This is a genomic window from Novosphingobium marinum, assembly GCF_013408095.1.
GTDB classification, from domain to species: domain Bacteria; phylum Pseudomonadota; class Alphaproteobacteria; order Sphingomonadales; family Sphingomonadaceae; genus Novosphingobium; species Novosphingobium marinum.
In genome coordinates this window covers 1-49,823 of record NZ_JACBZF010000011.1, presented here as the reverse complement: position 1 = coordinate 49,823, position 49,823 = coordinate 1, and the positions used below count along the sequence as shown (strand labels likewise).

43 protein-coding genes are annotated in these 49,823 nt (G+C 57.8%); 19 read left to right on the top strand and 24 right to left on the bottom strand.

Annotated elements, in window-relative coordinates:
* Nucleotides 1–138: 138 nt before the first annotated feature.
* The 5 genes from FHS75_RS16970 to exbB form a co-directional block, all read right to left on the bottom strand.
* Nucleotides 139–822 (bottom strand): Fe2+-dependent dioxygenase, encoded by a 684-nt coding sequence (locus FHS75_RS16970; protein WP_179408835.1) that lies wholly within the window; start codon nt 820–822, stop codon nt 139–141.
* Between the two features lie 73 nt (nt 823–895).
* Nucleotides 896–3,238 (bottom strand): TonB-dependent receptor, encoded by a 2,343-nt coding sequence (locus FHS75_RS16965; protein ID WP_179408834.1) that lies wholly within the window; start codon nt 3,236–3,238, stop codon nt 896–898.
* A 17-nt stretch (nt 3,239–3,255) separates the two neighbouring features.
* Entirely contained in the window at nt 3,256–3,999 is a 744-nt protein-coding gene (locus FHS75_RS16960; RefSeq protein WP_179408833.1) for an energy transducer TonB, read from the bottom strand.
* A complete protein-coding gene (gene exbD, locus FHS75_RS16955) occupies nt 3,996–4,421 on the bottom strand; it encodes a TonB system transport protein ExbD (protein WP_179408832.1) in 426 nt (141 codons plus the stop codon). Before exbD ends, FHS75_RS16960 begins: the two co-directional genes overlap by 4 nt.
* Nucleotides 4,422–4,424: 3 nt before the next feature.
* On the bottom strand, nt 4,425–5,234 hold the full coding sequence (exbB, locus tag FHS75_RS16950) for a tonB-system energizer ExbB (protein ID WP_179408831.1): 810 nt from the start codon (nt 5,232–5,234) through the stop codon (nt 4,425–4,427).
* 149 nt (nt 5,235–5,383) lie between these two features.
* On the opposite strand from exbB, the gene FHS75_RS16945 reads away from it, so the two are divergent.
* Together FHS75_RS16945 and FHS75_RS18315 are read left to right on the top strand one after the other, a co-directional pair.
* The gene (locus FHS75_RS16945) at nt 5,384–5,737 is read left to right on the top strand and encodes an SAM-dependent methyltransferase (RefSeq protein WP_179408830.1); all 354 of its coding nucleotides are present in this window, start codon (nt 5,384–5,386) and stop codon (nt 5,735–5,737) included.
* A 1,370-nt stretch (nt 5,738–7,107) separates the two neighbouring features.
* On the top strand, nt 7,108–7,614 hold the full coding sequence (locus tag FHS75_RS18315; protein ID WP_179408829.1) for a PilZ domain-containing protein: 507 nt from the start codon (nt 7,108–7,110) through the stop codon (nt 7,612–7,614).
* Nucleotides 7,615–8,967: 1,353 nt separating this feature from the next.
* On the opposite strand, the gene FHS75_RS16935 is transcribed toward FHS75_RS18315, so the two are convergent.
* On the bottom strand, nt 8,968–9,246 hold the full coding sequence (locus FHS75_RS16935) for a hypothetical protein (RefSeq protein WP_179408828.1): 279 nt from the start codon (nt 9,244–9,246) through the stop codon (nt 8,968–8,970).
* On the opposite strand from FHS75_RS16935, the gene FHS75_RS18310 reads away from it, so the two are divergent.
* Both FHS75_RS18310 and FHS75_RS18305 read left to right on the top strand, forming a co-directional pair.
* Nucleotides 9,164–9,664, top strand: a complete 501-nt coding sequence (locus FHS75_RS18310; RefSeq protein ID WP_425325961.1) for a DUF6961 family protein — start codon at nt 9,164–9,166, stop codon at nt 9,662–9,664. The two genes, FHS75_RS16935 and FHS75_RS18310, sit on opposite strands and share 83 nt — an antisense overlap.
* A gap of 2,448 nt (nt 9,665–12,112) precedes the next feature.
* Nucleotides 12,113–12,436 (top strand): PilZ domain-containing protein, encoded by a 324-nt coding sequence (locus FHS75_RS18305; protein WP_179408827.1) that lies wholly within the window; start codon nt 12,113–12,115, stop codon nt 12,434–12,436.
* Nucleotides 12,437–12,454: 18 nt separating this feature from the next.
* Here FHS75_RS18305 and FHS75_RS16925 read toward each other — a convergent pair whose 3' ends face one another.
* Entirely contained in the window at nt 12,455–13,120 is a 666-nt protein-coding gene (locus tag FHS75_RS16925) for a hypothetical protein (protein ID WP_179408826.1), read from the bottom strand.
* A gap of 756 nt (nt 13,121–13,876) precedes the next feature.
* Here FHS75_RS16925 and FHS75_RS16920 point away from each other — a divergent pair.
* Nucleotides 13,877–14,434: a tyrosine-type recombinase/integrase gene (locus FHS75_RS16920; protein WP_179408825.1), complete on the top strand. Its 558-nt coding sequence runs from the start codon at nt 13,877–13,879 to the stop codon at nt 14,432–14,434.
* A 1,231-nt stretch (nt 14,435–15,665) separates the two neighbouring features.
* On the opposite strand, the gene FHS75_RS18025 is transcribed toward FHS75_RS16920, so the two are convergent.
* The 6 genes from FHS75_RS18025 to FHS75_RS16890 form a co-directional block, all read right to left on the bottom strand.
* Nucleotides 15,666–16,595, bottom strand: coding sequence for a hypothetical protein (locus FHS75_RS18025; protein ID WP_244959136.1), 930 nt, complete (start codon nt 16,593–16,595; stop codon nt 15,666–15,668).
* Nucleotides 16,596–16,607: 12 nt separating this feature from the next.
* The gene (locus FHS75_RS16910; RefSeq protein ID WP_229735720.1) at nt 16,608–19,124 is read right to left on the bottom strand and encodes a fimbria/pilus outer membrane usher protein; all 2,517 of its coding nucleotides are present in this window, start codon (nt 19,122–19,124) and stop codon (nt 16,608–16,610) included.
* Nucleotides 19,125–19,246: 122 nt separating this feature from the next.
* Nucleotides 19,247–20,035: a fimbrial biogenesis chaperone gene (locus FHS75_RS16905; RefSeq protein WP_179408824.1), complete on the bottom strand. Its 789-nt coding sequence runs from the start codon at nt 20,033–20,035 to the stop codon at nt 19,247–19,249.
* A gap of 107 nt (nt 20,036–20,142) precedes the next feature.
* Complete coding sequence (locus tag FHS75_RS16900) at nt 20,143–20,904, bottom strand: spore coat protein U domain-containing protein (RefSeq protein WP_179408823.1); 762 nt, start codon at nt 20,902–20,904, stop codon at nt 20,143–20,145.
* Nucleotides 20,905–21,048: 144 nt separating this feature from the next.
* Complete coding sequence (locus FHS75_RS16895) at nt 21,049–21,564, bottom strand: hypothetical protein (protein WP_179408822.1); 516 nt, start codon at nt 21,562–21,564, stop codon at nt 21,049–21,051.
* 551 nt (nt 21,565–22,115) lie between these two features.
* Complete coding sequence (locus tag FHS75_RS16890; protein ID WP_179408821.1) at nt 22,116–22,361, bottom strand: hypothetical protein; 246 nt, start codon at nt 22,359–22,361, stop codon at nt 22,116–22,118.
* Nucleotides 22,362–22,891: 530 nt separating this feature from the next.
* On the opposite strand from FHS75_RS16890, the gene FHS75_RS17755 reads away from it, so the two are divergent.
* Nucleotides 22,892–23,374, top strand: a complete 483-nt coding sequence (locus FHS75_RS17755) for a Flp family type IVb pilin (RefSeq protein ID WP_218845314.1) — start codon at nt 22,892–22,894, stop codon at nt 23,372–23,374.
* 115 nt (nt 23,375–23,489) lie between these two features.
* On the opposite strand, the gene FHS75_RS16880 is transcribed toward FHS75_RS17755, so the two are convergent.
* Nucleotides 23,490–24,599: a GGDEF domain-containing protein gene (locus tag FHS75_RS16880; RefSeq protein WP_179408820.1), complete on the bottom strand. Its 1,110-nt coding sequence runs from the start codon at nt 24,597–24,599 to the stop codon at nt 23,490–23,492.
* A gap of 1,681 nt (nt 24,600–26,280) precedes the next feature.
* Between FHS75_RS16880 and FHS75_RS16875 the strand changes: the two genes are divergently transcribed.
* Genes FHS75_RS16875 through FHS75_RS16860 form a run of 4 tightly spaced genes read left to right on the top strand, consistent with a single transcriptional unit; the run spans nt 26,281 to nt 29,604 of the window.
* Nucleotides 26,281–28,116 carry a pilus assembly protein TadG-related protein gene (locus tag FHS75_RS16875; protein WP_179408819.1) on the top strand — a complete coding sequence of 612 codons (1,836 nt, stop codon included), beginning with the start codon at nt 26,281–26,283 and terminating at the stop codon, nt 28,114–28,116.
* Nucleotides 28,113–28,745, top strand: a complete 633-nt coding sequence (locus tag FHS75_RS16870) for a TadE/TadG family type IV pilus assembly protein (RefSeq protein ID WP_229735717.1) — start codon at nt 28,113–28,115, stop codon at nt 28,743–28,745. Before FHS75_RS16875 ends, FHS75_RS16870 begins: the two co-directional genes overlap by 4 nt.
* The gene (locus FHS75_RS16865; protein ID WP_179408818.1) at nt 28,730–29,395 is read left to right on the top strand and encodes a TadE/TadG family type IV pilus assembly protein; all 666 of its coding nucleotides are present in this window, start codon (nt 28,730–28,732) and stop codon (nt 29,393–29,395) included. The genes FHS75_RS16870 and FHS75_RS16865 overlap by 16 nt, the downstream gene beginning before the upstream one ends.
* A complete protein-coding gene (locus FHS75_RS16860; RefSeq protein WP_179408817.1) occupies nt 29,383–29,604 on the top strand; it encodes a hypothetical protein in 222 nt (73 codons plus the stop codon). The genes FHS75_RS16865 and FHS75_RS16860 overlap by 13 nt, the downstream gene beginning before the upstream one ends.
* A gap of 59 nt (nt 29,605–29,663) precedes the next feature.
* Here the strand turns inward: FHS75_RS16860 and FHS75_RS16855 are convergent, their stop codons facing one another.
* A complete protein-coding gene (locus FHS75_RS16855) occupies nt 29,664–30,173 on the bottom strand; it encodes a helix-turn-helix domain-containing protein (protein WP_179408816.1) in 510 nt (169 codons plus the stop codon).
* 537 nt (nt 30,174–30,710) lie between these two features.
* Here FHS75_RS16855 and FHS75_RS18300 point away from each other — a divergent pair.
* Both FHS75_RS18300 and FHS75_RS18295 read left to right on the top strand, forming a co-directional pair.
* On the top strand, nt 30,711–31,571 hold the full coding sequence (locus tag FHS75_RS18300) for a transposase (RefSeq protein WP_179408815.1): 861 nt from the start codon (nt 30,711–30,713) through the stop codon (nt 31,569–31,571).
* A gap of 5 nt (nt 31,572–31,576) precedes the next feature.
* A complete protein-coding gene (locus FHS75_RS18295) occupies nt 31,577–32,452 on the top strand; it encodes an IS1595 family transposase (protein ID WP_373285052.1) in 876 nt (291 codons plus the stop codon).
* Between the two features lie 1,010 nt (nt 32,453–33,462).
* Here FHS75_RS18295 and FHS75_RS16840 read toward each other — a convergent pair.
* The 4 genes from FHS75_RS16840 to FHS75_RS16825 all read right to left on the bottom strand — a co-directional run bounded on the left by FHS75_RS16840 (nt 33,463) and on the right by FHS75_RS16825 (nt 37,031).
* Nucleotides 33,463–33,717, bottom strand: coding sequence for a transposase (locus tag FHS75_RS16840; protein ID WP_268234558.1), 255 nt, complete (start codon nt 33,715–33,717; stop codon nt 33,463–33,465).
* Nucleotides 33,718–33,904: 187 nt separating this feature from the next.
* Nucleotides 33,905–34,609, bottom strand: coding sequence for a GntR family transcriptional regulator (locus tag FHS75_RS16835; protein WP_179408812.1), 705 nt, complete (start codon nt 34,607–34,609; stop codon nt 33,905–33,907).
* 60 nt (nt 34,610–34,669) lie between these two features.
* Nucleotides 34,670–35,536 (bottom strand): alpha/beta hydrolase, encoded by an 867-nt coding sequence (locus tag FHS75_RS16830; RefSeq protein WP_179408811.1) that lies wholly within the window; start codon nt 35,534–35,536, stop codon nt 34,670–34,672.
* An 82-nt stretch (nt 35,537–35,618) separates the two neighbouring features.
* Nucleotides 35,619–37,031 (bottom strand): TonB-dependent receptor, encoded by a 1,413-nt coding sequence (locus FHS75_RS16825; protein WP_179408810.1) that lies wholly within the window; start codon nt 37,029–37,031, stop codon nt 35,619–35,621.
* A gap of 36 nt (nt 37,032–37,067) precedes the next feature.
* On the opposite strand from FHS75_RS16825, the gene FHS75_RS16820 reads away from it, so the two are divergent.
* From FHS75_RS16820 to FHS75_RS16795, 6 genes are all read left to right on the top strand, one after another.
* Complete coding sequence (locus FHS75_RS16820; RefSeq protein WP_229735716.1) at nt 37,068–37,571, top strand: amidohydrolase family protein; 504 nt, start codon at nt 37,068–37,070, stop codon at nt 37,569–37,571.
* Nucleotides 37,572–37,625: 54 nt separating this feature from the next.
* Nucleotides 37,626–38,348, top strand: a complete 723-nt coding sequence (locus tag FHS75_RS16815) for an alpha/beta fold hydrolase (protein WP_179408809.1) — start codon at nt 37,626–37,628, stop codon at nt 38,346–38,348.
* 35 nt (nt 38,349–38,383) lie between these two features.
* Nucleotides 38,384–38,677 carry a DUF1330 domain-containing protein gene (locus FHS75_RS16810; RefSeq protein WP_179408808.1) on the top strand — a complete coding sequence of 98 codons (294 nt, stop codon included), beginning with the start codon at nt 38,384–38,386 and terminating at the stop codon, nt 38,675–38,677.
* 51 nt (nt 38,678–38,728) lie between these two features.
* Complete coding sequence (locus tag FHS75_RS16805; protein WP_179408807.1) at nt 38,729–39,493, top strand: alpha/beta fold hydrolase; 765 nt, start codon at nt 38,729–38,731, stop codon at nt 39,491–39,493.
* 380 nt (nt 39,494–39,873) lie between these two features.
* Nucleotides 39,874–42,018 (top strand): family 16 glycosylhydrolase, encoded by a 2,145-nt coding sequence (locus FHS75_RS16800; protein ID WP_179408806.1) that lies wholly within the window; start codon nt 39,874–39,876, stop codon nt 42,016–42,018.
* Nucleotides 42,019–42,159: 141 nt separating this feature from the next.
* A complete protein-coding gene (locus FHS75_RS16795) occupies nt 42,160–42,840 on the top strand; it encodes a hypothetical protein (RefSeq protein ID WP_179408805.1) in 681 nt (226 codons plus the stop codon).
* Between the two features lie 77 nt (nt 42,841–42,917).
* On the opposite strand, the gene FHS75_RS16790 is transcribed toward FHS75_RS16795, so the two are convergent.
* On the bottom strand, nt 42,918–43,220 hold the full coding sequence (locus FHS75_RS16790; protein ID WP_179408804.1) for a hypothetical protein: 303 nt from the start codon (nt 43,218–43,220) through the stop codon (nt 42,918–42,920).
* Between the two features lie 45 nt (nt 43,221–43,265).
* Here FHS75_RS16790 and FHS75_RS16785 point away from each other — a divergent pair, with 45 nt between their 5' ends.
* Entirely contained in the window at nt 43,266–44,237 is a 972-nt protein-coding gene (locus FHS75_RS16785) for a glycosyltransferase family 61 protein (protein WP_179408803.1), read from the top strand.
* Nucleotides 44,238–44,294: 57 nt separating this feature from the next.
* On the opposite strand, the gene FHS75_RS16780 is transcribed toward FHS75_RS16785, so the two are convergent.
* The 4 genes from FHS75_RS16780 to FHS75_RS16765 form a co-directional block, all read right to left on the bottom strand.
* Nucleotides 44,295–45,476: a glycosyltransferase gene (locus FHS75_RS16780; RefSeq protein WP_179408802.1), complete on the bottom strand. Its 1,182-nt coding sequence runs from the start codon at nt 45,474–45,476 to the stop codon at nt 44,295–44,297.
* A gap of 86 nt (nt 45,477–45,562) precedes the next feature.
* Entirely contained in the window at nt 45,563–46,645 is a 1,083-nt protein-coding gene (locus FHS75_RS16775) for a glycosyltransferase family 4 protein (protein WP_179408801.1), read from the bottom strand.
* Nucleotides 46,646–46,712: 67 nt separating this feature from the next.
* Nucleotides 46,713–48,623: a glycosyltransferase family 2 protein gene (locus FHS75_RS16770; protein WP_179408800.1), complete on the bottom strand. Its 1,911-nt coding sequence runs from the start codon at nt 48,621–48,623 to the stop codon at nt 46,713–46,715.
* Between the two features lie 240 nt (nt 48,624–48,863).
* Entirely contained in the window at nt 48,864–49,658 is a 795-nt protein-coding gene (locus tag FHS75_RS16765; protein ID WP_179408799.1) for a hypothetical protein, read from the bottom strand.
* Between the last annotated feature and the right edge of the window lie 165 nt (nt 49,659–49,823).

The following is a 49,823-nucleotide window of genomic DNA, read 5'->3' as shown; positions in this document are numbered from 1 at the left end:
CCGGTTCCGCTTCGCTACACCTGCGGTCAGCCATGGCGCCGGAGACAACTATGCACTAACAATCAAACCGGACCACTCAATGGGGGCCGCTCAGTACGGCGAGCGCGAGCCAGAACACGATGCGAGCCGGGCCGATCCTCACGGATTAGCCCAGCGCCTGAGCAGGTTGTGATAGACGTGGATGAGGCGATCGATATCGGGATCGTCCTTTTCCCGTCCGATGCTTAGCGACTGGATCGACTGGTCCATATCGAACAGCATCGAGCGGGCAGAGGTGTCGGCGACTGCGCTTTGCATCCAGGTGATCGCGCATATGCGTTGCCCGCGCGTGACCGGCGTCACCTGATGAAGGCTGGAGCTGGGATAGAGAACCATGTCGCCCGCTTCCAGCTTCACTGCCTGGGCGCCGAAGGACTCTTCGATCAGCAGTTCGCCGCCATCATATTCATCAGGTTCGGTCAGGAATATGGTCGCGGAAAGATCGCTGCGAATGGTCAAATTGGCTTCGGGCAGGCGCATCAGCGCGGCATCTGAATGGGTCCCGTAGTGACCGCCATCCTGATAGAGATTGAACACCGGTGGCCAGATTGTCTCCGCCAAAGAGGCAGAAACGAAGGTCGGATGGTTGCCCAGCTTATTGAGGATCAGATTGCCAAGCTCGCGCGCGGTGGCATCGTGCCGATCGAGCTGAAGGTTCTGCTTGACCGCGAGCGAGCGGCTGCCTGCCGTCTGGTTTCCGTCAATCCAGCTCGCATCGGAGAGTTGGTCGCGAAATTGGCGGACCTCTTCGGCATTGAGCAGTCTGTCGATCACGATCAGCATGGGGCCTATCTCATTCAATTCTGTGCCGGGTAGCCGGGAGGCGGGGAGAGGGACCGCCTCCCGTCCCCCCTGATCAGAACCTGAGGTTTAATGTACCCACAATCTGGCGTGCGTCGCCCTTATAGAGGAACGAGCCGCTGCGGTAGACTGTGAGGTAGTAATCCTCGTTGGTTACATTGTTGACGTTCAGGCGGAAATCTAGGTTCCTGTTGAACCTGTATTCCGCAAACAGATCAGCCACTGTGTAGGCAGGTACCGGCTGGCTATACACGAAGCTGCCATCGGCAAGCGTCGAGAAGCTGGGCGCGGTGTCCGGCTGACCGCCATAGCGCTTGCTCTTGTGCTTGACAGCGAAACCCAGCGCAAACGGGCCAATCTGATACTTGGTCATGAAAGATGCCTGAAACTTGGCCGCATTCGACAGCGTCTTCCCTACGCTGAGCGGATCCGAGGCTGATTCCAGAATCTCGGTTTCGAGGAGTGTGAAACCGCCCTGCATCGACCATTCCGGCGTGATGTTACCCGCCAGACCCAGTTCAAAGCCACGTACGCGGTTCTTGCCGGTATTGCCCGTGCCGTCGGGCGTGTAGCCGCCGCCAGACGCCTCGAACACGTCGCTTTTTGTGGTCTGGAACACGGCTGCGGTCAGCAGGAACTTCTCGTCAAACAGGTTGAGCTTCGTACCCAGCTCCCAATTGATCGATCGCTCGGGCTTGCCGCCGCGGAACTCACCGTCGATGATGACGAGACCGCCATATCCGGCATTCGTTCCAAGATCGGACTCCCCACCATTGATATCGGCAGCGGTCGCGAACGACGCATAGAGTATTGCGCCTTCAGCCACCTCGTAGGTTAAGCCCGCCTGCGCGTTCCAGAAGCTGTCGCTATAATCGTAAGTGGTACGTTCTAGCGAATTATTCTGGGTGGTGAGGGTGTAATCGAAGTGATCCCAGCGCGCACCGCCAAACAGCGTCAGCCCCTCGGTTAGGTCGATGGTATCCATCAAGTAGAGCGAGACGGTTTTCACCTGCCAGTCGGAGTCCCAGCGGTCCTTGGTGATCTGGCGACCCAGCAGAGTGTTCAGCCCATTCACGACCTGCCCATTGGGCCCGATGCCGCAGTAGCTGGGATTGGTGCCGCCACGCCCGGAAACGACGCAGTTGGTCGTGCCGGTATTGTCTACGGAATAGACGCCGTTGACGACTGTGTGATCAGTATATTCCGCACCGATGATAAGGTCGTTCTTGCCGCCCAGCATCTCGCTTTCGATGTGCAGATTGGCCTGATTGGCGAAGTAGTCCACTTCCTGCCAGCCTTGGTGGGTAGAGAAGGAAATCGTGTCGTACTCGCCGTTGGGATCGCTCGCGTCGGTAGTCGTGCCGCGCGCGCCGGTCACGACATAGCCGTTGTCGCTCATGCCGTAGCGCATCTTGTTGGAGAGTCGGATGCTGTCGGAAAGCTGCCAATGCAGGCGCCCGGTAAAGACGTCGACATCCGATTTCTGGAAGTCCTCCTTCTGGGCATAGACCGGGGTATTGACCGGACGGCGATCACCATCGGTAGCGCTACCGCTCAAAAAATCACCGAGGTCGGCGTTATCCTCACCGCGGAAACCATAGTAGTCGAGTGTGATGTCGAACACATCGCTCGGCATGTAGGTGCCCGAAATGGCAAGCCCTTTGCGGTCGCGATCTGCGGGAGCGCGGTCGGGAGTGTTGGTGTGCGCATACAGCACATTGGCGCGCACCGCGAAATGGTCACTGGCAACGAGGTTCGCATCAAGCGTGGTTCGGACATAGCGATCTTCGCCAAGGCCGACGCTGGCCTTGATGAAATCGTAGTCGGTCGTCGCCTGCTTCGTGATCAGGTTGATCGCACCGCCGGCCGTGCCGCGTCCTGCGAAGGTGCTGCTCGGCCCCTTCGAAATTTCGATCTGGTCGACGGCAAAACTTTCGCGGGTCGTCATACCCGGATCGCGCAGGCCATCGACAAACACGTCACTACGCGCCTCCTGGCCACGGATGATATAACGGTCGCCAAATGCATTGCCGTTCTCGCCGGTTCCGACAGTGATGCCGGGCTGTGAGTCAAGAATGCGAGCAAGATCGGTATACCCGGAATCTTCGATCTGCTCCTCGGTCAACACAGTCATGGTTTGCGGTAGTTCGGCAATCGGGCGGGTCAGGCGCTCGTCGCCAGACGTGCGAGCCTTGTAAGGCGCGCCAGGTTCTGCGTTCGGATTTACGTCGGCAGTGCGATCCTCGATCCTGAGCGTTTCGAGTTCGACTTCCTTGTCAGCTTTCTGCGCCATTACCGGCGTGGCGAGCACGGTTGCGGCCATGCCTAGAGCCGCAACGGTGCCGCGATTCCTCAAACTGAGCGGTCGGCGCACCGCATTGCTCGTGTAGGTCTTCATTCCCTGTTCCCCCTTTTTCAACTTGTCTTGAGCGAGTAATCGATGGGCAGCGAGAGCGTGACGCGGTCGCGAGTCATCGATTTTGGAAATTTTGGCAGTGGCGCGACGCGTTGCATGAGGTCGATCGTTGCTTGATCGAGCAACTCGTGTCCGCTGCCGCGTTTGATCGAAACGCCGGAGACGCCGCCATCACGGCTGACCGTGAAACGGACAGTAACGATGCCCTGCTGCATCGCCTTCTGGGCTTCGCTCGGGTATTTTTTCTTGCGATTGAGATGCGCACTTACGAGCGAAAAATAGTCCGCTTCGGCGGCCTTTGCTTTCGGGTCGTCGCCTGATGTCGCACTGGCGCCTGTACCGGTCCCGGTTTGCAAAACCGCGACCGGGTTCGCAGGCGGCGCTGCAACCAAGACAGGCGCGGCGGCGATGCGGCGCTGAGGGAGCGGTGGCGGAGGCGGCGGGAGTGTCACGGGATCGCTGGGTAGGGGCGCGTGCACCGCCGGCACGTCCATCGGTGGCAGAACAGTATCGGGAGGCACATTATCCGCTTGAACCGGCTGTTCTGGCGTAACGCTAGAAGGTGAGGCCGGGGCCGCAAGCGGCGGCAGTTCGATCGTCATCACCGGTTCGGGTGTCGACGGTTCGTAGCTGCCCATGAAGGCCGATGTTGCCAGCACGATGACACCTGCGTGAGCAGCGAGCGCAATGCCAGCTGCCACGGTCCAGTGTCGTTTATGGGTAACCAATTGCGCCGGCGTCATTGTGCCTGCCCTGCTTCAGCGCCAACCAGCGCAACCCGGAGATACCCGGCGGCGCGGAGAGCATTCATCGCCGACATGATCGTGTCGTAGGTGATGGTCTTGTCGGCACGCAGGAATACGCGCTGTTCACGATCTTTGCCGGTGGCCTCTGCAACAGCCGCTCCCAGCGCTTGCGCACTCACTTCCTCGTCGTTCAAGGTCATGGAGCCGTTTGCCTGGATCGACAGGTAGACCAGCTGCTCCGGCCGCGGTGCGGGCCGCGCATTGGAAATCGGCAGATCGACCCTGGTGTCGACTGTCGCCAGCGGCGCAGCGACCATGAAGATGATCAGCAGCACCAACATGACGTCGATGAAAGGCGTCACATTGATCTCGTGCGCGACCGCGAGATCTTCGCTGTCCGATGCAAGGCGCAGCGCCATCGTTCAAGCTTTCCCGGCTTGCAGCGTGCCGCGACTGAGATCGCGCGAGACGAGCCTCAACAGGGCCGCCGCACTGTCGCTGACCACCGCGCGATGTGCGGCAATCTGGCGCGCAAAGTGATTGTAGATTACTACTGCCGGAATTGCAGCAATAAGCCCGAGAGCAGTTGCCAGCAACGCTTCAGCAATGCCTGGAGCGACTACGGCAAGGTTAGTTGTCTGCTTTTCAGCGATGCCTATGAAGGCATTCATGATGCCCCATACAGTGCCAAAAAGACCAACGAAAGGAGCAGTTGCACCAATCGTCGCGAGTATCGTGACGCCCTGCGTCATCTTGCGAGCGACCAGCGCTTCGTGGCGGTCGAAACGGGAAACGATTCGCTCCTTCAATCCCTCGCGGTCGTCGATGGCGTCCGCAGACTGAGCAATTTCTTCGCGGGCTAGTTTAAAAAGCCCGCTATCGTCCGCGGTCTCCTGAAAATCTGAGAGGGATCGCGCCGCAGTTAATGTTCCTAGCAGCGCAACAGCCTTGCGGCGTGCTGCGCGCAGTTCGAGCTGCTTGGCAAAGAAAACGGTCCAAGTGACTACCGAAGCGATGATGAGGCCGATCATCACCAGCTTCACAACCCAGTCCGCCTGCGCGAACATGCCGGTGACCGACAGATTGGTCGGGATTTGTGAGATAGCGGTCGTGGTTCCCGCACGGGCCGGGGAACCTAGAGATGTCACAGCCGAAGCTGCTGGGATGGCACTCAGAATTAGCGATCGCAATGTTTCCCCCATCAGCAAATGCGAATCAATCGCAAGTGTCATGTGCGTCACTCGCAGGGATGATGACTTATTGCAACTGATTTGCACTCGCAACGTTGATCTTCGTCGAAAGGCGGGGCTGGCATTAAAATGGAATGCCGGGCCCAGGTCTCGAAGTGCCATGTTGAAGCTGTATCTTAGCTTGAACTGACTTGCGGCGATCGTCCCTCGCCACGTCAGACGCGCGCGAAAAGCTCGAGATCGACTGGACGACACTCGCCGATCCAGAAGCGACGCTTGCTGTCTACATGGGCAAGTCTGCAGCGGAGGAAGTCGCGGTCCGTCTGCTCGATCACGGCCTTTCCGCCGGTACACCCGTGGCACTGGTCGAGAATGCCATCTTGCCCGGCGAGCGGATATTCCACACCCGCCTCGACCTTCTCGGACTAACCAGCAAGACCGCTCTGGGTGACGGCCCCGCAATCCTTCTGATCGGACAAGCGCTGGGCTGCTCCCGGCGAAAAGCAGAGAAAAGGCGCTCTAACATGTACGCCGGCTTCATTTGATGGAGACGGCCAGCGGTAAAGCGCCATATTCATAAGATATCGGTTTGCGGGTAGATGCGCAGAGGCATGTGGCCAATGCTGCCTCTTAATACGATCATTCCGGCTGGTTCCACGGTGTCAGCTATTCAGCAAAACCAATACCATAACGATCATCAGCGCGATCGCCCCAAGCTCGAGCCAATCTCTCAGCAGTGCGAAGTTCGGTTAGCTGGCGAAGAATGGAACCTTCCAGACGCGCAGGTGATGCCAGGGTCGTAAGCCCTTTTTTCGATCCTCCTCGAACGCTGCAGCCTGCTCCTGCGCAAGGGTCATCGGAAGCAGAGGCGATGCTTCGGGATGAGGATGGGGCTGGGTGCGTTCCATATCGGGAATGGAATCACAGAGTTGCGCCTTTGTCGAGAACTTTTGTCAGGTCTTGCCGAAGTGTCTACAAAATGCCCGGCACCACACGGCGCCGGGCGAAAAGTTCCGGATCTTCAATAAACGCCAGCCAACGCAGCGGCGCGAACGTCGTAAATCAAGATAGCGCTACCAGTTCCTTAATGGGCAATGCTCACTGCTCATGAAGCGAGTTGACGCGTGGCGCTGGTCCGATAGACCGTTCGCAAGTTCAATAGTGTACTCACCCCAAGCATGCGGCCCTTCGCCCCGCGCACAGCGGGGTCTTTCTTTGGCCTCGCCTCGATCCGGGCTCACCTCGGCCCACGCGAAGCGTCCGTTCACATGACCTACATAGGCCGAATGACATTCGGAGCATCAAGCCATTGATGAGGTTGAAGAATGCCGACAATCGACACAAAACACCCCAATTCGGGCAAGACCTATTCGGGGATTGGTTATAACGTCACGTACTTCGCACGGAAGCATGGAATCAGCCAACGCGAGGCGAAGGATCTCATGCGCCGCTTCGGACACGATAGAGATAGCCTTAACAAGGCCGCTGTTGAGTTGGGCAACTCAAAGGCTAATTAGCGGAAAACGAAAAAGGCCCGGCCGCAAGGGGCGCCGGACCTTCTCCATATGGATCGCCACGGCTACAGAAGTGGCGTCCGCTTCCCCTTTTAGATAAGACGGAGTTAATATTTTATAAGTTTTTTGAGAGAGATTTTACAGATCATTGGCCTGGCTGGGAACGGCATGTATGGTTTGGCGGACAATGCTGTTGACTAGCAGCATTGAAGTCCCTCGACCTCAGATGTAGGGGCTGCGCGGCCTCGGCATTGCCAGCATCACGCTTTGCCGCTACAGGATCCCCCGCAAATGAACGCCAATGATTTAAGCGCTTCGCTGCCGTGAGATATGGGGGCTTAGGCGTCATAATCCATCAAAACGCTGACGGTTGCTCCTCGGTTCTGATAAATTCTCCGTCCATGGACCAGGAACGGCGCGAATACCGGCACCTTGTGAGCCTTCAAGGGCGATATCGGAGCGGCACAGGGGTGGCACGCGATGTTGTAGTGCTCGACCTATCAACTCACGGCTGCAAGTTTTTCGACCGCTTCTGCAACCTTCATGTAGGTAGCCACCTAAGCATGCGTGTGGGGAACGTCGGTCCTCTGTCCGCGATGGTTAAGTGGGTCGAAGCACAGCATGTCGGTGTTGAGTTTGAGAACCCACTGCACACATCCGTCCTTGAGCACATGTGTACGACGATTTCAGGCTGGCAGCCGCCTGCATTTCAAGCTCCTCAGCCGACGCAAACGAAGAGGGGAACTGAACAGGCCCTGCCACCAATCTCGGTAACGATAAGACCTCCAGAGAGAAAAGACATTCGGCAGGCACTCCGAGAGTTGCAAATGTCGTTACCGCTTAGAACAGAAGCCGAGTTCGACGCCGTGTTTCACCGTCTTCTGGAGCTTATCCTAGTTGACGACTAATCCTTTAACCCTTGCGAGTTCAGCCAGGCAACACAGCCGTTTCGTGAGATTTCCAGCCCATGTTCAGCTCCAGCCTGCGCAGCAAACGCGTCTAGGTCCCCTCTTTTTCCTGTAGTTGATCTTTTTGGCCGAAACAGGCGGTCGAATGACGTGACTTAAACTGACCCACCATTTATCTCACAAAAAGAGGATGGACTAGGACGGTGTAACGCCTTGATTCTCTAAACGTTCGGCCCTTTCATGCTATCCTCAGATCGGAGGAGAACTGGAAGCCATGCCCCAAAAGCCAGTTTACCTTAAAGCAAGGCATGCCGCTGCTACCCTCGAGGCTGCGCAATACGGTCGGGCAACTGAGGCTGATCTCACAGAGGCAATCAGCTATTTGCAGGCCTCGCTCAGATCGGCGGAGCAACACTTGTTTGATATCCACAAAAGACGGCCACAACAGGACAATTGAGCCGATGTCGAGAGAAACCCCGGCGCTCGGAGGAGCGAATAGAACGTAGTCCTGTTAAGGGTCTACATTCGTCCGTGCCCACACTCGTACAGATCAATATCCCCTATCAACTTGTAATGTCTGGCTTGGGTGCAAAACCTTTACTTACATGCCGCATGCCTGCCTAAGATCCAGTAATGATGGCGGATCTGAGAAGTGCGGCAGCAGATGACCTCGGCGGTGACTGGTGAGCCGGGACGAATGACAACGACGCCGGTTCCAGCTATATCATTGAAGGTAAGGAACTGTGTCGAGTAGCGCTTTTCATCATCTTCTTCGAAAAGACCTCCAGGGTCGCGGTCACCTCGACCATGGTGTTTGCCAGCAGAGTCGCCGGTGCCACCTCGATCTTTGACCGATGAGCAGACGCAACAGGCCTCACTGGTGACGACAGCGAAGGACAGAGCACCTTCCGCGTCAGGTATCTTGCAAACGCAATAAGTCACTCAAAATAAAGCGGTTCAAAATGGTTGAGCTTGGTCACTGAGGGAAAGTTGGAGATCGAAATGGCTACTAAACGAACGAGCCATTGTCACGAGTGCCGCTTCTGGAAGCAGGTCCCGGACCGTGACGGAAATGATCTTGGGCAGTGTCGGCGCTTTCCTCCTGACTACGAAGGCTGGCCCATGACGTTCGGTGAAGACTGGTGTGGAGAGTGGACCGGTCGACAGGTTCGGTAGAATTCAGCGGTCCTATACAGGCCAATGCGTGAACGTGTGTCTGTCCCCGTCGATAAGTAGAAGACAGAGTTCATCCTTGATCCTGCGGTGATAGCAGCATTGGCTGTACCATCTGCGTGATTTTCGGGCTTGATTTGGTCAATGCGGTGGCGTTCATGAAAGATGTCGACCACCACCTCAACGCCTCAAAGCAGCAACCTCTTCGTCGGTCAGAAACTTGATCGCCTTGCCACGTATCTCACGCGAACCAGGACTGAATGCAGTTCGCTTCGACTCGCCGTACTCGGCGAGGATGACCGCATCAGCGCCCATCTTTTCGCCTCGTTCCCAAAGCTCGCGATATACTTTGTCGTGCGAAACGCCCCGACTGAATATGGTGGCCTTTCTGATGCTTGAAACGATGGTCCCGATCACACGGTACGGACGATCGGTGATGTCGCCCTCGGTGACCGGCACCGGCTGCCCTCATCAAAGTCTCATAGCTGTCGAGTCTTTCGATGTTTTGCGCTGCGGCAGGTGTCACCATGGCTTTTGCGAGGGCAACGGCGGCAATCCGAAGCATGGCAGTCCTCACTATGGGGAAGTACTTGAAGTCAATGCGCCATCATCACGCGGGGCTGTCCAATGGTCAATCTATGCCGAAAGATTTCGCAGAAATCTGACGATTAGCCATTACGAAAAGTTGTGGGCGGTCGCGATATGGTTCGAGAAGGATTACATCGCCGTTGAGATCGACCGCTCGCTTGAGGAAGGCGACTGCTATGGGGTCGCCATATGGAACCTGGTGGGAGAACCATATCGTTCGCTCGGAAAAAAAGGATCAAGAAGCGATCTTATGACCGTGACGACGGGCAGTCCAGTGCAAGGTCGATAAGCGATTAAAGCCGAGCTGCAGCACGTGGCCCCTTCTTGAGCGCAACCTTATCTAGCGCTTCCTTTCCAAACCGGATCACTCCCGATGTTTCACATGGCGGTAGGACAAACTTGCCGAGAATCTTCTGGCACTACCCCACATGCTCAACTCGACTTTGCCTCCGCACTCACATGTCAACTGCCTCGTGAAACGAAACGTATCGATGTAGTCCCGCTGCCAAACACCATCCGCATTCATCCCGATGGCGCCAGACCGATGATCGGTATATTCTTCAGATCGAGGGGGGATGCGATCCAACCCAACCGCGCGCTCAGGAGCCGACGACGGCGTGCGAGCTGCGTCTCCCCTCACTGTATCTGATCACACTGTGCAATCGTCGAATTGCCCCGATACCATGATATTCCCATGGACTCACGATCACCGTAAAGATATGGTTTGTCGAGAGGAGGGGCGCTGGCAAATTCCGCATCGATCATCCCAGGGACATGGGTACGATGATCTGGCCCGCTCCTCCTCAGACTTTCTCCTAGATACAGGCTCAGGCTCGCGATGCTTTCCAGCCTCTTGCCCTGCGCAGCGCATTTGCCGTCTGCCTAGGAGCAGCGATTGCGCTGCTAATGGCCTTTACGCTTTGCCCTCCTTCGACCCCCGTATATACTTGACCAGGGCCAGAAGCTGCACCGGCTGGCGGACGCTTGTGTCCTGTGCGAAGTCTCGGCTTCGAATTCAAGGAGCAGGTAAGCGGCAAAGTGACTATTGAACGAAGCCCTCGCGTCGAGCGATGACGCGAGATCGCACCGAACATGATTAAATCCTGCGCGAAACTCGAAGTGTATCGCGGTCTTGGGAATTTATACGTTTACCGCGCGATCACCCGTCGCAACACAGGATGTCCTCAGTGCAGAACCGACACCCACGCCGTCGGCAGGGACGGGTTTCTGTAAACTCGATGGGCCGGCAAAGGGCATCGCAAATTGGCTCGAATTTCGCGTTTGGCGCAATTCAAGGGCTGTATCGCTGACGGCGAATACGATGGGCCGCTTGCTCGGGGACCACTCTTCTCTGATGCGCGGAATTGCTTCATTCGGGATCGCAGGCGCATGCAAGGCTGCTGCTCACACGAGCTTATTGCTGGTTTGGCATTGAGCGACACAAGTCGTTGAGGAGGTTGAAAATGCCCGTCAGCAATACGCGCCGTCCGAACGTGGGAAAGACGATTCGGCCGTCGGCCACAACATAACGTATTTTGCGCGGTAGCATGAAACCACCCAGCGCGCGGCGAGGAATGCCATGCGTCGCATTGGAGACGATCGCGACAAGCCCAGTATGGCCGCCAGCGGGTCGGGCGCATGGAAAGCGAACTCAAAGATATCAAAAAAAGGCCCGGCGCAATTTACGCCGGGCCTTCTCCAACATGGTTACCACGGCTGCAGGGTCGTGGTTCCAAGCTTCAAGTAGGGCGAAGGCCGTTAACATCCGGTTTAGAAGGATAGGAATTTACCGCGTGTTCCCGGAATTAAAAACGCCCCGCTGCCACAGGACAACCGGGCGTTCCGGGTTGACTGCTGTCTACGAGGGACCTCAGTCGCCTCCATAGGTAGCAAAGCCTTCACAAGACGCAATCCTCCTCGCGTGAGGCATTCACCATGTGCTCCAGTATGGGTCTAGCGCCAGTTGCAGGTCGATTGTCGGCGAAATTCAGCCAAGCACCGCCAAATGCTCAGCGCCAAGCTCGGTTTGAGGTCATCGCGACCGGCGATGACCTCTTCATTGCTCTGAAGTAAAAGACCGACGCTGGCGAGGAAATTTGGTACGATGCCCGCCGTGTTCAAGCTTGCCGCTCCGCGCGACCAACAACCGTGTTTGGTCACCAGGTGGTATGATCCCAAATCGCCACCGATCTTCCGAAGAGCTGTCTGCTCGTGAGAGCCGTGTCTCGCACTTGAGTTTTTCGGCGGTAACGGGTTCGAATATCCTGACGTTGGGCCCGCCGCACACCATCCATGCTCGCGAAAAAGCCTTGGTCGGAGCGAGAACTGCAAACGCTCCCGAGCAATCCAGCTCGGGAGCGTTCCGGGTAACTGACTGATCCAATAGGGACTACCAGTCTTTATCGCTTTAGATCCTGATCGCGGGTCGCGCAAGAGTTACGGCAAAAGCATAACATCAATGGGAACAGAGTTGATCAAATTCGGGGTTTATGCGCCAGCCTTGCTCGGAGTTCTCAGGCGCGCAACAGCCGCGGCGTGCTACCTTAGCACGCGCATTACATTGCGACCGAGCGCGGCAAGCCGATCGAACAATCTGAACTTCGTCCAATTTCAAGCCAGAATCTTGCAAAATTGAACAGACGGGGCCGAAATCTTCACCCGGCTTTAACGTAGTCTATTAGCGAAGAACCTATGGGTTTAGTTTATCAGAGTGGGGTTGCTTAAACGGATTTCCACGATGCAAGATCGACGTCATTACTATCGAACCGTATATACGCACCAGGTGAAGTGCCGCTTGGGCCCGAACCTCTTCGCCTACGTGGAAATGTCTGACATCTCATGTGGCGGCTGCAAAATCAGAACGACGAGGCGCGATATTCAAATCGGGCAATCTTTGGTCCTCAAGTTTCCGGGACTGGAGGGGTTAGCCGGCAAAGTCAGCTGGAAGCTTGGCACCGACTTGGGTGTGAAATTTGAACAGCCGTTACACCCGGCCGTGGCCAGGCATCACTTTCCAAGATCCCTGGATCAGTACGGGCTGGAGACCTTTGCCTTGAGCTGAACTGATCTGCGGTCAATCCTAGCTGACCGGTTCATTGCGTTCAGCTTCAAACGCATCGTCGACGGGAGGGCCTACGAGGAAGAGGCCTTCGTAGGTGACCAGGGAAGAATCGACGATTACCAGCCCCTGACGGGCGATGAGGCGATCAAGCGCATCGCAATTCAGGTATCGCCGCCGGACTGATGCGCCCAGTGCATCGATCTTTTCAGCAGCTTCGCTTGGGGGCCATTTGTCATAGGCCCGGACCGAGGTCTTCTCCTCTAGGACTTTCCCGTTCTTGACGATTTGCTCGGTTAGGTAGGTTGCTCCGAGGGCATGGCTTATTCGGCAACTGTATCCGTCACTGCCTTGCAGCGCTCTTAAAGCAATTTCCGACGTCGGTAACTCGCTCGCTGAAAATCTGAACATCTCCCGCCGGACAGGAGCATCTGCAATCTCCGAACGGATATCGAACTCGCTTACATGCACGCAGTCGAACCGGGTTTGTACTTTCCAACAGCGGGAAACGCTCCCATCGCCGAATGCCGTCAGCGTATCATCCATCCCTTCAGCCCATGTGATGGGTAGTGTCTCGCTTTCGCTTTCGAGCATCTCAATGGCGGGCGCACTGGCTCCATCGCAGGCTCCCAAGGCTGCAAACAACGGGGTAAGCGCAGCCAAGATGACCGGACGATACCAAACCATATCATGCTTTTAGATTGGTTTTTGCAATTTGTGTAGGGCGCGACCGTCGGCGCTGAGGTGGCTCCACCGGTGGCGAGATCGTGCCATACGACGAATTTTGGGGAGTGGTGTCCACAACCTTCACTAAGTCTCCTGCGGCTGAGTTCGGTCCACCTCCCATTCAGTGGGCCAACGGGCCAATGCTTCGTAAACTGCTACAAGCAATCTTTTGGACTTGGCGCCAGGGGGTATGATGGATGTCAGGGAGTGAGCACGTATTTTTCAGCACACGTCTTTCCGGCATTGCATGAAACACTTCGCCAAATCTTCTGACGGAGCCTAGGGTGCGTCAGGTCATCCATCGAGATCTTTGCATCAGCGTTGACCGAAATTCGACGTGATGCCATCCGACGCTAATGTCGAGTAACTTGAAATCCCGCTTACCGGACAGCACCAAATGGGAAGAGGGGTTCAAAAGTCTTGAGGGCGCCTATGCGCCACAAACACTGAAGTCCTATCTGAGACACTCAGATTTTCGTCGATTGGTGCATCGGAGAAGGGTGCTGCGCGTTTCCTGCGACAGCCTCCCTGATTTGTCGATTCCTGACAGAGCAGGCCGAAGATGTCGCCCCGGCGACCGTGCAACGACGCGTCTATGCGATCCGAAAGGCCCATCGCCTTCTCAACTTTCCTGACCCAACGCAGGACGAGACAGTCAAGGTAACTTTGAGGCGCGTGCGGCGGTCAAAACTCAGTCGTCCCCGGCAAGCTAAAGGAATGACACGCAAGTACCTTGAACGCTGCCTCGACGCTCAGCCGGATAGCCCGTGGGGATTGCGTAATCGTGCGATGATTTCGCTCGGTTACGACCTGTTGGCGCGTCGGTCTGAGCTGGTTGCGCTTCAAAGTGAAGATATCGAATATGAACCTGGCGGTACGCTTCGCGCGATAATTCGCCGCAGCAAGACAGACCCATTTGGCATGGGGCGCGTCGCATACAGCTCCGTGCGTTCCGGCAAGCTGATAAGCGACTGGGTCAATTGGCGAGGGGCCGACATTGAGCCACTGTTTTGCGCAATCTACAAGGGTAGGCCCATCAACCGCCGGCTCAGCACGTCGATGGTCAAGCTAATTATCAAGGAGGCAGTCGCAGCAGCCGGATTGGCTCCCGAGGACGTTCGGAACTTCAGCAGTCAGTCCCTGCGCGTAGGTGCAGCACAGGACCTATTGCGTGCCGGCTTCGATTCGGCTGCAATCATGCGGGCAGGGGGATGGAAGTCGGTAAGCGCACTCAGCCGCTATCTGGAACATGCTCAGCAAAACGTTTGGGTATAACCTTCCCGCAGACCCTGCCGCAAAGCAGCGGAAGATCACTTCAAACTGCTCATTTCCAGCGCCCCGAACCCGGATGACTGCAGTTTTGGGTCAAAGTCAGCAGCCGGAAGTGGGGGCTGTTGGCCAGGCTGAACCTTTTACGGTCCGGGCGTACCGAGCCAGATCGTGAAAGACCAACCGATAAGTATAGCTAGCCTGATGGTTCCGTGAGCAAGATCAGTACAGAAAATTAACCATTAGGAGTTAGGTCGACAGAATAAGTCGGTAGTGAAGGAACTGATCTTGCCTGAGCCCCAGACCCACGACGCTCTTTCAGACGATCTGTCAGCTCTGCAGAACCGGACTCCTGCTCCGGTACGACCTTCGATCGCTCAAATCGAGGAACCCGTAGCTGTGTCGCGACATCAAACGCGAGGTGAGGCGGTCAGGCAAAAGCTTCTTTTCGCACTCGGGTTTATCTGGATCACACTGTTTACATACTACCTGATTTCCGGCTGATCAGGATAAGAACTTAGTGCTGATCCTAGAGGTACACCTGCGCTTGTTTAAGAAATCAGGCCGATCCATGGCTCCATGTCGTCTCAGGGTCTGATTTTACCCGAGAGCCGGGCGAGTATCGTGAAGTCGTAAATGGAAAGCTGACCTGCCAACTATGGGGGAAGCAATGACCCAGGACTACGAATCCATCTTCGCCAGTCGTGCACTGAGACGGCTTGCGATCACACCGGAACGATTTGCAGGTTCAGCCTGTCGGTATCAAACCCGTCCGCGCCAAGGACTGCGGCGATCGTTCGCTCGCGCTTACGAGGACCCTGCTGCCGGCTGACCACGGCATAGCCAGAACCATCCAGCTGGACTTCATCTTCACCAACGAGGATCGTGGTCCCGACGAGCGTTCCGGGTGAGTATGTGAGAATGAGTTGGTAGCCTCCCGGAGAATTGCAAAACTCCGTTACCCTACCCAGAGATACGGCGCCCGCAGCCGGTGCGCCACCGGCCGCGCCATCGAACCAGACCGTACAATGGAGCGGTATGGTCAGTCGAAGATTGTAGCCAAGTGAAGCGGCGGAGGCCGTCACAGGGGCCAAGCAAAGCGCGACAGTTCCTAATCCAAGGCAGGCTTTCCGAAACATAGGTCATCCTTTTGCGAGGGCGCAGGAATCTATGTTCGGAGTTTGTCACGTCTGGTTTAGTGTGAGCTAAATGAGCAAGGTTAACAAAGGATGAGAATTTACTTCGCGCTCACCGATATGAGGATAGTGTCAGAATACGTTCCAGCGCGCCTGTTTGAAACATCGCCAATAGTGAATTCTATGGGCAGCGCACTTTCCTGAATCATGCCGCTCACGCTGCCTCGCTCGCTTCCTGAAACCCTCTCCACACTAAGGAGGTTAAGGGTTCGGTCTCCAATCGCCATGGTGTAGGGCACAAACCAGTTCGTCCCGCCGAGCCTCAATTTCCCGGAGTTCTGCGATGTTACGACAAGTTCGAAGCGACCCGTACTTTTTACGCGAAGCTGCAAGGGTGTCGGTGCCTTTCCGGCACGAAGCTCGCCAAGATCAACCAGGGCCCGACCATTCTCGATCGTATAGGCGCCCGCCAACCCGATACGGGCCGATGGCAGGACGTTCAGCCCGACGACAAGCCTCGCACCGCCGAATGTCTTCATGGAGGCATCAGTGGCGACAATCGTGAGGTCCTCGGAATAGGTTCCCGAGGTTCTTACATCGGTCGGGTCGACGACGAGTTTGTACAGGACCGTGCGGGATTCTGCCGGCGCCAGAGTAATCGTCGACTGGGATAGCACGCGCTGCGTCCGCCCAGCGCGGGGTGTGACGTCCTGCGCATCCTGCATGCTCAGAAGTGCATAACCAATCTGCCTGCCCGAGCCAGACGAGAGCCCAAACGGCGGCTGATCAAGCTCGAATACCGGCTTGAACCGGCACTCGGAGGTTCCCTCGTTCGTGAAGGCGACACTGAACGTCCCCTCAGGGATATCGGTTCCGAAGGGATCGTAGCCTTCGATGAGCCATGTGGCGGGCATCGCGGTGACGCGAACGAGACATTCCGACGAGACCGGTATTGCTCCGCTGCCAAAAGGCTGCGCGGTCGCGGGTCCACCGATCAGGAGAGCAAGGGCGAATAGTGATTGGCGCAGCATGGTCACCTCCTGTCAATTTCTTCCCGGGCGGATGGTACCGAGATCAACCAGACCATCGGTGTCTTCGGGCACGACGAACTCGAAACTCCTGTCGATCGTTCCCTTCGGCCCATAGGTTTCTACTACGTATCGGCGCCCGGGAAGCAGATTGGCTATCGCAAAACGTCCGACCGAGTTCGTGAAGAAGGGAATGGGCCTGGGATCATCGCCTTCGCCGACATCCTGCAGTGAGACCCGGCCTCCGATGAGCGAGACCGGTTCTTCGGCAGTGAGCATGAGTGTACCCATTGCGCTTACGAATGCATCTGTTCCAACCCGCAGCGCATACCCGCTCTTGTAAGGCGGGTGGACGCGCACGACGCCGGGGCCGGTGTCGTAGCCGGGGGGAGGGCTCTCGACGTCATACTGTACCGATTGGGTGAAATACGACCCGAGGGTATTATTTACGGCAGCACCAAGTGCACCGCTCTTGGCTACGTAATCGTTCTCGGCGATCGATTGGCCGGCAACGACGCTTCTGCCCTTCAAATTCTTGTGCGGATGAAGCAGCATGAAACTGTCGTTGATCCGCCGTCCGATGCCGAATTGACCTCCTGCAAAGGCAAGCGAAGTTCCGACACGCAGGGTCGTCGCATTGAGGTCGGCGAGATCCTCGATACTCGGACCGAAAGTGGAATGGCTTAGCGAAGCATCAAAGCGATTGGCAGCGTAGGATACGTAGCCGAGCGCACGTGCGCTACCATCCTGCCGGGATACCAGACCGCCGAAACCAAGACTGTTTAGCTGGTTCAGACTGCTCTGCGTATAGGACAATTCGGCCAGATTGTCGCGGGTTTCGTAGCGCGCCTCGGCACGACGGCGATAGTCCGGTTGAAACACCAGGGCGATATTCGCACCAAAGCCGCTGCCACGCGAGAAAGATGATGAGATCCTGGTATAATCGACGCCGGCACGAAAGCTCCACCTGCTGTTCAGGCGATAGTAGCCAGTCGCACCCAGGCGATAGCTGTCTTCGACGTCGCCTCTTCCCTTGAGGTAAGATCCGTTGAGCGTGCCGATAAAGCGGAAGCTGAATTGTCGTGTGTATTGCGCTGATAATGACACCGAACTGGAATTGAAGGCTTCCGGATTACCTAACGTAGCAAAATCATTGGATAGATAGTCCGCGCGGATCGTCAACGTATCCGCAAGGCCGCCGCGGTCAAAGAAATGCTCGTAACTCGCGCCGCCTGCAAATCCCACATCGGCAAGCTGCGAGTTGCTGACCGCCGCATCGAAAAGCAGCCTGCCGCCATTGCCGAGCACGAACTGCGTCTGTCCGGAAGCCATCTGGACTTCTTCGCTGAGTTGCAACCCGACCCCGATCGAAGGCCGGTTGAAAAAGGCTTTCCTGTAGAAGCCGGAGAAGGCGATCTTTCCGTTGTAGTCGGGTGCGCCTCCGATCCTGCGGCTGGTTGGGCCAAGGAATGCACCATATTCATAGTCGCCGGGGTCGAGGTCGATGGGATCGAGATACTGCTGATACGATAGCGACTGGACGCGCCCGCTATTGTCATAGACCTCGATCTGGACGTCGTTGCTTCCAGAAAGAAGGGGCAGGGCGCTGAAGTCATAACGACCAGGCTGCAGTCGCATTTCGCGGTAGAGCGACCCGTTTCGCAGGAAGCGGACCGTCGATTCACGCTGCACGACAAGCTGCCGATTTGCCTGGAGCACGGCTGCCCGGAATGTATTGAAACGCCGCTGCTGGCGTATGACGCCTACACCTCCCATGCGAACATAGGACTGCAGGCCGCGGGTCTCGACATCGAGATCGCCGAGGAGCCACCGCCGGTAGTCCTCAGGCTCGTCATAAACAAGACGAGCATAATTGCGTTCGAAGCGATACCCGCTTCCCTCCAGACCGAAGCGTTCGCCAAGCTGGGCATCGCCCTCGAAGACAATCCGCCCCCACCTGATTGCGCCATCTAAGTTGATCGTCGGCGGATCAGTGTTGTCGGCTTCCCAGACATAGGTCTGGATGACGTTGAGGTTGAGATAGCCAGAGAATTGAGCAGGTGCGAGATTGACGTCATCAAGATCGTCGCGGGGCGGCGCGAAGAGGTTGCGGACTGCGCGTTGTTCGGGCTCCACGTCGACCACCACCACCGACAGGCTGCTGGGATCATAAGTAAGCGAAACGCCTGTGCCGACGAGATCTTCGGGGCTGAACGATTCCTGTCCCTGCAGGTGTTCGGCAAGAGCTGCTCGAGCGTCATCGTTGAGAACAGTGCGCATGAGACGAACGAACGCTTCGGTCTCGATCAGGTAGCGGTCGTCGTACGTGAGCTTCAGCGGGACGTCGCCAAGGCTGCGGTTCTGGAAGGTCAGCGGCACCGTCATGTCGATGTCGCGTTCGTAGGGGTTGATGTCGGGCCGACCGTGAGGCCCCAGGGGAACCGTTGGTGTCGTCGGGGCAGGCCCGGCATCGCGTGGTTCCGCGGGCGTGTCCGACGGCAAGGGAATGACGACCGTGGTACCCTCGTCCACGGGGAGTTGGGCGCTGTCCTGTGCCGGTCCCGAGCTCTGTGGCAAGGGAATCGAAACCTGGGCTAGCGCTTCTGGAGCCCAGAATGCCGCAATTGCGACGGATCCCAGGAGAACACCGCGTTTCACTGGGTAAACAGCAGACGCATCGGCTGCGGCCCGAACCCGGACACAGGAAGGAGGAACGTGCGCTCGCCGAGTGCCGGAACATAGCCCGTTCCGACTGCCTGGTTCAGTTCTTCGGCCGACACATCGACGCGCAAGGGGTCGCCGTTTGCGTCGAAACCTTCGAGCCGCCACCCAAAATTGGACATCATGGCGTGACGGCGACCGGAGTTCTTGAGCCTGATCTCGACCACATTAACCGGCGGACGGGCTTCCTCTCCCTCCTTCGTCGGCAACTCGACGAGGACCGAGCGAACAAGCGTTGTCTCAACATCAGGCTTGGCGCCGGGAGGCGCCACAACGGCGAGCGCGCGCATGTGATAGAGCACCTGTACCTGCGCCGCGACGCTTTCGGTTGTCCCTGGCGCAAGTTTCACAGGGAGCTGGTTTATCGACACATAGTAAGCTTGCGAGGCCGCGAGTGTCGGGTCTCCGACCCATTGCAACCGGACAACCTGGCGACCGCCGGCGGGCAATACACCTTGCGGGGGGAAGACAAGGAACTGGTCGTCAGCTGGTGTTTCGACGATCTTGCCAGATTCGTCGATCTCCATGCGCAGGATGCGCGCCTCGAAAGCAAGGTTGCCTTCGTTCACGTTCTGCACTTCTACCCGCGCGACGGAGTCGCTGCCGCGGGATTCCATTTCGATCACCATCGGCGAAACGCGCATGGCCGATGCAGGAGCACACAGGCTCAGGCTCGCTATCGTGGCCAGAATCGCCCGCCCGAGATGTTTCCAGCTTTGCATTGAAATGTACTCTCCAGCCCCGAGTGATCCGGGCTCTTGATGCCATCGACTCGTGAAAAAAGGGGAAAGATCGCTCTTCCCCCTTTCTCCAGGATCATGTCATCGGATCAGATGGCGCTGAGCGTCAGCGTCAGCGTATCCTGATAGGTGCCGGCGACGAGCGCCAGCGGCGCCACCGGGGCGTTGATGTCGATCTGCATCGCCGAGCGCCATGCGCCCTGACCAATGCTGTTCGAGCCCTGATTGGTAGCAACCGAAAGGCTCTGCGGGGAACCCGTGGTTACAGCATTCTGCGCAACACCGGTCCAGGCGGCATCAACCTCGTAAGGAATATTTGCCTGGAACTCATTGGTATCATAGCCACCGGGGGCGGTGTTCACCATGCCCTGGATGCCATTGGTCTTGGCAAGCGAAACCGTGTTGTTGAAGTTGCAGCCAGCGGTGAGCGATTCGATTTCGGCTTCTGCCGGACCGACCATGTCAAATGCGTCGTTGACATTTTCGTTGTTGCCAGTGCGAACACCGATCACGCCGAAATCGATATTGGTGGCATTCGCGTTGTTACCTGCATAAAACGAGCAATCCTTCGTTACCGTGCCGCTCAGGTTGAAGGCAACTGTAACCGTCGGCGTGGCAGTCGTCGTGTTGCTGGGCGCATCTGCTTCGGCCGTGTAACGGGTTCCGACACCCGCCAAAAGTCCGACTTCGAGACCAAGAAGTGCGAGGCCGCTCGGGTTGGTACTCGTATAAGGAATGTTCACAATCGGGATTATACCCGCATAATGGCGTTCGTTGGTCTGCGCATGAGCGACACCGCTCATCGAGACAAGGGCGACAGCGGCGACAGCGCCGCGAAACAAGGTTTTCATGTTAGCTACTCCTGGCTTTTGCCGGCCTGCCAGCGCGACAGGGTACGACGTACAGTTTTGCACCGATCCGTGGGGGGGCAGGAAGCCATTCGGTGCCATGATCTTCCTTTCATTCGGCCGCGACCAAAAAGCGGCCAAACCCTGTTAACTGGGCGATACTGTGATCGTGATCGTCTCGGCATAGTCGCCCGCCAGCAATCCGGCTTCACCCGAGGGTTGTCCAAGCTCGACCGACAGCAGCATGCCGTCGGTCGCGATACCACCATTGCTCGAGATCGAACCGCCGGCCTGGAGCTGACGGCTCGAAAAACTGCGGGTGATGGTCTGGCTGGTCGGGTGGCGCAACGGCATTTCGACGCTGAGCGAGTAGGGCAGCGAACCACTATACGGGCCTTGTCCGCTCGGCATGAGCGTGTTTGCCAGCGCGCCGTTCTGCGCTTCGATCATCATCGTGAAAGGCATGTTGCAGTGAAAGGCGACGCGGGCTTCCGCTCCGAGGCCGCGACGCTCGAGATTACCGAAATCCATATCGCCGATCGAACCGATCGCGCACTGCTGGCGAATGCTGCCCTGAACTACGAGTTCGATTTCACGGGCATCGGAAATCGCGTCGGCTTGCGAAATACCGGGACACGCAATGACCCCGAGCGAAAACGCCATCCAGGTCGCTGTCTTGAAAGCCCCTCTCATATGTTCCCCCGAACATACTGGTTAATACGTTGTTAACCTGAGAATTACGCCGAATTTCTCCAAGAGTCGAGGACTTCGGCTACCTTCAAAGCATCGATCAAGTTGGTCGAAAAACTAACTGAAAACTAACGAACTTTCGCCATCCCCTTTCATCGCGTGTCCCAAATTGAAACAGGGCTGTGACCTGTGCAGGGCTATGCTAGAACAGAGGCGGCAGCCGACCCGAGTCGCTGGGAAGATGTCAGGCGCCGCCGCAAAGCATTGCATCAGTATTGTGTATGATCTTCCAAGGCTCGCCGCAGCAAGGCAACAAACGTAAACGTGCCCGCTTGAAGTTCGGCGGTGTGAGGGCCCTGGCTGATCACACTACCGGCAGGCGACCTGGATCGCGACAGTCTTGAGAAGTAAGGTCCCGATTGGCTGTCTGGCGCGACAGGAACCGGGTTGTGCCTCGAGGTGACTGTGAACAAACGGGGTATCCAATAGGGATATATCCCGGAACCCTTCCGAAGTAGCGATGCTTACTGCAGAGGCTGTTGCTCGCTATGGTCAGCTTGACCAGTCACCCAGGTGAGGCACCAGTTGACGGCGGCAAGCGCCTGATCAACCTCCTGGGCTACGCTTGTTTGGCAGTCATCCATGATGGCATGATGCATCGACTGCGCGCGGGCCAGCGCCTGTTGCTCGGCAAGGACCAGTCCCTCGAATCTTTCGAGCGAGATACGCCCACATTCATAAAGGTTGAACGCGTTCTCGAGCCGTTCCATGGTTGCCTCCAACGAGACTTCGCTTGTGCTCCTGGCGTCGCTTGAAACGAGCGAATTCCGCATCCGGCCATGCGAGGAGCAGGCTTGGCCGCGGGAAAATCCGTTGCCGAAAAGGCGGGCGATGCCTGATCTTAGGCTTGGCGTTAGCTCCATCTGCGTCACCATGAAAAAGCAGCACAATCTTGCAGGTAGTTGGGTCCGGCACCTTTACCGACACCGGACCCATCTGAGGGTACCATGCGGCACAATTGCCGCACGCGCTGTGGTAAAGGCAAATGCCTCACAGACCGTTAACCAGGCAACGAAAATAGCGCCCGGCGCGCTGCATTTGCCGCCGGGCGCTCAGGAGACCTCACTGGTCCGGAAAAACCTTGGTAGTAGATTTAGGGCGCCATGGTTAATTTGGCGTAAAGACGAGGGCGCTTTGATGAAAATGGCCAGGCCCAACGTTTAATTAACCAAAAGACCGGAAGATATGGGCTCGCTCAAGCTTCCATTTGGAGAGACCTTTGGCTCTTGAACGACTGCCATTGACCGATATCGAGCCGAATACGACAGTAGGCGAAAAGCGCGTGGCTGATCGTGCGCGGACGCAGACCTCGCAATTCGAGGATGTCACGAGCCACGACTGCACTCTGGCGGCGGGCAGCGCATCGTTCCGGGCAGGTCAGTTCGTTCAGATCTGCTGGCGCGGTGAAGCTTGCGGTGAAGCGATCGTGCGCTGGGTCGAAGACGACAAGGCGGGCCTTGAGTTCACCCATCCCATGCCTGATGTGTTCGTGTCGCATGCAAGGACCAGCAACCACGATCTATCGATACGCGATCCGAGCCAGCAGAAGCCCGCAGGGCTCGGCCTCGATATTCGCGGGGCAGCGAGCGTGGAATACGGTTTCATCGCCGCGCTGATCGCCGTGGCTGCCTTCTCGGCCATCGCAGGTCTGGGGGATGCAAACCAGGATAACTGGGACAAGCTCTCCGACGATGTCTCTACCGCAGTGTCGAAGTCCCGGTAGCCGCTTTTCTGCAACCCGTATCAAGGCAGTGCTTTAGCGGTGAAGTTCCGTGCCGGTGCGGCAATCTGTCAGCTGGGTCGGCTTGTACCGCGCGAAGGCAGGCTGATGCCTCGCCTCAGGTCGAGGCAATTACGATCCTGTTGCGCCCGGAGACCTTTGCCTCGTAAAGCGCCTCGTCAGCGGCCTTCAAGGCATCGCGAGGGTTGTCGTAGCCGAAGATGTTCGCCACCCCGCCCGAGAATGTTACCGAGCCAATCGGCTCATCAGTCTTGCGATTGACGAAGCGTTTCTGGGCGGTGAGCTCTCGGACCGCATCAAGTGCGGCGCATGCTTCCTGCGTTGAGTAATTCCTGAATATCATCACGAATTCCTCGCCTCCATGACGGGCAACATGACAATTTTCATGCGCGGTCCTGGAGAGCGATTCCGCGACCGCCTGAATGACCCTGTCACCGGTGTCGTGTCCGTGCGTATCGTTGATCCGCTTGAAATGATCGATGTCGCAGAACGCGACGCTGAGCGGCTCGATGGCTGCGCGTGCTTCCCGGTATTGTTGGTCGAGCAGGGCTTCAAACGCGCGACGATTGGGCAGACCGGTAAGGTGATCGAGTTCGGCATCGCGCTGCGCTCGTTTCAGGTTGCGTCTGAGATTTGCCGCCTCGCTTTCGCTTCTTCGCATGTCTTCCTCGGCCTGACGGGTCCTTTCGAGCATCGTCTTTGCGAGAGTTGCGATTTCGGTAAACAGCGCGCCGGTTTTGGCCGCGGCATCGAGCTTTCCGATATGCTGTTCCAGTTCGCCGCCATAGTCATGGGTGGCCGAGCGTGCTGATTTCGTGGTTTCTGTAAACTGGTTGATCCCACGATCCAGTTTTCCCAGCAGGGCATCTGTCCTGCTCTCTCGCTCTGAAGCCGTCTCGACAACCTGAGAGTGCTCGCGCAGCCAGTCCCCGGAGATGGGCTCGTCCGCGGCTTTGCGCGCCTCGATCTTGCGCGCGAGCGAGGGTTCCATGCCTGTGGCAAGCGCATGCGCAATGATCAGGTTGGTAGAACTGATCTCGAGATCTTGGTCCAGCAGAAAGCTTGTCACCTTCTCCATGATCTCGCGCCGCCTTTCCCTTGCGGCGTCAACGGTTCCCGGAAGGGCCTTCTCTGCTGCACTGGCCCTGAGCCCGAAACGCGCGAGCAGCGTACCGACAAGCGGCTGCGAGGATGTGTGTTCACTCATGCACATTCAAACGGCGCGTCGGGCGCTCGTTTAAGTGCGGGTAACCAAAAATTGCCTGGTATCGTTCGAGCCGGCTTTCGGATGATCAGGACTGATTATCCCATGATCTTCGGAAAAGCTTCGTGAACAGCTTCCGGGACTAATTCGTCCTGCGCCGACGCCACTCCCGATCCTCGTTGCCGACGGCCAGATATTGTCGTTTCGCTGATGTCCTGAAGGACCAGAGGTAATCGACCGCGCAGACTTACCTCAGGCAAGACCCGCCACTCTACGGCCACAAGTGCGGCATAAGGCAAAGGCGTCGTCCGTCGAGGGGGGGTGTCTGGCCTCGCGAAGTGCAGTAGCTTCGAGCGAGCGGGCAAATGGAGGCCGCATTTCTGGGCACATCGCAAGGGCCTCACGCGCAGAAACGCTCCTTGTAAACCCTGCTGTTGGCGCGAGATTCGATCAAGGTAGCAGCCTGCAACGCTTTCGCAGGAGGGACGTGCAGGACCTACTCCTTGCGCTCGTGCCCGCTACCTTGAAGTCGCGCATTGGCGCTCGAGAGAAAGGGGCCGGTCGAACAGCGCCTTCGAAAGCCCAGTGAAACCATGTGGGCCAATCATGCAGAACAGCTGGGCAACTTGAAGATCGGCAATGCCTAGTTCAAGCCGGATATCCCGCAAAAGGCGTTCTTCAGCGCTTCTGGAGCAGAACGATCCTGAAACGATGTAAAGCCGGGCGTTGGAGACATGGTGCAATGTGCCATGAGCGTTGGAACCGCCCAGACAATGACCAGGGCGATTACCACTATCAGGGGAACGGCGATGTACTTCGTTGCACGCATGATCTCGTGCTACAACAAAATGTTTAACAGGCCATATCGGGTTGCCAGCCAGGCCAGCTGAGGGGGGATTTGTCGCCGTCTTCCTGAAATGGGTGCTCCGTCAGAGTTCAGATATGTCCGCTCCGCTACCTCTCGTCTGCGCAGGCACACCAGAGCAAGCGCAAGGTGATGGAAGCAGTAAAGCTCAGGGCTGTCGATATCAGGACCGAGTGCTTCCCCGTATCAGTGATCGAGGCTATTTCGATTGCAGGCCGTGCTGACGTTCCCTGTATGGGTCGGCAGGGCCAGGCCCGGTTCGGAGCCCAAAATCCGGCCGGGCCGCCTGACTATCGGCCGCGAAGTTGTGCCATTTTCAATTTTCGCCGTCGGAATCCGGTCCAAGTATTTCCAAGCGGCGCTGGCTATGATCGCTTGAACAAATGGATAGTTCAGACCGCGCGCGGGCTCCAAAGCACTCGAATGGCACCGCGAGGAGTGGTCATGCGGACAGGACCGGCAACTGGCGAGCCGGGGCCACGGCGGTCTTGCGTCCGGCACTCACAACCTGTCGGGCGGTGCAAGGCATTGGCTGGCAAGCAGACTTCTTTCCGCAGTTCAGCAATTTTCGGTTCGCGCCCCCGTGCGCCACGGCATCCCGATCCAGGCTCCAGGTCAGTTAAGTAGAGAGAGGTCAAGTACTTGGAATTCGGGGAATTTATTGAGTTGATCAGGATAAACCATAGTGAATTCCTGGCATGTGTATTTAAATCCTTGTCATCAACTTTTTGCGTGTGTGGATCCAAGGCGCACCTCTAACCTTATTTTTACCCAAGCTGGGTAACCGGGTCCCTGGTCGACAAATAACCAGGTGGGACAATGGCTCAAGGGCTGACCCGACGTTTAGCCGGTGACATTCGGGGCAACGTTTTTCCGATAGCCGGAGCTGCGATTTTCGTGGCGGCCGCTGTCATGGGCGGGGCTGTCGACATGAGCCGCGGCTATCGGGCCCAGAACCGGCTCCAGGCAGCCTGCGATTCTGCGGTTCTAGCCGGTCGCCGGGCCATCACAACCAATGGCTACGACAGTCATGCCGAAGATGTCGCTGACTCGTATTTCGCGACCAATTTCGATCCAGATGCCTACGAAGCGGACTCGGTCAGTTTCACATCGGACTCGAGCGATAACGGAAATACCGTCGCAGGCACCGCGACTGCACGGGTCGATACGGCAATCATGAAGATCTTCGGCTTCGACAACTTCGATTTCGCGGTCGCCTGTACGGCGACCATGGGCGTCGGCAACAGCGATGTCGTCATGGTCCTCGACACGACAGGGTCGATGAACAGCAACCTGTCAGGTACATTCGACACCCGCATCGAAGCGCTTCGTACGGCCATGACGAACTTCTATGATACGCTCGCGGGCGCGACGAGCGGGTCGAACGCGCGAATTCGCTACGGATTTGTTCCGTACAGCTCATCGGTCAACGTGGGTCAACTGATTTCGGACCTCGATCCGGATTATCTGGTTGCATCGCGAACGATCCAGTCAAGGCAGGCGATCTTCATAAGCTGGGGGGAGCCGACCGTCTCGGGCGGAACCTCCTCGGGCAACTGGTCTTCCTGGGCGTGGGGATGTCCGGGTTCGGCGACATCCTGGGAAGATTACGGCAGCCCGAGCCAGAGCACTTCCGGCGGAAACCCCGTGCAAACCCAGCAGCAACGCAGACGCGTCTACGACTGCTCGACCTATTATGGCAGTGCGATTTCACGCTGGCGATACGAATATCGCAACGTCGTACAAGACGGCGAGTACACGACCGACGGCAGCGGAACCTTCGTTGCCTGGGAATACAAGCCGGTGACGTACGACCTCGCCTCGTACAAGACCTTTTCAACGGCCAGTACGCTTACTGGCAGCGACTACTCCGGCAACCCCGTCTGGGAATCCTCGATATGGGAAGGCTGCATCGAGGAACGCCAGACCGTTTCGGCATCGAGCTTCTCCTATTCGTCCGTGTCCGGAATGTCGCCGGGAGGGGCATTCGATCTCGATATCGATAGCGCGCCCGATACTTCGAACGACGCCACCAAGTGGGCCCCGATGTGGCCCGAAGTGGCCTATCGACGCTGGAACGGTTCCGGCTATTACACCACGAGCACGACCAGCAACGGAACGCGGGCATCATCCTATTGCCCTGCCCGTGCAAGACTTCTCTCGGAGATGGATGAGTCTGCCTTCGATGCCTATGCGAACTCGCTCACCGCAGAAGGTTCGACCTATCTCGATATCGGCATGCTGTGGGGCGCACGGCTGAGTTCGCCGCAGGGCATCTTTGCCGACAACGTCAATACCGATCCCGACAACGGTGCCGAAGTCGCACGCCACATCATCTTCATGACCGATGGCGTGATGGAGCCAAGCTATACGATCCAGTCGGCATACGGGATCGAATACTTTGACCGGCGCGTCACTGATAATGGCTATAGCAACCAGGCGAGCCGCCACACATCACGCTTCCTGGCGATCTGCCGTGCAATCAAGGCCAAGGGCATTCGAATCTGGGCCATCGCATTTACCTCTGGTCTGTCAAATGACCTGCGCACCTGTGCATCCGACAACAGCTCGTTCACTGCCGACGACGCCGAGGAACTCGACGAGGCATTCCAGGAGATTGCCAAGCAGGTTGGCGAACTGAGGATCATCCAGTGATCTTGCGCAGAGCCTTCCGGTCATCGGTCACGAGATCGCCGAAATGGCTTCGGCGCTGCCTTGGCGAAACGCACGGCGCTGTCGCCGTCGAGTTTGCACTCGTTGCACCTGTATTCCTGTCGATGGTCATGGGTATTCTGGACATCGCCCAGTATGCATACGGGCAAGCAGTCTTGCGCGGGGCTGTCGAGAAGGCAGCTCGCAACTCATCGCTCGAAGGCGCCAATACGGCGACGGCCGATGCCAAGGTCAGGAACGCGATTCGGCATGTCCTGCCAAAGGCGGATGTCCGGAGCAGCCGATCGAGCTACTTCGATTTTTCGGATATCGGCCGGCCGGAGCAATGGAACGACGCAAATGGCAACGGTACCTGCGATAACGATGAGAATTTCACCGACGAGAACGGAAGTGGTTTCTGGGATCCGGATATCGGGGAAGACGGCAATGGCGGTGCGAACGACGTCGTCGTCTACCGGGTTGAGGTCACCTACAAGCCGGTATTCCCGGTGCCCTATACCACGCGCGATGACGGACTGCGCGTGGTCTCGGCATCTGCGGTGAAGAAGAACCAGCCGTTTGCCAATCAGGACGATTACGGATCGGATGTGGGCACATGCGTGGATCCCTGAAGCGCTCCCGGCTGGGTGAGGGTTCACGCGCATTCTTGCGCTGTCGTGGCGGCAACGCCACGATAGAATTCGCACTCGTTCTCCCGATATTCATCACGCTCGGAATGTTCGGTGCTGAAGTGGCGAACATGGCGATGGTCAACATGCAGGTAAGCCAGGTGGCAATGGCGGTCGCCGACAATGCGTCGCGCCTGGGACAGACAGACAACAGCAGCATCACCCCTACGGTTTCGGAATCGGAAATCGAATCCGTGCTCTCCGGTGCGATGCAGCAGGGTTCAGGCCTCGATCTTGCCGGCAGCGGCAGGATTGTCCTTTCCAGTCTCGAACGACATCCGTTCTCGGGGAGGCAGTACATTCATTGGCAACGGTGCAAGGGCGGTCTTGAGAAGCAATCGAAGTACGGCCCTGCCGGAACGGGGACCGACGGCGATTTCGACGGAATGGGCCGGACGGGCCAGAAGATACAGGCGCGAAACAACACTGCGGTTATGTATGCCGAGGTCTTTTACGAGTATCAGGGTCTGTTCGGCGACATGTTCGTGGGCAACCAGATGTTCCAGCAGGAAGCGGCATTCGAGATTCGCGATGATCGCAATCTGACGCCAGGGGTGACCGGAACCGGAGGGAGCAGCAATTGTCAAAGCTAGAATTGCCGATACTGGCATCGCTTGCCGTAATTGGAGGAGCATCAGGCGTATTCTATGCCTGGACTTATGCACCGCAGGCGCAGTGCCAGCGAGCCTATGCCGAGCCGCTCGAGAGGGCCGAGTATGAACTCGTGCCGCACCGGGCCGCCGAAGCGGCGGAAATCTACTGCAGGCGAAAGCTGAACACAGCGCGAGGGACCGGAAAATGAGCGGTCGCGTCCCTGTCGTCTCGCGCCGGTCTTGACTCCGGACGCTCTGTCCGTCGGGTTCAACTCGGCCAGCGGTTGCCAGGATAGTTCGGTGAGTGACGCAATGCTTCGGTGATTGCGCGACGCCCCTCGACCGTAAGCGAGATCCAGCGACGCCGCTTGTCGCCGTTAGCCTTTTCCCGCTTTACCAGGTTATCGCGTTCGAGGAGCGTCAGCCAGCGCAAGGCTGTGGTTGCAGGAACCTGCGAGGCGATGCAGGCGCTGGTGACGGATACCCTCTTGTCGTTCAGTTCATTGATAAGGAGGTCGACAAGTATATCCCAGGCGGGCTCTCCGAGTAGCTGGGGTCTTATGTATCGCGTGCGGACTTGCCGTGAACGGCTTTCGGCATAGGCTGTGGACAGCAGGTTCAGTCTCTCCGCGTACGGATCGCGTTCCTGTGCTTTGCCTTGAGGAGCAGCATCGCGCGCGTGGCGTCTTGCCCGCAACTGACCGACTTCCGTCTCGATGTCTTCGGCGAGTTTGGACAATCTTTCCACGATTTCGCGAAGCTCTTTGGGTGAGGTCATGCTCGACTACGGTGCCTTCTGATTGCAGGGGGTTGGTCACGCTGGTTTCGGGTCTTGCTGGCTCATGTCGCGGCTATGGGCGTTGCGCCCTTTTGTCATGGCGGGGCGGGAGGCAACGGTCTTCGTGCACATGCCGGTCTGATCTGTGTGGTTTCGGTCCACGAAGATTTCAGCCGCGTTCGGGGCAGGTGTCTGTCGTGGTCTTGCGATCCCGTGGTACCGGCGCGAGCGGATCGGTCTGTGCTGGTCTGATTGACCTGACCGGATACGGCAGTGCAGCGCGGGGAAGCGGTTGCAGGTCTGTTTGCGGGATGGTGTGGAAAGCGGCGTGCATGGAACTTGCGTGTTGGAATGCGCGCGCCGTGCGAGCTGAACTGCCGCTTCTTTGATCTTATCGGCAGTTCACAACGTGGTACCCCTGCCGGCGACCATACTCGATTGAGACAATGGGTCAGATCTGCGCAAATGGACCCGTACTCCTCTTCCCTTACCGTTTCATACAGCTAGAAGTTTTTACGCAAAAGGAGAAGCTTGTCCATGCCATCGGCATTGCAATATCTTGAAAGATTTTCTGAGGATGAGGCTTGTCTGGAGCATTTATTTGCAGCTCGATTTGGGGATAAGGCTGCTTGCCCAAAATGCGGGCGCCGCGCAAATTGGTATCGCATTAAAGGAGTGAGGTCCTATAGAAGCTCTTGCTGCTTACATTCCCTGTCGCCCATGGCCAATACGCTTTTCCACAACTCGAAAATTCCCCTTAAATATTGGTTTTACGCTATTTACCATTTTTCCACGTGCTCTTCGGGAATTGGCGGCAGGTTTCTTTCCAGGCACCTCGGCATAAGCGAGTCGGCGGCTTGGCGAGTGGGCAACCAGATCAGACGACATATGACGGCGATCGATCAGGAACGGACGTTCGGTGATCCCGCGTGCAGTAAAGCTGTCTACATGAACGAAACGCTCTTGCGAGGCATCCGGACCACCAACGTACCCGGTAAGGGAAGGATACGGCTGCTGGGGATTGCCGATCGAGATGCAGCCGCATCGGTTCCATGGAATTACGCTCGCAGGGCAGGAACAATCACGAAGTTGATTAGCAGGATCCAACACGGATCGCTCGTTTATGTCCAGGATGCAAAGCTCGAAGAGTTGTTAGCAAATCACAAGCTTTCACGGATACGGAATTTGAAAATCGAGCAAATACTTTTCGCGACAAGAGCCGACCCTCTCGCCAGTTATTGGTTGGCACTTAAGCGGACCATACGTAGAAATCATCTGCATATAAACAGAAAATATATTCAGATATATCTCGGTGAATTTGAATTCAGGTACAACAGGCGTGGATATCCTGATAAGATATTATCAGACTTGCTGTCAATATTTCCACAGATTACGTGAGTCCGATGGTTGAGGCTACGAGCATATGGGAGTTCGTGCGCAGGTTTCCTGACGATCTTTCGTGCCTTAATCACATCCTCGATACGAAATTTGGTGTCGATAGGGTTTGCAATCGGTGTGGCGTGGCGAATTCAGTATGGTTGAAATCGAACCATAAGGTCGCTTCATGCTACCAGTGTGGTGTTGTGGTCCGTCCAATGGCTAATACGATGCTGCATCATTCACGCATCGCTCCCCGTGTTTGGTTTTACGCAATGCTGCTTTTCGCGAATATGCCAAGGGGAACTCCTGCCCATTTTCTGGAAAGGCATTTGTCGATCTCCCATAAGGCTGCTTGGCGTCTGGGTCATTCGATAAGGCGCCACATTGCCTGCTTAAGAATAGGTCAGGCGAGAATATTCAGTAATCCGTCGTATTCAGTTCAAATTGATGAAACCATTCTTAAAAATGTGGTAGACATTTCTGGTAATAGCAGTAGCGTTCTTGTAATGGGAATTTGGAGCAGAGAAGGCATCATGACGTTTCCCTTGCGAGACAGATCGAAGGACAGTATAATTGAAAATATATGTCAACTGGTTGATAGGCGGGTTAATATTATAACTGATGACTTCGCAAGTTATGCTTCCCTCTCGTCACGCGGATACCAACATGCGCGTATAACCCACTCAAAGGGTATTTGGGTCGACGGCAATGGTAACAACACCTGCGGAATTGACTCCTATTGGTCATATCTGAAGCGATATTTTCGGACTACGTACAAAAGAGTCTCAATGGAGAACGTGATAAGCTATTTGAAAGAAGCTGAGTATCGCTACGACTGTAGCAGAAAAGGAGAGGACATGTTTTTGAAGATGATATCCTCTTTCCCCGACATTCGCTAGTGATACGAGCGAAGCTAGGTTTGTTAACGAAAGACTTGGCCATACGCGGAAGCTTGCGAGGTTGAGCAAGCTGGCAAAGGACAACTCGATCTTGACATGGCGCATGCTGAACTTGTCGAACCAGCGTTTGATATGGTTGCGAAACACAGAGGTGATTGTCGGGATGCTCGGGCTCCTTGCAGTTCGAGCGCGGCGGGATGATCGGGGAGAATGCCCCGGATCAGCATGGTCTCGCGAAAGCGTTCCCGTCATTTCTTTTGTCCGCGGGCAGCGCCCACCCGCAGGACGTGGAGCATGCATTGAGAAAGCGCCGGTCATTGCCTGCTCGCCGTGCCTAGCGACCGCGCTCAGAAGGCAGCAGCGGACCGATTTCTTCTCGAACATCGTCCATCAGATACCCATACTCATGTCTGCCCCCGCGAGAAGCAGCCTTGAATCAGCGCGTGGCGATTTTTGGAATCCCACGGAGCTTTTGTCGACGGGGCCTAGATGAACCAGCTTCAGCATTGCAGCCCAATTTGGGAGCAGTCTGGTATATAATTTGCCCAAAGAAGATAGCGGTTCGCAGCTGACTTCCTCCACCGCCATTGACCCGCGCGGTCACGACGTCATCTTTCCCCTTCGCCATCAAGCGCCGCATTTCGCGGGTTCGTTCGCCTGGTTCGGCGGGGCTGGATAGCGCTTCTGATAGGACCGGATCTCCCCATCGGGCGTATCATCAGCCCAGATTGCGCTTAGGAGGTACAGTTTTGAGGGCGCCAGTCGCTCTGACATTCCGCAAGATATGACAGCGATGAGTGATAGTACTCGGCCAGCACGGTCACGTTCTTGGGCCGGCGCGACCGCTAACAGTATTGCTGCCGACACAAGAGACAGGGTGGTGGATTGGATGAAGCTGGCTTGAAAGCCTACGAGGAACCCAACAATGCCAGCGATGATCCCTGTTATCAAAACTATCACCAGACGCTCTTCAATAAATCCGACGATATCTTACAAGAATGCTAGGAAAATCAGCGATGGATCCATGCGTCGAGTGGCAGGTAGGAGACCGCCTTCCGGAGCCGCTGGTTCTCCTTCTCCAAATCCTCGAGCCGCTTCGCCTGGCTGATTTTCTGCCCGCCATACTCACGCCGCCAGCGGCAATAGCTCTTTTCCGATACCCCCAAGGATCGGACGATCACCGATCGTCTCCCGCGCGGGAGACGAACCTCGGCCTCCCGCAACATCCCGATGATCTGCTCCGGCGTGTATCTCTTCCGTGCTATTCAAAGCTCCTTTCAAGCCACAAATAGCCGGTTCTCTGACTTTAAAACTGGACCACCTTGCGCCCTAAATCCAATCAGTTGCTTTCAATCCGAGCTTGTCTGAAAGCCGTGGTTCGCTTTCAAGGCCTGCAGCAAGGGAATTCGGATCGCTTGCAGTCAGCCTGTCTACGGCTGGCATGAATTCCGATCAATCAGGCGCGCCGAAGGCGCGCAGTTTCTTGATGGCTCTTTCAATGTGCGCGCGCGCTAAAGTTTCGGCCTTTCGGGGCTCCTTTGCCAGCACGGCACTGCCGATCCGGCGATAGTCACTGACGCGGAACGGATCGATTTCACGCAAAAGGAAATTGTACTGGGTGCGGATCAGGTGGATCTGCACAGCCGAGAGAATGCGGCGAAGTTCCTTGTTGTTGGCCAACGCGGTAAGCACGTCGAAGAATTCCTCGCGCAAGTCCGATGTCTGGTTGGTATCGGCATCGGCAGGGAATTCGCTCAATCTGTCAATGAAAGCCGCGAAGCGGTGGCCTTGCGGCGTATCATAGTCCTCCATGGCGGCAGTGCGTGCGGCAAAGCCCGCCAATTGTTGCGAAACCAGCAGCGCGTCGATTGCTTCCTCAAGGCTCAGGACCCGGATCTGCGCGCCCTTCTGCGCCTTGATTTCCACTACTCCCATAGCTGCAAGCGCGTAGAGCGCCTCTCTAATGGGACCTCGGCTGACATCGTATTCGGCGGCCAGTTGCGGCTCCTGCAATCGATGGCCGGGGGCCAGTTCGTTGCTGTAGAGCCTGCGAATGATGTCTTCGACGATATGTTCGCGCGTCCCACCGTTCGAAGCCTTGTCGACACGACCATTGGCGGCTTGCTTGCGCTCATATGTCACATTCGTGGCGGTCATATCGGAAGCGCTGGCCTCTGCTGTTCCCGGCAATCGGGGAATGCCGAAGATGTGTTCTTCCTATCGGACAGGGCCATTGTCCATCCTCCGTGAGCGAATCCATGAAACAAACGCGTCAATCCAGTGTCGGCTGCATGGAGCCGAATCCTTGCTGGCGAAGTCATGTCCGCCTGTTTCGTAGAGATGCAGTTCAGCCGGGCGATTCGCTGCGAGCCAGGCCTGATACATCCGGATCGGCCTGTCCTCCAGCAGGTGATCATCTGCCGCCGCCGCGATGAACGCTGGGGGGGCGCTTGCCGGGATATCGCGGCGCAAAAAAGCATAGATAATGCCGAGAAAATCGGGTCGGGATCGCTCCGGAGCGTCGGTCAGTCCGCAAGCGATCAGGCCGCCGGCGGCAAAGCCCAGGAAACCGACGCGCGAGGGATCGATCTGCCAGCGCTCAGCGTTTTCGCGAACCAGCCGGACTGCCGCTGCCCCATCCTCAATCGCTGCCGCTTCAGCCTCGGTGACCAGCGAAAAGCGCTTGTCGATATCGCCAAGGTATTGCAGCCGCCGGGCAATGATCCGGTCTGCTTTCAACGGGTCAGATGGAGAAGGCTCGACACGGTACTTGAGCACGAAAGCGGTGACGTCCCGTGCGGCAAGGCGGCGGGCGACTTCGTAGCCCTCGCTTTCGGCAAAGAGGAACTGGAAGCCGCCACCCGGAGCGACGATGACAGCGGCCCCGGTAGCGTCACCGCCCGATGGGAAGATTGGTGTAAGTGTTGGCACGAGGACATTGCGGATCGCTGGTTTGCCGAAAGATTCGTCGATGTATTCCGGCTCTTCGGCGAACTCGGTCGTGGGAGATGGATAAAGTGTTAGCGGCGCCTCGAAAGCGAGCTCTTGCGAGCCTGCCGTCCCCCGACCCGTTGCATCGCTCATCTGCCCATTCCTCACCACTTCAGGCCCGGGAAGGCCTCGCGCCGGCCAGATTGGCCGGGCGCGAACGACTTCGGTCCGACAATCAGAATGTCTTCCTGACTTCGATGCCGAATGTGCGCGGCGGATTGTAGACCACGTCGCGCGGGAAGCCGATCCAGAACGGCCCCTCGAGCGCAGTCACGAAGTACTGCTCGTCGAACAGGTTTTTCACGAAAGCACCGATCTTCAGCCCGGCATCGTTGAACTCGTAATCAAGGAAGGCATCGACCACGACCTGTCCGTCCTCGCTCATCCGGTCGTTGTTGAACTGCGTGAAATAGACCTTCGACGAGTATTTTGCCCGCGTGCTGAGCGTGAGATCGTCATCACCGACCGGAACCGTATAGGCGATTTCTCCGTCCGCAATGTAGCGCGGGCTGTAGCTGAGCCGGTTGCCGGCAAGGTTCTGCGCGGGCTCTCCGGGTCGGGTCGGGTTTTCCGTGATGTAGTTCTTGTACTTGCCGTCGAGGTACGAGAACGAACCTGAAAGCCGCAGCTGCGGCGAGGGCGCGGCGGCAAATTCCAGCTCGATGCCCTTGAGCTCAGCAGTCGCCGCGTTCTCGGTCAACAGCGCAGTGTTTCGGATTACGCTGACCTGCAGGTCTTTGTAATCGTACCAGAAACCCGACAGATTTATCCGCAGGCGATTGTCAAGAAGGTCGGTCTTGATGCCCAGTTCGTAGTCGGTAATCTCTTCCGGACGAAACGGAGCCTGCAGACCGCCGACGTTATAACCGCCGCTCTTGAAACCCTTGGACCACGATGCATAGGCGAAGACGTTGTCGCTGAACTTGTACTCAAGCGCGATCTTCGGGTCGAACGACGATGCCGTGTCCGAATCCATCTGCGTCCCGAACGGAATGATCGGATTATTCGGATCGTAGACGCGGGTGAAGTCGAACTGTGCCTGTTCGTCTACCGTCTTCTTCTCGTGGCTGTAGCGCCCGCCCACGGTGAGCTTAAGGCCGGGCGATAACTCGTAGGACGCCTGACCGAACAGCGCGGTTGCGTCCGTCTTTACATCGCCCCCGGCCCAGTAACCCTGAATCCAGGTTTCTGGTGGAACGCCAAAGATGGCTTCCATATCGAGGCCAAAGATGAAGCCCGACATGTTTACTTCGAGAACGGCCTCGGCCTTTTCGTGGAAATAATAGCCGCCGACGATCAGCTGCAGCTTGTCGAAATCGCCAAGCAGGCGGATTTCCAGGCTGAACTGACGGCCATCATCGATCTGCGTCGCGTTCGAATAGCGGGAGGGCAGGCCATCGTTGTTGGTAATGATCGTATGATCGACGGCGCGGTAGCTCGATAGCGACGTGAGCTTGAGGTTGTCGTCGAGATCCCAGTCGATCTGCGCGGCAAGTCCGTAAGTCTTGAGCAGGCGATCAGGCCCGACGCCGGCGGTGTCGCGTGGATCTTCCGGCGGGCTGAAGCCGTTCGCGATACCCAGCGGCACTACGCCCTCCACGCTGGTTTTGTCGTCCTGGATTCGATGGGGCTGGTCTTCGACGCATTTGTGCTGGCCCCGCAAATGATGGAAGTGGCCGACCTCGCGGGGCGATTCCCCAGCACTCCGATCGTGGTAGAGCATCTTGCCGTTCCGGTCGGCATTGGCCGCTTCGCGGGAAAGCGGGAGGACGAATTCCCGAACTGGCACGCCGGTATGGCGTCCCTCGCTGAACACGAGAACATCGTCATGAAGGTGGGCGGGCTAGGCAGTTACATCAGCGGGTTCAATTCGTTCATGGCCGAGCCTGCGTTCTCGTCCGAACAACTGGCGGACGAATGGCGTCCTTATGTCGAGACTGCCATAGAGCTGTTCGGTGCGGATCGCTGCATGTTCAACAGCGACCTGCCAACGAACCGCTCAGGCAGCTTTGTGCGCCTCTCCAACGCCTACAAGCGCATCACTGCCAGCTGTTCCGAGGATGAAAAGGACGCAATCTTCTCGAAGACGGCCGCAAGGGTTTACGATCTGGCGATACCCGATGCCTGAGCGCCGCAACGCCATGGGGCCACGCCCCGAGAGCAGGCCGAGGAAGGGCCACGAATGAGCAGACCATTCATTCTTGTGCATGGCGCATGGCATGGCGGTTGGGTTTGGCAGCGCAGTGCCCGGCTGCTGCGCAGCGAGGGCCACGATGTCTTCACGCCGAGCCTGACCGGCCTGGGCGATCGCGCGCACCTGCTGAGCCCCGACATTTCGCTGACCACTCATGTGCGTGACATCACCATGCTTATCGAGAGTTATGAGCTGAGCGACGTGACGCTCTGCGGCCACAGTTATGCCGGGCTTGTCGTCGGGCAGGTCGCCGACCAGATGCCCGATCGCATTGCCAAGCTCGTGCTGCTCGACGCATTCGTGCCGATAGACGGCATGTCCGTACTCGATCTGTCCTCGGGCCATGCCGTGCGCGAAGGCATCGAGACGGCTGTCCGCGAATACGGCAACGGCGAATACGGCAACGGCGAATACGTCCCCGCCCCGCCCGCAGCGCAGTTCCAGTTGCGCGACCAGGCCGACAGCGATTGGGTGGACCGCCACTTGGGTGCGCAGCCGTTCAGGACCTTCACCGAGAAGACCAGCCTGACCGGCGCATGGCGCGATGCCGATAGCCTTGTCTATGTCGCTGGAACCGGATCGGAAAACCCAATGACTGAGCTGTGGGATGCGGCAAGGGCCGACGAACGCATTGAATTCCGGGAAATCGAATGCGGCCACAATATCATGGTCGACCGCCCGGAAGATCTGCACGCTATTCTGGTCGAGTAGGCTGGCGATACCCTTTGAAGAATGGAGAATTTGAAATGCCCGCATTCCTGATTACGTCGTTCGACGTGACCAATCCGGAAGGTTACGCCGAATACCAGGACGCCACCGCGCACACGATCGACGAGTACGGCATCAAGGTCCGTACCATGTCGGACGCGTTCGAAGTACTTGAGGGCGAGGCTCCAGCCAGCCGGTTCGGTGTGCTTGAATTCAAGGATGTCGAGACCCTGAAAGCCTGGTATAATTCACCCGATTATCAGGCGAAGAATGATATTCGCCACGCCAGCACGGACATCAAGTTCATGATCTGCCTCGATGTTTCCGATTGAACGGGCATAGCGAGAGTCCTGCCGCTCCTTTTTTGCAACCATGGAACGACGATGCCTTTTGCGCAAAACGGCGATGCGGAGATCTACTACGAAGTGAGCGGCAGGGGCTATCCGCTGCTTTTGCTAGCTTCCGGCTTCATGAACTCGCGCATTGATTCCTGGTATCGCCATGTCAAGATGGAGCCGGCGTTCCGCTTCAATCCACTCGTGGAATTTGCATCGACCTTCACGATGGTGGCGATGGACCAGCGCAACGCAATGGGCCGCTCCTTCGCACCGATTCAGCCGACCTATGGCTGGGAGGACTTCGCGCGCGATCAAATTGCGGCAATGGACGCGGCTGGGTTCGAAACCTTCCACGTCTGGGGCAGCAGCATCGGCGCGACCTTTGCGCTCGAACTGTGCAAACTCGTCCCCGAGCGCGTGACGTCGGTCGTGGTGATGAACGGCATGGGCGTGCGGCCTGACGATCCCGGAGCAAGCCTGGAACTCTATAGAGGTTATGCTGAGCAACTTCTTGCCGAGCGACCGGGCTCATCCATGGAAAATATCATGGCCGTGGGCGAGAACCTGTTCGCCAAAGATTTTGAGCAAGAATTTGCATTTTCGGTGACGCGAGAATTCCTGCAAAGTTGCGATGTCCCGATGCTCATCCTGCCAGCATATGACGATGCGTATCACCCGATGATCACCGCCGAGGAAATCAGCACACACGTACCCAATGCCCGTCTCGATCGCGACTGGACGAAGGCAACCAGTCCGGCACCAACGGAAAAACTGATCCGCGAGTTTCTGCAGACGCATACCCCGCGTTAGAATGGGGTGTGCCGGTATGGCGCCGAGGCCGCCAAAGGGATCGATTGAACGACAGGTTTGTCACGATCCCAGCAAGAAGCCTGACAGTCCGCTTCCGGCTCGATAATGGCAGTTGCCGATCTCTCCCCAGATGTTCGATAACTGACAGGGGGTAGGGCACGAAATGCGAGCCCACTTGCGTCGTTTGCGAGTACTTCAGGTGATGGTTAGCCCATTTTGAAGACCACGCGGAATTCGATGTGTGATGCCATTCTCATAAAACAGGGCTCTACCATCACGAGATTTCGGGGTGGCCCGCCCTTATAGAGGCAGGAGAATGCGGACGCGGGCACCCTGAAGCCATGATATCAGGGGGTCTTGGGTGCAATGATGGTCGCGCGTTGGCGGGAACTGCGTCACGTTGCTTTCGTTTCGTTAGAATGCCTTATAAAAATCATGAGAGGTTGCCGGGACTGGTTTCGAAGGCGGTTGCGATCGAGCCGCTGGCCGCTGCCGAACCGGACGAAAGTCCAGGTAGTAACGGGGCCTGGCGCGCGATCCTTTCGGATAACTTCGTCGGCACCCTCGGTGGCACGGGACGGGTCGTCGGAACCTCGGCGCCGCAGGATCTGGTATTCCCCCTCGTCGCCGGCACAGTCAGACTTGACGCGTCCTTCAACCGGGGCGGAGACACCCTTCGGTTCGAAGGAGAGGCAACCGAATGGACCGCGAAACTCTCGGGCTCTTCTGTCGTCCTGGCCAGGGATCTCACGAACATCGTCGTGCCCGTCGGGGATGCAGGCATCGAGCTGGCCTTCGCGGACGGTTCTCGAACACTGCGCTACGACGTGAACGAAGCCGCGATCCTGCTTGGCAATCAGGAGATCGTGGCGGAGGTGTCAGCGATCTCTGCGCCAGTCGAAGCCGTAGCCGGACTGCAAGGCCCTCTTGCTGGCTCCGCGACGGTTTACCTGGCTGAGCAGGGTGCCGTTCAACTCGACGGGACATTCAGGATCGTCGGTACATCCGGTGAAGAGAGGGTCTACATCGAAGAGGGCGAGGTAACCTTCGACCCCTCCTTCAATCGTGGTGGCGACATGATCGTCGTGGATGGCGCTGCTCAGGACTTCACCGTGCACCGGGAGGGCTCGTCGGCGGTATTGCGGGGTCCGGGGATCAGGTTGGAACTTCCCGCCGGCCCGGATGGGATCACGATCCGGTTTGCCCATGACGACATTCGGATACTTGCCGTAGCCGAAAACGCGAACGCTCTGGAGATTGGCGGGCAGGTCATTACGACCGAGGCGCGACCACTCGAATTCAGGCCGGAAGCTGCAGGCTACGACCTTCTTTTCGAAGATGACTTTACCGAGCTTTCTTTTTCCGGCGACCAGGCGGGTTTCTGGGAAACGACGCATTATTGGGGAGACCGGACTTTCCCCGAAGAGGGCGAGCGACAAATCTACGTCGATTCGGATCTTACCGCTGGACGGATTGATCCGTTCGCGATTGAAAACGGTATCCTGTCGATTTCGGCCGGCCCTATTCCGGATGACGTGCCTGAGTACCAATCGTTCGACTTTTCATCGGGCTTGCTGAGTTCGCACAACTCATTCGGCTTCCAGTACGGCTATTTCGAAATTCGCGCCAGGGTTCCCGAGGGCGAGGGCCTCGTGCCTTTCGTATCGCTGCATCCCCTTGACGGTGACTGGCCTCCCGGCATCGATGTCTTTCGCGCCGTTCGCAATCCCGAACAGCTTCAGGCAGGTCTTTTCTCTGGCGAAGGGGATGCCTTCATCGACTACTTTCCTCGCGAGGGTCTGTCGGACGACTTTCACACTTACGGGATCGACTGGAGCGAAGACCAGGTCACATGGTATCTCGACGGGTCGAAGGTAGCGTCTTCCCCAACATTGGCCGATCACGACGAGCCGATGTTCATCCTTTTCGGTCTTGCGCTTACCGAAGCAGCGAACCTGCTTGATTCCGAAGCATTTCCGCAAGCGTTCGACGTCGATTACGTCCGTGTCTATTCGCAGCCGCCCGAGGGTCCGTTCGCGCTGCGGTCCGAAGGTTTCGAAAGGATCGAGCCGAGCGATTTCGAGGTCCGCCTTCCTTTCGAAATCACCCAGACTTACGACTGGTCCTATCGGATGGAGGAAGACGAAAGGGATCTTCAACTGAACGGTTTCTGGTCCCGGCACGCGCTGGGAAATGACCGGGCGAATTTCGTTCAGGGTTCGGATGCGCCTTTCAATTCTCTGGACGGTGGCCGGGGGAACGATACCCTGCGGGGTGGGGAAGGTGCCGACATCTTCCGTATTCGGGCAGGTGAAGGCAACGATGTCATCCTCGACTTCTCGCTCGAGCCTGGGAACCACGACAAAATCGACCTTTCGGATTTCGATTTTACCCATTTCGAAGAAGTGATGTCGAATACCGAGCAATTCGGGGGGGATCTTGTGATCCGGCTGAGCGGAGAACAGGCTCTGTTCCTCGAAAATGTTACAATAACGGAGTTGGACGCAAGCGCATTCATTTTGTGATAGGAAGTGATCCTCCTGTTACGGGCAAGCCAGAGAGGCATGGATATCCGTTCTTCCAACTACGATTATTGCGACGACCACGCGCGACTTCGATCCACCGGTAGTGGAGACAAGGATCATGGCCGACTATATCTCACGATTGTGAGCGGAAAGGTAACGCGGCTTACCTGCCTGATCGTGGTCGTCGTCTGGATTTTTGGTTTCGCCGCCGACCTGTTCCTGGTTTCCGGACCCGGCGAAACATCGCGGCGGGTGGCGACCAGGTTCTCGCTCGCCAGCGATAGCAGCATCCCGACATACCTTGCGTCGATGCTCCTGCTTTCATGCTCGATCCTGTTGCTGCTCTCGGCGACTACAGACGCCGCGTCCCGGTACAAGCGGAGCTGGCAATTCCTGGCGTTCGTCTTCATCGTCCTGTCGCTGGACGAGGTCGCCATGCTTCACGAATTGAGTGGCAAGGTGCTCGAGCGCGTTGTTCCTGCTGCCGGCAATCTTGGCGGGGTATTCAACTATAGCTGGACGCTGGTCGGGATTCCCGCGGTCGGCTTGCTGGCCCTGATCCTCGCGCGCTGGTATTTCGCGCTTCCCGGCAAGTCCCGCTATCGCTTCGGCCTGGCGGCAGTGCTTTTCCTCGGCGGCTCGATCGGGATCGAGATGTACAATTCCCTGCTCGACGAAAAAATCGATGGGAGGCACTTCGAATACAGTATCTGGACCGCGATCGAAGAAGCACTGGAGTTCTCGGGACTGGTGATGTTCCAGTACGGTCTGCTGCGGTACGTGACGGACCATCGCGACGAGGTGAACGTTGCCTTCCGCTGACCCCTTGGCAAAGAAATATCCAGAGTGCGGCCTTACGGATCGGCAATGCGGGGCAAGCAGCTGCACGGAACATCAGTTCACCGAAATGGTTTCTGGGGCAGGGCTCGCTTCGCCGTGCGCACCGCATGTTCAAATTGCGAGCGATCCTCCGACAACTTTGAGGTAAGTGCTTGCAAAACCAGGAATCGCATACCCGCATCGATCCGAAGGCCACCCTTGCTCCCTTGCGCCGCGTTGCCCGTAGTGCTTGCGAACTGGCCGTAGATGCCGGGCTGCCGCCCGCGCTCGTCGGGTATCGACACTGCAAGACCACCACTGCGGCGCGGCACGTAGAGGAAGTCAGGTCGAAAGGCGAAGCAGCAGGGTTCGAGGTCATCCATCCTGCCGCTCGCGCCGACAATCCTTTGCCATTCAATGTGGGTAGCTTGCAGGATCTTCCCGACGATGCCGGCTGGTGGGGCTATTCGATGCGCGATGTGCCCAGCCGGCCGAAAGGCGAGACGTTCATCGCCACCATACCCGACGCCACCGTGGTCACCTGTATTGACGGCGAGGGCGAATTCTATCCTGCAATCCTGACAAAGGATGGAAAGTCTCTTGAAATGCGGGAAATCCGGTTTCGGAACCTGCACGCAGAGCACATGCGCTCGTCACCACCGGTACGCAGGCTGGCACAAGCCACGTGGGTCTGCGAACGCGTGTACGACAACCATTCGCACTGGCTTTCGGCCCATCTGCCCAAGCTTAGTCTCCTCACGCGAGAGGGACGCTCGGCAAGCATTCTTCTGCCGGAAAAGCTGACCGGGACGATGCAGGCATCCCTCGAAATGCTCGGACTTGATCCTGCCGATCACCAGCGGTTCAGGCCGGGCGAGGTTCTGAAAGTCGGCACGCTGACAGTCGTCGGGACTGATAGGTTCCGCGGCGAGTTGCTGAGGCCTGTGCGCGAGCGGATGACAGCCAGCGCGCAAGGCCGTGGCAAAGGGCGTCGGATCTACATCAGCCGCCGCAAGGCGAAGGTACGACGCTTGGTGAACGAGGATGAAGTCTGGCCCCTGTTCGAAGCGGCAGGCTTCCAGCGGTACGATATGGAAGATGTGTCCTTCGTATCGCAGGTCGAAATGATGGCGGAAGCCGAAGCCCTTGCCGCGCCGCATGGTGCAGGCCTCACCAACATGATCTTCTGCCCGTCCGGCACACATGTGTTCGAGATGGCCTGGCTGGGCTTTCCCAACCCGAATTTCTATGCGCTGGCTTGTGCGATGGGCCATCGATACGGAATTGTCGGGACAAGACCCGTCGGTGGCGGACCCGAAAATTTTCGCGACATGGAGGTCGATGCAGATGCCGTGCGACACGGGCTAGCCGAGATGTGTCGCTCCATGGATGCTGCCTAGCCTGAACGCCGGACTCTTTTGGCCCCGGACTCTTTCGGCCAACGCAATTGTGGCAATCTAGGTCTTGCGGCCAGAGCAGTTTCGGCCCGGGTGGCTGCGCAACCGGTTGCGCAACGATGCGATCTTAAGATTGCCCGCTGCGGTCGCATAGCTGAGTCCGCGCGCGATCTGGCCGGACACGATCGAATGCTTGATCCGCCATAGCAGACCTGAACGGATCGCATCCGCCAGTTCTCGTCCGACGTCGGACTGCTGCTCTAGGCGGACCAGCCCGGAGAGAAACATGCGGTCGCGATCGACCGTCTCGGCGCCATATTTGGAGCCGAGGGCTCGCTTGGCGGTTTCGGTCTCCGTTTCGTTCAACCGTGCGACAGTAACAGCGGCTGCTTGGCGAAAATCGTCGAATGCGAGCGCGGTAAGGCCCTTTCGCATCATGACCGTAGCGCGCTGAATCAGCGCGAGCCGACGGTCCCTGCGGGACCCGATCGAGCGTCCGGGCAGGTATTCGGCAAGATCGAGGTCGCCCCGCAATTTGCGCACGATCTCGGCATCGTGCGACAACCACGACTTGTCGCGTTGCTCGGCCTTGATTCGCATCGACGCGGAGCCGCGCTCTCCATCGTGCTGTCGCTGATAGAATACGACCTCGTCGGTACCGAACGGGGTTGCGCATCGGGCGAGGCGGATCAGCATTTCATAATCCACCGACCGGTCCAGATCCTCGTCGAAGGGACCTACTTGCTCGTAAAGCGTCCTGCGTACCAGCATGCCCGGTTGATGGACGAACATGTCCTCGAGCGTAGCTGGAAGGAGCTCGTCGGGCCGGCAAGGTCTCCAATAGCCCGTGTGTTCGAATTGCCGCTCTCCATTCGTGGACCGAAAGCGCAGGTAGCGGCCATAAGTGAAGTCGACGCTCCGGTGGGAGGCGAATCCCTGCATCAGCCTGGTGCGCCCGCCGGGAGCAAGAACATCGTCGTCGTCCACGATCCAGACCAGCGGCTTGTCGGTCTTGGAAAGGGCGATATTCAATGCGCGCGCCTTCCCGCCATTCTCGAGAGAAATCGACTTCACTCGAGGGGCGAATTCGGCAAGAACCGCGGCTGTGTGGTCGGTCGAGCCGTCGTCGACGACCAGCACCTCGTCGTCCGGTCCCGCCTCGGAAAGAATGGAATCGAGACATTCATGCAGAAACTCCGCCCTGTTGAATGTCGGAACTATGAAGGAGATCGCGTCTGTCATGAGGCTGCACAGGTCGAATGACTGGCAGGGCGGTTGGTTCCCCTTGCGCGCTTGCATATCGATTGAAGGCGCGCGTGTGTCGCGAGTTAGCTGAGCGCGCGAAAGACCTGTCCGTAGGCCTCGGCCATCGACCTGATCGAGAAATCGTAAGCCCTGATGCGAGCGCGCCTCGAGAGCTGCGCATGACGTTCCGAACGCTCGACGCACGCGCCAAACGCTTCGGCCAGCGCATCGGGGTTATCCGGCGGGACGATGATGCCGCCATCCGCAATCGCGTCGGCCACCCCTCCCACGTCGGTCGCAACGCATGGCGTCCCACAAGCCATCGCCTCGAGTACCGACAGCGGCAGACCTTCCCTTCTCGACGAGAGGACGAACGCCGAAGCGTTACGTAGTTCAGCCCTGATTTCTTCGGGCGACATCCTTCCAGGAAATGTAATCCTGTCCGAGATGCCAAGGATGCGGGCTTTTTCGACAAGATTGTCGCGCTGGCTGCCTTCGCCGATGACGGATGCAGTGGCGCCCAGGCCCTGCCGTCGGGCGGAGGCGATCGCCTCGAGCAGGATATCGAAACCCTTGACCGGCTCCAATCGCCCGACGGCGACGAAATGCGGGGCCGCGATCGAGGGGCGTTCGCCATCGCCGGGTGCCCAGAAATCGGTGTCGATGCCGTTGCTGATCACGCGGATAGAACCAGCAGGTATGTTCGCAAGTTGCGATGCCCGGTCTCGCAGTTCCGGAGAAACCGCTGTGACGGCGTCCGCCTGCGAAAGCATCTCAGGCAGCATCTCCGCCTCCTGCCCGTCCGGGTTCAGCAAATCGCTGCCGTGAACGCTGATCACTACCCGGTGGCCGAAGATGCGCCGAAGGAAGAGGAAATTGTGCGCGGCGGGCGTCAGATAATGGACGTTCACGATCGATGTCTGCGTACCGATCAACATCCGCGCCGTTTTTAGCAACGAAGGCAGGTGGGTCCGCCGTCCGGCATCTGGACGCGCGAAAAGGTGCTGGATCGACTTGCCCGCCACGGCGCGACCGGGAGGCGCTCCCCAGATCGTTTCCGGGGAATACCCATTTCGGTCGAGTTCTCCGGCAAGTGCGCCCACCACGGTCTGCACGCCGCCTGCGATAGTGGCATCCACCGGGGAATAGAGAAGCACACGGCCCATGTGGTCGTGCCGACCGGTCCTCGGGCGCGTATGCACAAGCCGGTTTGCGCGCGCGCTTTCGGACATGTCAGTGCGCACCTAGCCCCCGGGTCTCCGGTCGCCTTGCGAGAGCCTTGAATGCCACGCGATACGCGGCCCGCACGCCCAACCTGGCAGAGCGCGGTAGAAGACAGGCCGCTGGCCATGCGATCGCTCGCCATTCGCGTGGTTTCGCTTTCAGTGCCTTCGCACCCAGACTGGCAGCAGCGGCGGCGTCCCCGTCGGGGGATTCGAGGTGTCGGCGGATGCTGTCGAGCAGGAAGTCGGTTTCGACACCGGCCCTTCTCATATCCATGCGGAACCGGTCGTAGAACATCCGTCGGGCCTTCATGTTTCGCTCGAAGTGCCGCGAGCGACGTACCGCGCCGGTCTCGGCGCCATCCGTGTCGTCGTAGTAACGGATCAAGGGGGCATCGACGGCGTCGATCGCGAAGAAGCGCGCAAGCCGGACCCAGAAGTCGTAGTCTTCGATTGCGGGATACTTCTCGTCGAAATAGCCGATCGTCTCGACCACGTCGCGACGGATCATCGCATTCGATCCGGCTCCATGCACCACGTTTCTGACAAGCAGCGTTTCGAACAGCCAGCCGCGATGGCCCGGCAGGTCGATACTGACGACCCCGCCGGGCAGAAAGTGCTCGACGCCGGTATAGGTTAGCCCGATTTCGGGCCTGCCTGCCATGAGCCTTACCTGGGCGGAAAGCTTTCCCTGCAACCATTCGTCATCGGAATCGAGAAATGCGATTAGCTCGCCCCTGGCCTCCCGCATCCCGCGATTTCGCGCCGCGGCTACCCCGGCATTCCGGGGTTGGCGCAGAATCCTCATCCGCGGGTCTCTGACCTTCTCGAGCATGTCGAGGGTGTCGTCGGTGGAGCAGTCGTCCACGACGAGCAGTTCGAAGTTGGCATGGTCTTGTCCAAGAACGCTCTCGATAGCGCGCCCGACGATCGATGCCCGGTTATATGTCGGTATGATCACGCTCACACTTGGCCGGGTGAAATCCTTCGATTGCGGAGGAGCGTGCTGAACCGCTTCGGCGTCCACATCGGCATGAGGTTTGGCGTGGGAGGGGACATCTGCCCCAACAAGTTCATCGGAGAGCGCCTCTTTCAGGCGAATGCACCGCTGGAGCAAATCGGAAAAGTTTCGGGCGTCAGACAGCACGCTGTCGACTGCCAGGTTCAGCGCATGCCGGTATTGGTCCAGATCATGCTTGCTGGCGAGGTCCGCCGCAATCTTCTCGAGGACCCGTATGCGCGATAGGACACCGCCGTGCGTATTTTGCTTTGACGACAGCGACTCCATGTCCTCGGGTAATCGCCGGTAGTATCCGGTGCCAAGATCGCTTCGAACCAGTCTGACGCCCGCGACGAGTGCGCGCATAACGATGTCGCCATCGTCGTTGACCGAGATGTCGGGGTCCCACCCGCCGGAAGAATGATAGGCGCTCCGCGACCAAAGGATCGAGCAGGGAGGGTGATACCAGCCGGAAAGCCAGGCCGTGAGGTCGTCGACGCCTCCCGGATGCGGGGGACACGACGCCGGCATTACGCGCCAACCCTCTGATGCTGGGACATAACGACGCCAAGGACATCGAGCGATGGAACCGGGCTTGTCTTGAAGCACGTCGACCATCGCCGCGAGCGTATCCGGCGCGATGAGATCGTCGGCGTCGAGGAACATGATCGCGTCGCCGCGTGCGAACTTCGCTCCGGCAATTCGCGCGATCGATGCTCCCCGCTCGGGAACATCGAGAACTACAACCGATGGGTCGGTTTCGAAGGCTACCCGGCGGCTTTCATCGGTTGAGCCGTTGTCGGCAACGATGATCTCCAGAGGAGCCTCGGTCTGGCGCAACACCGACTGAAGTGTAGCGCGCAGGAACTTCTCGCCGTTGAAGCACGGCACCACAACCGAGACTTGTGGTCGGCCAGTCATGGCACTCGCCACGACGAACGCCGCATTCGATGAGTTTTACGGTTGGTTTTCAAAGTCGTCCAACAGTCGTTGTAAAGGGCCACGATCGCGGCGGTTTCGCCCCGGCGGCGCGTTGCGGACGGATCGCGCGGGAACCGCCGAGGTGCATCCGCTCCGATGCTTCATCTGGCTAACGCCGTACGCAATGGTCGGTTCCTCCGGGACATGCGGCGCCGGAGCAACTTGCCGAAGGGCAAGTGTTCACGGGAGATAGCCGAGCTCCTGAAGATCAAGCCCCCGCAACCGCTCGGTTTCAAGGTTCGGCGCGCGGTAGATATCGAGAATCCTTCGCGACAGCTCCGGTTTCAGTTCGATCTGTTCCGGCTTCGAGCCCGCTTTGCCAATCAATCTTCCGATCCCGCCGGCTGCTTTGCGAAGCTGCCATCGATCATGGCCTGTGCTACGTTTGTTGTCGCGAACCGTGCAGTCCCAAGCGAGGGCGTCGGGCTCGATCTCAAGAAAGCCGGCGATCGCATTTTGGAATGCGGCCTCGTGTACGTTCATCCACTCCATCGGGATGAGCACGAGGCTTTCGGGACCCAGAGATTCCGACACGGCTTGCTCGATGGCAGCGTAATCGAGAAGCGCGCCGAAGGTGAACCGCTCGGCGCGTGGATCGGCGATCTTGTCGATCAGGTGTTCGAAATCGGACTGACCGGGATTCTCGCTGCGGTCCGAAACCTGGGCGTAGTGGGACGCGAGCCAGTGATCCTGCCGCCTGACGAGGCAGAGAAGCTTTATCCGCGAAATGCCCCGTTCCTCGGTCGCCGCCTTCAGAGCGGCAAGATGTGCCTTGAGAAGCCCGTGGCGCGAAGCCGTACGCCCTATTGCTTCATCGGAAACGACGATGTCGCGCCTGTCTTCAATCCAGTCCCTGCCGAAAAGCTCGCGGAAAACTTCGTCTGCTTCATATTTCCAGACAGTTTCGCTGCGCCGAAAGACCTGTGCGAGCAGCCGCTCCCCCATGCCGGGATCGAAATACCGATTTTCGGGCATCGAGATCACAATCCGGTCTTCGAGGCACGGAAAAATCCTTTCCTGCAGAAAAGTCGACGCCGTCTTGGGCATGAGCGGCCCCCATTGAGTGGTCCGGTTTGATTGTTAGTGCATAGTTGTCTCCGGCGCCATGGCTGACCGCAGGTGTAGCGAAGCGGAACCGGA

Coding starts and splice junctions, on each gene's coding strand:
- FHS75_RS16900 (WP_179408823.1), bottom strand. CDS start 20,904: ATGAAAACCTTGTTTCGCGGCGCTGTCGCCGCTGTCGCCCTTGTCTCG.
- FHS75_RS16775 (WP_179408801.1), bottom strand. CDS start 46,645: ATGGGCCGTGTGCTTCTCTATTCCCCGGTGGATGCCACTATCGCAGGC.
- FHS75_RS16770 (WP_179408800.1), bottom strand. CDS start 48,623: ATGACTGGCCGACCACAAGTCTCGGTTGTGGTGCCGTGCTTCAACGGC.
- FHS75_RS18300 (WP_179408815.1), top strand. CDS start 30,711: ATGCCATCGGCATTGCAATATCTTGAAAGATTTTCTGAGGATGAGGCT.
- exbD (WP_179408832.1), bottom strand. CDS start 4,421: ATGGCGCTGCGCCTTGCATCGGACAGCGAAGATCTCGCGGTCGCGCAC.
- FHS75_RS16835 (WP_179408812.1), bottom strand. CDS start 34,609: ATGACCGCCACGAATGTGACATATGAGCGCAAGCAAGCCGCCAATGGT.
- FHS75_RS16810 (WP_179408808.1), top strand. CDS start 38,384: ATGCCCGCATTCCTGATTACGTCGTTCGACGTGACCAATCCGGAAGGT.
- FHS75_RS18025 (WP_244959136.1), bottom strand. CDS start 16,595: ATGCTGCGCCAATCACTATTCGCCCTTGCTCTCCTGATCGGTGGACCC.
- FHS75_RS16875 (WP_179408819.1), top strand. CDS start 26,281: ATGGCTCAAGGGCTGACCCGACGTTTAGCCGGTGACATTCGGGGCAAC.
- FHS75_RS16865 (WP_179408818.1), top strand. CDS start 28,730: ATGCGTGGATCCCTGAAGCGCTCCCGGCTGGGTGAGGGTTCACGCGCA.
- FHS75_RS16895 (WP_179408822.1), bottom strand. CDS start 21,564: ATGGCGTTTTCGCTCGGGGTCATTGCGTGTCCCGGTATTTCGCAAGCC.
- FHS75_RS16890 (WP_179408821.1), bottom strand. CDS start 22,361: ATGGAACGGCTCGAGAACGCGTTCAACCTTTATGAATGTGGGCGTATC.
- FHS75_RS16780 (WP_179408802.1), bottom strand. CDS start 45,476: ATGACAGACGCGATCTCCTTCATAGTTCCGACATTCAACAGGGCGGAG.
- FHS75_RS16970 (WP_179408835.1), bottom strand. CDS start 822: ATGCTGATCGTGATCGACAGACTGCTCAATGCCGAAGAGGTCCGCCAA.
- FHS75_RS16965 (WP_179408834.1), bottom strand. CDS start 3,238: ATGAAGACCTACACGAGCAATGCGGTGCGCCGACCGCTCAGTTTGAGG.
- FHS75_RS16880 (WP_179408820.1), bottom strand. CDS start 24,599: ATGAGTGAACACACATCCTCGCAGCCGCTTGTCGGTACGCTGCTCGCG.
- FHS75_RS18310 (WP_425325961.1), top strand. CDS start 9,164: ATGGTGGCCTTTCTGATGCTTGAAACGATGGTCCCGATCACACGGTAC.
- FHS75_RS16815 (WP_179408809.1), top strand. CDS start 37,626: ATGAGCAGACCATTCATTCTTGTGCATGGCGCATGGCATGGCGGTTGG.
- FHS75_RS16820 (WP_229735716.1), top strand. CDS start 37,068: ATGGGGCTGGTCTTCGACGCATTTGTGCTGGCCCCGCAAATGATGGAA.
- FHS75_RS16925 (WP_179408826.1), bottom strand. CDS start 13,120: ATGGTTTGGTATCGTCCGGTCATCTTGGCTGCGCTTACCCCGTTGTTT.
- FHS75_RS16905 (WP_179408824.1), bottom strand. CDS start 20,035: ATGCAAAGCTGGAAACATCTCGGGCGGGCGATTCTGGCCACGATAGCG.
- exbB (WP_179408831.1), bottom strand. CDS start 5,234: ATGACACTTGCGATTGATTCGCATTTGCTGATGGGGGAAACATTGCGA.
- FHS75_RS18305 (WP_179408827.1), top strand. CDS start 12,113: ATGCAAGATCGACGTCATTACTATCGAACCGTATATACGCACCAGGTG.
- FHS75_RS16765 (WP_179408799.1), bottom strand. CDS start 49,658: ATGCCCGAAAATCGGTATTTCGATCCCGGCATGGGGGAGCGGCTGCTC.
- FHS75_RS16855 (WP_179408816.1), bottom strand. CDS start 30,173: ATGACCTCACCCAAAGAGCTTCGCGAAATCGTGGAAAGATTGTCCAAA.
- FHS75_RS16830 (WP_179408811.1), bottom strand. CDS start 35,536: ATGAGCGATGCAACGGGTCGGGGGACGGCAGGCTCGCAAGAGCTCGCT.
- FHS75_RS16920 (WP_179408825.1), top strand. CDS start 13,877: ATGACACGCAAGTACCTTGAACGCTGCCTCGACGCTCAGCCGGATAGC.
- FHS75_RS16805 (WP_179408807.1), top strand. CDS start 38,729: ATGCCTTTTGCGCAAAACGGCGATGCGGAGATCTACTACGAAGTGAGC.
- FHS75_RS16960 (WP_179408833.1), bottom strand. CDS start 3,999: ATGACGCCGGCGCAATTGGTTACCCATAAACGACACTGGACCGTGGCA.
- FHS75_RS16790 (WP_179408804.1), bottom strand. CDS start 43,220: ATGGATGACCTCGAACCCTGCTGCTTCGCCTTTCGACCTGACTTCCTC.
- FHS75_RS18295 (WP_373285052.1), top strand. CDS start 31,577: ATGGTTGAGGCTACGAGCATATGGGAGTTCGTGCGCAGGTTTCCTGAC.
- FHS75_RS18315 (WP_179408829.1), top strand. CDS start 7,108: ATGGACCAGGAACGGCGCGAATACCGGCACCTTGTGAGCCTTCAAGGG.